At 54.1% G+C, this 57671-nt stretch carries 52 protein-coding genes, 1 tRNA gene and 1 pseudogene (1 of these 54 running past the window's edge); 29 read left to right on the top strand and 25 right to left on the bottom strand.

Going from position 1 to position 57671, the window contains the following annotated elements:
- On the top strand, positions 1 to 327 hold the 3' portion of the coding sequence (gene folK / locus AC2FCQ_RS22455; protein ID WP_490309085.1) for a 2-amino-4-hydroxy-6-hydroxymethyldihydropteridine diphosphokinase. The gene continues 174 nt to the left of window position 1, outside the view; only the last 327 of its 501 coding nucleotides appear in the window; its start codon lies beyond the left edge, outside the window; the stop codon is at positions 325 to 327.
- Between the two features lie 26 nt (positions 328 to 353).
- On the opposite strand, the gene qseC is transcribed toward folK, so the two are convergent.
- Positions 354 to 1712 (bottom strand): quorum sensing histidine kinase QseC, encoded by a 1359-nt coding sequence (gene qseC / locus AC2FCQ_RS22450; protein WP_490309083.1) that lies wholly within the window; start codon positions 1710 to 1712, stop codon positions 354 to 356.
- Positions 1709 to 2371 carry a quorum sensing response regulator transcription factor QseB gene (gene qseB / locus AC2FCQ_RS22445; protein WP_490309081.1) on the bottom strand — a complete coding sequence of 221 codons (663 nt, stop codon included), beginning with the start codon at positions 2369 to 2371 and terminating at the stop codon, positions 1709 to 1711. Before qseB ends, qseC begins: the two co-directional genes overlap by 4 nt.
- A gap of 169 nt (positions 2372 to 2540) precedes the next feature.
- Here qseB and panB point away from each other — a divergent pair, with 169 nt between their 5' ends.
- From panB to panD, 3 genes are all read left to right on the top strand, one after another.
- Positions 2541 to 3335, top strand: coding sequence for a 3-methyl-2-oxobutanoate hydroxymethyltransferase (gene panB / locus AC2FCQ_RS22440; protein WP_209637546.1), 795 nt, complete (start codon positions 2541 to 2543; stop codon positions 3333 to 3335).
- A 91-nt stretch (positions 3336 to 3426) separates the two neighbouring features.
- Positions 3427 to 4281 (top strand): pantoate--beta-alanine ligase, encoded by an 855-nt coding sequence (panC, locus tag AC2FCQ_RS22435; protein WP_490309080.1) that lies wholly within the window; start codon positions 3427 to 3429, stop codon positions 4279 to 4281.
- A gap of 124 nt (positions 4282 to 4405) precedes the next feature.
- Complete coding sequence (gene panD, locus AC2FCQ_RS22430) at positions 4406 to 4786, top strand: aspartate 1-decarboxylase (protein WP_037416822.1); 381 nt, start codon at positions 4406 to 4408, stop codon at positions 4784 to 4786.
- Positions 4787 to 4878: 92 nt separating this feature from the next.
- On the opposite strand, the gene AC2FCQ_RS22425 is transcribed toward panD, so the two are convergent.
- The 3 genes from AC2FCQ_RS22425 to AC2FCQ_RS22415 form a co-directional block, all read right to left on the bottom strand.
- Positions 4879 to 6159 carry a polysaccharide deacetylase family protein gene (locus AC2FCQ_RS22425; RefSeq protein ID WP_209637542.1) on the bottom strand — a complete coding sequence of 427 codons (1281 nt, stop codon included), beginning with the start codon at positions 6157 to 6159 and terminating at the stop codon, positions 4879 to 4881.
- Positions 6160 to 6336: 177 nt separating this feature from the next.
- Positions 6337 to 7107, bottom strand: coding sequence for an ABC transporter permease (locus AC2FCQ_RS22420; RefSeq protein ID WP_209637540.1), 771 nt, complete (start codon positions 7105 to 7107; stop codon positions 6337 to 6339).
- Entirely contained in the window at positions 7104 to 8027 is a 924-nt protein-coding gene (locus tag AC2FCQ_RS22415) for an ABC transporter ATP-binding protein (protein WP_209637537.1), read from the bottom strand. The genes AC2FCQ_RS22420 and AC2FCQ_RS22415 overlap by 4 nt, the downstream gene beginning before the upstream one ends.
- Positions 8028 to 8263: 236 nt before the next feature.
- Here AC2FCQ_RS22415 and can point away from each other — a divergent pair, with 236 nt between their 5' ends.
- Entirely contained in the window at positions 8264 to 8920 is a 657-nt protein-coding gene (gene can / locus AC2FCQ_RS22410; RefSeq protein ID WP_061807929.1) for a carbonate dehydratase, read from the top strand.
- A gap of 105 nt (positions 8921 to 9025) precedes the next feature.
- Here can and hpt read toward each other — a convergent pair whose 3' ends face one another.
- Complete coding sequence (hpt, locus tag AC2FCQ_RS22405; RefSeq protein ID WP_209637535.1) at positions 9026 to 9562, bottom strand: hypoxanthine phosphoribosyltransferase; 537 nt, start codon at positions 9560 to 9562, stop codon at positions 9026 to 9028.
- Positions 9563 to 9660: 98 nt separating this feature from the next.
- Positions 9661 to 11319, bottom strand: coding sequence for a multicopper oxidase CueO (gene cueO, locus AC2FCQ_RS22400; protein ID WP_490309079.1), 1659 nt, complete (start codon positions 11317 to 11319; stop codon positions 9661 to 9663).
- 236 nt (positions 11320 to 11555) lie between these two features.
- Between cueO and AC2FCQ_RS22395 the strand changes: the two genes are divergently transcribed.
- The 3 genes from AC2FCQ_RS22395 (at position 11556) to speD (ending at position 13893) form a co-directional block, all read left to right on the top strand.
- Positions 11556 to 11903 carry a YacC family pilotin-like protein gene (locus tag AC2FCQ_RS22395; RefSeq protein ID WP_209637531.1) on the top strand — a complete coding sequence of 116 codons (348 nt, stop codon included), beginning with the start codon at positions 11556 to 11558 and terminating at the stop codon, positions 11901 to 11903.
- Positions 11904 to 12015: 112 nt separating this feature from the next.
- Positions 12016 to 12876 (top strand): polyamine aminopropyltransferase, encoded by an 861-nt coding sequence (gene speE, locus AC2FCQ_RS22390; RefSeq protein ID WP_209637529.1) that lies wholly within the window; start codon positions 12016 to 12018, stop codon positions 12874 to 12876.
- Positions 12877 to 13098: 222 nt separating this feature from the next.
- Positions 13099 to 13893: an adenosylmethionine decarboxylase gene (speD, locus tag AC2FCQ_RS22385; protein ID WP_012146704.1), complete on the top strand. Its 795-nt coding sequence runs from the start codon at positions 13099 to 13101 to the stop codon at positions 13891 to 13893.
- A gap of 36 nt (positions 13894 to 13929) precedes the next feature.
- Here the strand turns inward: speD and yacL are convergent, their stop codons facing one another.
- Positions 13930 to 14292 (bottom strand): protein YacL, encoded by a 363-nt coding sequence (gene yacL / locus AC2FCQ_RS22380; RefSeq protein ID WP_037416800.1) that lies wholly within the window; start codon positions 14290 to 14292, stop codon positions 13930 to 13932.
- A gap of 633 nt (positions 14293 to 14925) precedes the next feature.
- On the opposite strand from yacL, the gene AC2FCQ_RS22375 reads away from it, so the two are divergent.
- Positions 14926 to 15216: a hypothetical protein gene (locus tag AC2FCQ_RS22375; RefSeq protein WP_265556821.1), complete on the top strand. Its 291-nt coding sequence runs from the start codon at positions 14926 to 14928 to the stop codon at positions 15214 to 15216.
- 107 nt (positions 15217 to 15323) lie between these two features.
- Here the strand turns inward: AC2FCQ_RS22375 and acnB are convergent, their stop codons facing one another.
- Positions 15324 to 17921 carry a bifunctional aconitate hydratase 2/2-methylisocitrate dehydratase gene (gene acnB, locus AC2FCQ_RS22370; RefSeq protein WP_265556822.1) on the bottom strand — a complete coding sequence of 866 codons (2598 nt, stop codon included), beginning with the start codon at positions 17919 to 17921 and terminating at the stop codon, positions 15324 to 15326.
- A gap of 727 nt (positions 17922 to 18648) precedes the next feature.
- Between acnB and AC2FCQ_RS22365 the strand changes: the two genes are divergently transcribed.
- A complete protein-coding gene (locus AC2FCQ_RS22365) occupies positions 18649 to 18771 on the top strand; it encodes a hypothetical protein (RefSeq protein WP_490316618.1) in 123 nt (40 codons plus the stop codon).
- Positions 18772 to 18869: 98 nt separating this feature from the next.
- Here the strand turns inward: AC2FCQ_RS22365 and lpdA are convergent, their stop codons facing one another.
- From lpdA to pdhR, 4 genes are all read right to left on the bottom strand, one after another.
- Complete coding sequence (lpdA, locus tag AC2FCQ_RS22360; RefSeq protein WP_234586255.1) at positions 18870 to 20294, bottom strand: dihydrolipoyl dehydrogenase; 1425 nt, start codon at positions 20292 to 20294, stop codon at positions 18870 to 18872.
- 356 nt (positions 20295 to 20650) lie between these two features.
- Positions 20651 to 22534, bottom strand: coding sequence for a pyruvate dehydrogenase complex dihydrolipoyllysine-residue acetyltransferase (gene aceF, locus AC2FCQ_RS22355; protein ID WP_404760453.1), 1884 nt, complete (start codon positions 22532 to 22534; stop codon positions 20651 to 20653).
- Between the two features lie 13 nt (positions 22535 to 22547).
- The gene (gene aceE, locus AC2FCQ_RS22350; RefSeq protein ID WP_061807927.1) at positions 22548 to 25211 is read right to left on the bottom strand and encodes a pyruvate dehydrogenase (acetyl-transferring), homodimeric type; all 2664 of its coding nucleotides are present in this window, start codon (positions 25209 to 25211) and stop codon (positions 22548 to 22550) included.
- Between the two features lie 166 nt (positions 25212 to 25377).
- Positions 25378 to 26142 (bottom strand): pyruvate dehydrogenase complex transcriptional repressor PdhR, encoded by a 765-nt coding sequence (gene pdhR, locus AC2FCQ_RS22345; RefSeq protein WP_020828585.1) that lies wholly within the window; start codon positions 26140 to 26142, stop codon positions 25378 to 25380.
- Positions 26143 to 26775: 633 nt separating this feature from the next.
- Between pdhR and AC2FCQ_RS22340 the strand changes: the two genes are divergently transcribed.
- Positions 26776 to 28155 (top strand): amino acid permease, encoded by a 1380-nt coding sequence (locus AC2FCQ_RS22340; RefSeq protein WP_404760454.1) that lies wholly within the window; start codon positions 26776 to 26778, stop codon positions 28153 to 28155.
- Between the two features lie 67 nt (positions 28156 to 28222).
- Here AC2FCQ_RS22340 and AC2FCQ_RS22335 read toward each other — a convergent pair whose 3' ends face one another.
- Genes AC2FCQ_RS22335 through AC2FCQ_RS22325 form a run of 3 tightly spaced genes read right to left on the bottom strand, consistent with a single transcriptional unit; the run spans position 28223 to position 32798 of the window.
- Entirely contained in the window at positions 28223 to 29461 is a 1239-nt protein-coding gene (locus AC2FCQ_RS22335; RefSeq protein WP_490309124.1) for a c-type cytochrome, read from the bottom strand.
- Positions 29458 to 30012, bottom strand: a complete 555-nt coding sequence (locus AC2FCQ_RS22330) for a (2Fe-2S)-binding protein (RefSeq protein ID WP_209637516.1) — start codon at positions 30010 to 30012, stop codon at positions 29458 to 29460. The genes AC2FCQ_RS22335 and AC2FCQ_RS22330 overlap by 4 nt, the downstream gene beginning before the upstream one ends.
- On the bottom strand, positions 30009 to 32798 hold the full coding sequence (locus AC2FCQ_RS22325) for a xanthine dehydrogenase family protein molybdopterin-binding subunit (protein WP_490309123.1): 2790 nt from the start codon (positions 32796 to 32798) through the stop codon (positions 30009 to 30011). Before AC2FCQ_RS22325 ends, AC2FCQ_RS22330 begins: the two co-directional genes overlap by 4 nt.
- Before the next feature lie 205 nt (positions 32799 to 33003).
- On the opposite strand from AC2FCQ_RS22325, the gene AC2FCQ_RS22320 reads away from it, so the two are divergent.
- Positions 33004 to 33588: a nucleotidyltransferase family protein gene (locus AC2FCQ_RS22320; protein ID WP_209637512.1), complete on the top strand. Its 585-nt coding sequence runs from the start codon at positions 33004 to 33006 to the stop codon at positions 33586 to 33588.
- 7 nt (positions 33589 to 33595) lie between these two features.
- Positions 33596 to 34648, top strand: coding sequence for an XdhC family protein (locus AC2FCQ_RS22315; RefSeq protein WP_209637510.1), 1053 nt, complete (start codon positions 33596 to 33598; stop codon positions 34646 to 34648).
- On the opposite strand, the gene AC2FCQ_RS22310 is transcribed toward AC2FCQ_RS22315, so the two are convergent.
- Together AC2FCQ_RS22310 and fumA are read right to left on the bottom strand one after the other, a co-directional pair.
- Positions 34572 to 35438, bottom strand: coding sequence for a helix-turn-helix domain-containing protein (locus AC2FCQ_RS22310; protein WP_265556832.1), 867 nt, complete (start codon positions 35436 to 35438; stop codon positions 34572 to 34574). The genes AC2FCQ_RS22315 and AC2FCQ_RS22310 overlap by 77 nt on opposite strands.
- Positions 35439 to 35609: 171 nt before the next feature.
- Positions 35610 to 37256, bottom strand: a complete 1647-nt coding sequence (fumA, locus tag AC2FCQ_RS22305) for a class I fumarate hydratase FumA (RefSeq protein WP_490309122.1) — start codon at positions 37254 to 37256, stop codon at positions 35610 to 35612.
- Positions 37257 to 37607: 351 nt separating this feature from the next.
- On the opposite strand from fumA, the gene AC2FCQ_RS22300 reads away from it, so the two are divergent.
- The 6 genes from AC2FCQ_RS22300 (at position 37608) to ruvX (ending at position 42012) form a co-directional block, all read left to right on the top strand.
- Complete coding sequence (locus tag AC2FCQ_RS22300; RefSeq protein ID WP_490309121.1) at positions 37608 to 38120, top strand: SprT family zinc-dependent metalloprotease; 513 nt, start codon at positions 37608 to 37610, stop codon at positions 38118 to 38120.
- Between the two features lie 101 nt (positions 38121 to 38221).
- Positions 38222 to 38917: a deoxyribonuclease I gene (gene endA / locus AC2FCQ_RS22295; RefSeq protein ID WP_209637501.1), complete on the top strand. Its 696-nt coding sequence runs from the start codon at positions 38222 to 38224 to the stop codon at positions 38915 to 38917.
- Positions 38918 to 39180: 263 nt separating this feature from the next.
- Complete coding sequence (gene rsmE, locus AC2FCQ_RS22290; protein WP_209637499.1) at positions 39181 to 39912, top strand: 16S rRNA (uracil(1498)-N(3))-methyltransferase; 732 nt, start codon at positions 39181 to 39183, stop codon at positions 39910 to 39912.
- 10 nt (positions 39913 to 39922) lie between these two features.
- Complete coding sequence (gene gshB / locus AC2FCQ_RS22285) at positions 39923 to 40873, top strand: glutathione synthase (protein ID WP_265556836.1); 951 nt, start codon at positions 39923 to 39925, stop codon at positions 40871 to 40873.
- A 153-nt stretch (positions 40874 to 41026) separates the two neighbouring features.
- Complete coding sequence (locus AC2FCQ_RS22280) at positions 41027 to 41590, top strand: YqgE/AlgH family protein (RefSeq protein ID WP_209637495.1); 564 nt, start codon at positions 41027 to 41029, stop codon at positions 41588 to 41590.
- Positions 41590 to 42012 carry a Holliday junction resolvase RuvX gene (ruvX, locus tag AC2FCQ_RS22275; protein ID WP_037416753.1) on the top strand — a complete coding sequence of 141 codons (423 nt, stop codon included), beginning with the start codon at positions 41590 to 41592 and terminating at the stop codon, positions 42010 to 42012. The genes AC2FCQ_RS22280 and ruvX overlap by 1 nt, the downstream gene beginning before the upstream one ends.
- On the opposite strand, the gene AC2FCQ_RS22270 is transcribed toward ruvX, so the two are convergent.
- Positions 42009 to 43037 carry a type IV pilus twitching motility protein PilT gene (locus AC2FCQ_RS22270; RefSeq protein WP_209637493.1) on the bottom strand — a complete coding sequence of 343 codons (1029 nt, stop codon included), beginning with the start codon at positions 43035 to 43037 and terminating at the stop codon, positions 42009 to 42011. The genes ruvX and AC2FCQ_RS22270 overlap by 4 nt on opposite strands.
- Positions 43038 to 43057: 20 nt before the next feature.
- On the opposite strand from AC2FCQ_RS22270, the gene AC2FCQ_RS22265 reads away from it, so the two are divergent.
- The 6 genes from AC2FCQ_RS22265 to hemW all read left to right on the top strand — a co-directional run bounded on the left by AC2FCQ_RS22265 (position 43058) and on the right by hemW (position 47339).
- A complete protein-coding gene (locus AC2FCQ_RS22265; protein ID WP_209637491.1) occupies positions 43058 to 43765 on the top strand; it encodes a YggS family pyridoxal phosphate-dependent enzyme in 708 nt (235 codons plus the stop codon).
- Between the two features lie 78 nt (positions 43766 to 43843).
- Positions 43844 to 44665, top strand: coding sequence for a pyrroline-5-carboxylate reductase (gene proC / locus AC2FCQ_RS22260; RefSeq protein ID WP_209637489.1), 822 nt, complete (start codon positions 43844 to 43846; stop codon positions 44663 to 44665).
- 31 nt (positions 44666 to 44696) lie between these two features.
- Entirely contained in the window at positions 44697 to 45251 is a 555-nt protein-coding gene (locus AC2FCQ_RS22255) for a YggT family protein (RefSeq protein WP_209637487.1), read from the top strand.
- Complete coding sequence (yggU, locus tag AC2FCQ_RS22250; RefSeq protein WP_265556841.1) at positions 45248 to 45541, top strand: DUF167 family protein YggU; 294 nt, start codon at positions 45248 to 45250, stop codon at positions 45539 to 45541. Before AC2FCQ_RS22255 ends, yggU begins: the two co-directional genes overlap by 4 nt.
- A 72-nt stretch (positions 45542 to 45613) precedes the next feature.
- Positions 45614 to 46207 (top strand): XTP/dITP diphosphatase, encoded by a 594-nt coding sequence (locus AC2FCQ_RS22245; protein WP_209637482.1) that lies wholly within the window; start codon positions 45614 to 45616, stop codon positions 46205 to 46207.
- Entirely contained in the window at positions 46200 to 47339 is a 1140-nt protein-coding gene (gene hemW, locus AC2FCQ_RS22240; RefSeq protein WP_209637480.1) for a radical SAM family heme chaperone HemW, read from the top strand. The genes AC2FCQ_RS22245 and hemW overlap by 8 nt, the downstream gene beginning before the upstream one ends.
- 80 nt (positions 47340 to 47419) lie before the next feature.
- On the opposite strand, the gene AC2FCQ_RS22235 is transcribed toward hemW, so the two are convergent.
- From AC2FCQ_RS22235 to trmB, 4 genes are all read right to left on the bottom strand, one after another.
- Complete coding sequence (locus AC2FCQ_RS22235; protein ID WP_209637477.1) at positions 47420 to 48136, bottom strand: YggN family protein; 717 nt, start codon at positions 48134 to 48136, stop codon at positions 47420 to 47422.
- Positions 48137 to 48165: 29 nt separating this feature from the next.
- Positions 48166 to 49089, bottom strand: a complete 924-nt coding sequence (gene glsB, locus AC2FCQ_RS22230) for a glutaminase B (RefSeq protein WP_490309126.1) — start codon at positions 49087 to 49089, stop codon at positions 48166 to 48168.
- Positions 49090 to 49310: 221 nt separating this feature from the next.
- The gene (locus tag AC2FCQ_RS22225; RefSeq protein ID WP_135318011.1) at positions 49311 to 49637 is read right to left on the bottom strand and encodes a YggL family protein; all 327 of its coding nucleotides are present in this window, start codon (positions 49635 to 49637) and stop codon (positions 49311 to 49313) included.
- Complete coding sequence (gene trmB / locus AC2FCQ_RS22220; RefSeq protein ID WP_209637475.1) at positions 49637 to 50356, bottom strand: tRNA (guanosine(46)-N7)-methyltransferase TrmB; 720 nt, start codon at positions 50354 to 50356, stop codon at positions 49637 to 49639. Before trmB ends, AC2FCQ_RS22225 begins: the two co-directional genes overlap by 1 nt.
- Before the next feature lie 132 nt (positions 50357 to 50488).
- Between trmB and mutY the strand changes: the two are divergent.
- The 3 genes and pseudogenes from mutY (at position 50489) to mltC (ending at position 53082) form a co-directional block, all read left to right on the top strand.
- Positions 50489 to 51667, top strand: a pseudogene (gene mutY / locus AC2FCQ_RS22215) (A/G-specific adenine glycosylase).
- Entirely contained in the window at positions 51664 to 51936 is a 273-nt protein-coding gene (locus AC2FCQ_RS22210) for an oxidative damage protection protein (RefSeq protein WP_061807913.1), read from the top strand. Before mutY ends, AC2FCQ_RS22210 begins: the two are co-directional and overlap by 4 nt.
- A gap of 69 nt (positions 51937 to 52005) precedes the next feature.
- Positions 52006 to 53082, top strand: coding sequence for a membrane-bound lytic murein transglycosylase MltC (gene mltC, locus AC2FCQ_RS22205; RefSeq protein WP_209637472.1), 1077 nt, complete (start codon positions 52006 to 52008; stop codon positions 53080 to 53082).
- Positions 53083 to 53127: 45 nt separating this feature from the next.
- Here the strand turns inward: mltC and AC2FCQ_RS22200 are convergent, their stop codons facing one another.
- The gene (locus AC2FCQ_RS22200; protein ID WP_490309120.1) at positions 53128 to 54240 is read right to left on the bottom strand and encodes a GGDEF domain-containing protein; all 1113 of its coding nucleotides are present in this window, start codon (positions 54238 to 54240) and stop codon (positions 53128 to 53130) included.
- 115 nt (positions 54241 to 54355) lie between these two features.
- The gene (speF, locus tag AC2FCQ_RS22195; RefSeq protein WP_209637641.1) at positions 54356 to 56518 is read right to left on the bottom strand and encodes an ornithine decarboxylase SpeF; all 2163 of its coding nucleotides are present in this window, start codon (positions 56516 to 56518) and stop codon (positions 54356 to 54358) included.
- Between the two features lie 1080 nt (positions 56519 to 57598).
- On the opposite strand from speF, the gene AC2FCQ_RS22190 reads away from it, so the two are divergent.
- Positions 57599 to 57671 (top strand) — tRNA-Phe (locus tag AC2FCQ_RS22190).

Raw genomic sequence — 57671 nt, 5'->3', positions numbered from 1 at the left:
GTTGCATTGGATACGTTATTGCCTGCCGAACAGCTCCTGGATCACACTCAGGCGATAGAGCGTAATCAGGGCCGCGTACGCAAAGATGAACGCTGGGGGCCTCGTACCCTGGATCTGGACATGATGCTCTATGGCGATCAGATCATTCATACCGATCGCCTGACCGTGCCACATTACGGCCTGAAAGAGCGTGAGTTCATGCTCTATCCGCTGGCGGAAATCGCCCCCGAGTTGATCTTCCCGGATGGTGAATCCCTGGCCAACTGCCTGAAACGCGTGCCGAAAAATGGCATGGAACTCTGGCATCACCCCAAGCAGAAATCCTGAGTCGGGCGCACTTCATCTCCAGCGCCCTACAGCATCACCTGAGCAACAAATCCCCCTTCAGGTCGGTTGGCAAAGCTAACACGCAATCCATGTAAACCCGCGATACGCTCCACAATCGATAGCCCCAAACCACTCCCCGTTTGTTCCTGCCCCGGCGGACGATAAAAGCGCTCGCCAAGCCGTGCCAGATGCTCCGGCGTAACACCAGGGCCATCGTCCTCGACCTCCAGCAAGCGTTCTGTCAGCCTCACCGTGACCCTGCCCCCTTTCGGGGTATAACGCACGGCATTATCCACCAGATTGCGCACCAGCAATGACAGCAACAGCGGTTGCCCCTGTAACGGTGGCGGCGTACCTTGATGTTCATAGCGCAGCGTGACATTGGCGGCATGTGCATGGCGCTCATGCTCCGCCAGGAGCATCGGAACCCATTGACCCCAGTCGACCGTTTCCAGTTCGGCCAGACCGGACAGGGAGTCCAGCCGCGACAGTGTCAGCAGTTGATCGACCAACCGCGTGGCGCGATCGATGCTTATCGTCAGGTTGTCCAACGCATGCGCACGCATCGGCTCGTCGTCACCCGCCAATTGCACGACTTCTGTCTGCACACGCAGTGCCGCAAGTGGGCTGCGTAACTCATGGGCAGCGTCTGACGTGAATCGCCGTTCCCGCACCAGCAACGCATTGATGCGGGCAAAGAGCGCGTTAAGCGCATCCACCAACGGACGCACCTCTGTCGGTACCTGGCCCGCATCCAGTGGTGTAGCATCATCCGGGGCGCGTTTGCGCAGCCTCGCGGCGACAGTGCGCAACGGCCGCAGCTCACGCCCGACCATCAGCGCAATCAGCAGCATCAGGATCGGCAACGTCACCAACCACGGCACCAGTTGCCCGGTCACCATGCCTAGCGCCATATCCCGGCGATAGTCCCACTCCTGCCCCACCACAATGCGGTATCTCCCGTCGGGGCTGGTTAGCCACAGCAGACGCCAACTGTCGTCATCGCCTTTGCGTTCACCGTCGGTAAAGCCTTCACGCTCACCGTCAAAGCGGAAATCTGCGCCATTCTCGCCATCATTGAGCAACATTTTGCCGTCGCGATCGAAGATGGCGAATGCCAACGCGTCGTCGTCCTGCTCGCCACGTTTTCCGTGGTGCACCAGCCTCTTGGTTTTCGGCAAACTCCGCACGCTTTCCTCTGCCAGCAGATTACCCAGATTGGTGGTTGCCAGCCGTTTGGCGAACAGCATCTGTTGGGTATCAAACACTTCATTGATGTTGTTACGCATCATCATCCACGCCACCAAACTGGCAGAACACCAGGTCACTAACGCAAGCACACTGAAAATCAGGATCAACCGCAGCCGCAGACTGAGATGTTTCACGGCACATCCCCCAGCGTATAGCCCACACCGTGAATGGTACGGATAAAGCCGTTGCCCAGCTTCCGTCGCAGATGATGAATATGCACCTCCACCGCGTTGCTGCTGACCTCATCGTCCCAGTTGTACAACTTTTCCTGGATCAAGGGACGAGCCAGCACCCGCCCTTTGTTGTGCAGGAACAACTCCAGCACCGCCAGCTCCCGCGGTGTTAATGTGACAGGCTCGCCGCTACAGCTCACGCTACGGGTGGCAGTATCAAACACCACGTTCCCATGTGCCAATTGCGGCATCAACTGGCCATGGCGACGGCGGATCAATGCCTGCAAACGTGCAGCAACCTCTGCCAGGGCAAAAGGCTTGCACAGGTAATCATCGGCGCCACTTTGCAGGCCGCTGACCCGTTGTTCCAGCGCATCACGTGCGGTCAGGATCAAGACAGGCACGTCATGGCCGGCCTGCCGCCACTGGCGCAACAAGTCCAGCCCGTCGAGGCCCGGCAGGCTGAGATCGAGGATCACGGCATCGTAAGGCGCACTTTCCAGCGCATTTTTACCAACCAGCCCATCGGTAAACCAGTCCAGATTAAAACCGAGTTTGGTCAGCCCAGCCTTGATACCGTCGCCAATTAATTTGTCATCTTCTATCAGCAAAATTCGCATGCGCGTCCTTTTTTAGCCCTTGCTATCCATTACACCACAAGGTTCTTAAGAACCTCTTAAGCATTATGATCTGCGCTACCCACCCCGTTAGGGTTACAGTAGAATGACAGCACTTTTTTGCAGCCAGAGCCCTGCGCACGCCGCACGGCTCGATTCAGGAGACGTAGTGATGAAACCCACCACCGTGACCCATTTGCGCCAGTGGAAACAGGAACAACGCAAGTTTGCCTCCTTAACCGCCTACGATGCCAGCTTTGCCAAATTGTTTGAAGAGCAAGGCGTTAAAGTACTGCTGGTGGGTGACTCGCTGGGCATGACGCTGCAGGGCCACGACTCCACGCTGCCAGTCACCGTCGCCGACGTTGCCTACCATACCCGCGCCGTCCGTCGTGGCGCTCCAGCCTGCCTGTTATTGGCCGATCTGCCCTTTATGAGTTACGCCACGCCACAACTGGCCTGTACCAATGCCGCTGAGCTGATGCAAGCCGGCGCCAATATGGTGAAGCTGGAAGGCGGCAGTTGGCTGTGTGAAACAGTGAAAATGCTCACCGAGCGTGCCGTGCCCGTATGTGGTCATCTCGGCCTCACACCACAGTCGGTAAACGTGTTCGGCGGCTACAAGGTGCAGGGCCGTGATGAGCTCGCTGCCAAACAATTATTGGAAGACGCACAAAATCTGGAGCTGGCCGGTATTCAATTGCTGGTGCTGGAGTGCGTACCCACTGAGCTGGCACGCAAAATCACTGAAGCCCTGGCAATTCCGGTGATCGGCATTGGCGCCGGTAATGCCACCGATGGCCAGATCCTGGTGATGCATGACGCGTTCGGCATTACCGGCGGCCATACACCGAAATTCGCTAAAAACTTCCTGGCGCAAAGCGGTGATATCCGCTCGGCGGTGCAACAATATATGCAGGATGTGGAGCAAGGAATTTATCCCGCAGAAGAACACTCATTTAACTAACGGCATGGTTTAATAGGCATAAATGGCGCCGCCTGATTACGCGCAGCAAGCGCATACAGCCGAGCAAAACAGCCTATCAAGGAGTTATGGAATGGTAATTATCGAGACCCTGCCGCTGTTGCGTCAGCAGATCCGCCGCTGGCGTCAAGATGGCAAACGTATCGCGTTGGTGCCTACCATGGGCAACCTTCACGAAGGCCATATGACATTGATCGATGAAGCGCGTGCACGTGCCGATATCGTGGTGGTCAGTATTTTCGTCAATCCAATGCAGTTCGAACGCCCTGAGGACTTGGCAAGTTACCCGCGCACCTTGCAAGAGGACAGCGAAAAGCTGACCCGCCGCGGTGTTGAACTGGTATTCGCCCCCGCGCCAGCGGATGTCTATCCTCAAGGTCTGGAACAACAAACCTACGTCGATGTACCCGGTATCTCCACCATGCTGGAAGGCGCCAGCCGCCCAGGGCATTTCCGCGGCGTGGCTACCATTGTCAGCAAGCTGTTCAATCTGGTGCAGCCGGATCTGGCCTGTTTTGGCGAGAAGGATTACCAGCAACTGGCGTTGATCCGCAAGATGGTGGCGGACATGGGTTACGATATCGAGATCGTCGGCGTTCCAACCGTACGGGCCAAAGATGGCCTGGCACTCAGTTCACGTAACAGCTATCTGACAGCCGAAGAGCGTAAAATCGCCCCGCAGCTCAGCAAGATCATGAATGCACTGGCAGAACAGCTCAGCAACGGTGAACGTCACGTCGACGAACTGCTGGAGCAAACTGCAGCACACCTGCGCAACGCCGGTTTCATTCCTGACGAGCTGTTTATCCGTGACGCAGACAACCTGCAACCGCTGGGTGTTGAGAGCCAACGTGCGGTGGTGCTAATGGCCGCCTGGCTGGGTAAAGCGCGGCTGATCGACAATCAACAGATTGATCTGACACTCTAGGCTATTTTTCGCGCAACCGTCACCGTTGAGGCCGGCCTGATAGTAGACAATGGCGGGCTTATCGGTGACGATATATTTCGGTATGGATGTTTAACCCAATCGCCTCTCTATATTAGGTAAAGCTATGATACGTACTATGCTGCAAGGTAAGCTACATCGGGTGAAAGTGACTCAGGCCGACTTGCACTATGAAGGCTCCTGCGCCATCGATCAGGACTTCCTGGAAGCCGCAGGCATTCTGGAATATGAAGCTATCGATATTTATAACGTTGATAACGGTCAGCGTTTCTCGACCTATGCTATCGCCGCAGAACGCGGTTCGCGCATTATTTCGGTCAACGGTGCGGCAGCACGCTGCGCCTGCGTGGGCGACAAGCTGATCATCTGTTCTTATGTGCAGATGAGCGATGCCGATGCCCGCCAACATCATCCGAAGGTCGCCTACTTCGAAGGTGACAACAACCTGCAGCGTAAGGCAAAAGCCGTACCGGTTCAGGTCGCTTAAACGCAAAAACGGGCGCTTTTGGCGCCCGTCTCATCTTTACGCTAAACACGTCGAATTGCATCGCGACGGCAAGGAGCCGAAGCACGATGCACTTACTGCACTACCAGCGTTCCCGGCTTGTTGGCTATTCTGTCCGCCATCGTCTGAATAGAGTCGGTCCGCAAAATATATAGCCGCTTCAGCGTATAAGGATTATCCCCCGGCTTCACTTTGCCCTGCACCGTGGTTACCGCCATATGGAAACCGGCGTCTTTCGCTGCCTGAATCGCCCGCTGGTTATAGCCACCAAACGGGTAGGACAGATACAGCACGTGCGGATTAAACTGCGACAGCGCACGTCGTGAGTGCTCAAAATCGAATTCGATATTATGCAGGGAACGGCTCAGCAGGATCGGTTGACGGTTACCGTCAGTGCGATGCAGGAAATGCGTATGCGATTGCACATCGAATACGTCCTGAATCTGCTTCAGCTCGGAAATACTCATAAACTGCAGCGAGTCTGGGTTCCACTTCTGCGGATGGCGTTTGATGCGTGAGGAAATGATAAACGCGGTGGCGCGGAAGCCGTAGTCTTTCAGCACGGGATAAGCGTACCGGTAGACCGACTTTAGCCCGTCATCAAACGTCAGCACCACCGCCTTACCCGGCAAATTGATCTGGTTGTTCAGGTAAGCTTCCAACTGGTACAAGGAAATGGTGTCGTAGCCGGCCTGCTTCAGGTAGGTCATCTGGTTGCTGAACGCCACATCAGACGTGGTCGTCGACGTATGACGGAAGCGCTTGTTCTCTTCGTTCTTCAACAAATGATGATAAGTCAGTACCGGAATACCCGTGTCAATTTCACAGTCCAGCTCGCTGACATAACCCAGACGGTCACCAATGTTGATCTCATACCAGGTGTTGTTGAGCCGATCCTTCAGCTTACCGATGATCGGGTAACGCAGGTTCTCTTCCAGCACGCCAAAAACATCGCTGCCGTTATCCGCATCGGTATAGACGTTTGTCACTTTTTGGGTGATCAGGTTCTGGTTGGTCAGCGGCTTGTTCAGCTCACCAAGATCATCCTTCACTTTGCGAGATTTTTTGAGATTCCGCACATCGTCTTTATCGATAAAACCGGTACCGTGACCGAATTTGAACTCGTAATATTCCGCATCTGCCGGGAACACCTGAATCAGTTGCCCCTGCTTCACTTCACCAACCGGAATAACATGCTCGCCAATCAGCGAATAGACCTCGCTGTCGCGTTGCGCTTCCATATATTCGGATTTAACAGCACTGTCTTCCGACAACAAATTTGCCAGACTTGCCGGAGATGCAAATACCATCAGAATGCCGAGAAGCCCAGCCGCTATCTTATGTTTAGACCGCATGGTTATGTTCTGCTTACGAGTACGTAATAACAAAATGGAGGAAATGTGGAGCGCCAGCATAGCACGATTTGAACAGCGGGGAGAAAGGGGTTATTGGAGCAATTTTATTGATTTACATGATGTCTGTTTCAGGTCAAGAAAAGCGTCCCCGGACGACTGAACGGGGACGCCAGTTCATCAGGTACGCAGACCGCGGCCGCGTTCAATCAGGTACCATGACAACAGGTAGAACACCGCAATAAACGCCACCAGCACTGCCATCGTCAGCGCCAAGGGAACGTCGCTGATGCCCAGGAAACCGTAACGGAAACCGCTAATCATATACACGATCGGGTTCAGTTTGGACACCGCCTGCCAGAACGGCGGCAGCAGCGTCAGCGAGTAAAATACCCCGCCCAGATAGGTCAGCGGCGTCAGCACGAAGGTCGGAATCAGGCTGATATCGTCAAAGGTCGTGGCAAATACCGCGTTGATCAGCCCCGCCAGCGAAAACAAAATCGCCGTCAGCAGCAGTGTAGCGACAATCACCCACCAGGCGTGGATCTGCAATGGCACAAAGAACAGCGAAATCACGGTAACCAATACGCCGACGCAAATGCCGCGCGCCACGCCACCACCGACGTAACCGGCGATGACGACGTGCGTCGGAACCGGTGCCACCAGCAGTTCTTCAATATTGCGCTGGAATTTGGCGCTGAAGAATGACGAAGCCACGTTGGCATACGAGTTGGTGATCACCGCCATCATGATCAAGCCCGGCACGATAAACTGCATGTAATCAAAACCGTGCATTTCACCAATGCGCGAACCAATCAGGTTGCCAAAGATGATGAAATACAGCGTCATGGTGATCACCGGTGGTACCAGCGTCTGGATCCAGATACGGGCAAAACGGTTGATCTCTTTGGCCCAGATACTCTGTAAGGCCACCCAATACAAACGCGTCATGCTTTTTCTCCATTGCCGTTAACCAGGGTGACGAACAGCTCTTCCAGCCGGTTAGCCTTGTTACGCATGCTCAGTACCTGAACACCCTGCGTGCTGAGTTGGGTAAACAGACCATTCAGGCCTTGCTCACGCATCACTTCAACTTCTAACGTTGAGGTGTCCGTCAGACGGTGGCGGTAACCGTCCAGCTTCGGCAATGGGCTTTTCGCGGCCAGATCCAGGATGAAGGTCTCGGACTTGAGCTTGGCCAACAACCCTTTCATTGAGGTATTTTCGACCAACTCACCGTTCTGGATAATGCCGATGTTGCGGCACAGCATTTCGGCCTCTTCCAAATAGTGAGTGGTAAGAATAATGGTGGTGCCTTGCGCGTTCAGCTCTTTCAGGAAGCCCCACATCGAGCGACGAAGTTCGATATCCACCCCGGCGGTCGGTTCATCGAGGATCAGCAGTTTTGGCTGATGCATCAGCGCTCGGGCAATCATCAGGCGACGCTTCATACCACCAGACAGCATGCGGGCGCGCTCTTCACGCTTGCCCCACAGATCCAGCTGAGTCAGGTATTTTTCCGCCCGCGCCAGTGCTTCACGGCGAGCTACGCCGTAGTAACCCGCCTGGTTGACGACTATCTGCATCACCGTTTCGAACGGGTTAAAGTTGAATTCCTGTGGCACCAGCCCGAGCTGGCGTTTGGCATTGACGATGTCTTTGTCGATGTCGTAGCCAAACACCCGCACGCTGCCGGACGTTTTATTAACCAGCGAACTGATAATGCCGATGGTCGTGGATTTTCCGGCACCGTTAGGCCCCAGCAAAGCATAGAAATCCCCGGCTTCGACATTCAGATCGATCCCGCGCAATGCCTTGACGCCACCGGCGTAAGTCTTGGTTAACTGCGCTAATTCCAGTGCATAATTCATAAGTTAAAAAGTACCTTGTGACGATGAGTATGCTGCTGCGTATTGTAATGAAGGTGATCTTATCATCAGCAGCGTTTTCACTGAGGCAAATCCGTGCGGAAAATTCAGGTTCCATCCCGCCATACTGTATAAAAAGTGGCTGAATATCGTCTTGCGTAACGGTTCCGATTTCCAAACTGTGACGCTTGTCCTATATTACCCCAACGCAATCTGTTCGTTACAGGCCAATAACCTCCATGAAAGAAATCGAAAAGCTTATCGCTAATAACCATACTTGGTCGGCTAACATCAGTAAGGAAGATCCAGATTTTTTTGAACGTTTAGCACAGGCGCAAAAGCCCCGTTTTTTATGGATTGGTTGTTCAGACAGCCGCGTTCCTGCGGAAAGGCTGACCGGGTTGGAACCAGGAGAACTGTTTGTCCACCGTAATGTGGCAAACCTGGTCATTCACACCGATTTAAACTGCTTGTCGGTCGTGCAATATGCCGTCGACGTGCTGGAAGTTGAACATATTATCATTTGTGGCCACCTGGGCTGCGGTGGCGTAGAAGCCGCGGTGGAGAACCCAGAGCTGGGGCTTATCAACAACTGGCTGCTGCACATTCGCGATCTTTGGTACAAACACAGTTCACTGTTGGGTGAGCTGGAACCGGAACAGCGCCTTGACGTATTGTGCGAAATCAACGTGATTGAGCAGGTCTATAACCTGGGCCATTCCACCATAATGCAGTCGGCGTGGAAACGCGGTCAGAAAGTGATGATTCACGGTTGGGTGTATGGGATCCAGGACGGACGTCTGCGGGATCTGGAAGTTGCAGCCACCAGCCGAGAAAGCCTGGAAATGGGCTATCGCAAGGCGATGGCTACGCTTCAGCAAGATAAAGGCATTTAACTCCGCCCAGAACACGACATATACCCCAAATAATTGAAGTTGCACAATGACAGTCAAACACAGGTGCAGCTTCAAGTATAAAGGGTATATCGCGCCAACCGCAGTTTATTCGTCCAGCAGCACCACTTTACCGACGTACGGCAAATGGCGATAACGCTGGGCGTAGTCAATGCCGTAACCCACCACGAACTCGTCCGGGATCGGGAAGCCGACGTACTCAACCGGTACTTCAACTTCACGGCGTTCAGGCTTGTCCAACAGGGTACAAATCGCCAGTGATTTTGGCCCGCGCAGTGCCAGGATTTCGCGCACTTTATTCAACGTGTTGCCAGAATCAATGATGTCTTCGACGATCAGCACGTCTTTGCCACGGATGTCTTCGTCCAAATCCTTGAGGATTTTTACGTCGCGAGTAGTGGACATGCCACTGCCATAGCTGGAAGCTGTCATAAAGTCGACTTCATGTGGTACATCAATCGTACGACACAGATCGGCCATGAACATGAAGGAGCCGCGCAGCAGCCCAACCAATACCATGTCACTGCCGCTATCGCGGTAATGTTCGGTGATCTGGCGGCCAAGTTCAGCGATACGGGTCTTAACTTCCTGCTCGGAAATCATTACTTCTACAGTGTGTTTCATAGGTTTCAGGTCAGTTGCCGGAAGAAGGGCGCAGAGTTTAGCATAGCCTGAAGCCGCTGGCGACGCGAGTGCGCCGCCCGTTTTACGCCGCGGGATAATCAGTCGGTTACCGTAAAGCCCAGCATCATGCCGGTATCTTCATGTTCCAGCAGGTGACAATGGGCCATATAGGCATGATCGCTGTTGGCCAGGTGATCAAAGCGCACCAACACTTCACTGCGCCAGCCTTCAACGCGCACCGTGTCTTTCCAACCACTGCGGTGGGCCGCTGGCGGCTTGCCGTTTTCCGATAGAATACGGAACTGGGTGCCGTGAATATGGAACGGGTGCAACATCATGTCGCCCTCGCCGGAGATGGTCCATTTCTCGTATTTGCCACGCTTGGCGTCAAACATCGGTTTAGCCATGTCGAAAGCCTTGCCGTTGATCATATTGCCGTGGCTGAAGTCGAAAGGTTTGGCGCTGTGATCCATGCCCTTCATATCGCCGTGATTCATACCTTTCATATCGCCGTGATTCATACCTTTCATATTGCCGTGGTCCATGCCTTTCATACTGCCCTGTCCCATGCCGGCCATTGCCCCGTCACCTTTGCCCATGCTGCCGTGATCCATGCTCATTCCTGCCATGGCTTGATGGCCGTAACGATCCATCAACGCCTGCATGCCCAGCATATCCAACTGCGGATTCATCATAAGTTGCAGCCAACGCTCTTGCACACCCGCCACCGCAGGCAATGCCGGCAGCGTCACCAGGCTATCCGGCATCGTCTTGATACCCTGCGCCATCGAAGGCTGAATATGCAGCACCGGCAGTGGTTGGTCGAATGGTGCCAACGTCATGCCCATCTGTTTAACCGGCAGCGTAACAATATCAAACGGCTTGCCGTCGGAGGCATCCACCAGCACTTCAAAACGCTCGCCCATCAGCATCGGCAATTCAGTCAGCTTGACGGGCTCAGCCAGAAAACCCCCGTCGCTGGCGATCACATAAAGTGGACGGTTATCACTGGCCGCTATGTTCAGCGAACGGGCATTACACCCGTTGAGGAAACGCAGGCGCAACCAACCACGCGGGGCAATATGCCGTGGATACTGCGCGCCGTTGGTGAACATGCGGTCACCAAACCAGCCCACCGCCGCGCTCATCACGTCCAATTGATATTCAATCTGTGCGTCTTTGCCTAACCGCTTATCCTGTAAGATCACAGGAATATCATCCTGCCCCCAGGTTTTCGGCAGTGGCAACTTACTGCTCTCATCATCTTCCAACAGCACCAACCCCGCCAACCCCTTCATCACCTGCTGCCCCGTCTTGCCATGGGTATGCGGATGGAACCAGCAGGTCGCTGCGGGCTGTTCAACCGTGAACTGCACCCTGCGCGTGGTACCCGGTTGGATTAACGCCTGTGGGCCGCCATCGACATCGCCCGGGATTTCCAAACCGTGCCAGTGAAGGGTACTGGCCTCCGGCAACGCGTTGCGGATATCTACCGTCACCGGTTTGCCGCGTTGCAGTCGAACGGCCGGCCCCAGCAGCGCACCATTCACGCCCCAGGTGTGGGTCGCTTTACCCGGAAGCCAGTTCATTTCGCCGGTTTGTAACGCCAGCGCGATATTTCCCTGCGCATCCGGCGTCAGTAGCGGCGGAATAGGCAACGCAGGCAGCTCGGCCGCCCACACACCCCGGCTCCACAACGGTAAAGCGCTTGCCGCGCCCAGCGCAGCGGTCAGTTTGATAAAATCACGGCGTAACATCGCTGACTCCCTTTTTCAGTGATCGGCACTCAATGCTCACTAAGCTGCTGCAAACTCAATCAGGCGGCAGCTTGAAAGATTATGGGTCTAAACTTAACGCTATACAGCCTAAACCCTCCCCTTAGCGGAAGGTCAAGCCTTTGCTGTCCATTATGTTATCCGTCGGTAATAAAATTTGGTGCCTTTACAGGCAAGTGTGATAACGTCTGTTGACAACAAACAGGTCTATTTTCACGATGAAAAAAACAACATTACTGGTGGTGCTGCTCACCATGCTGGGGTTCTCCAACGCCAGTCTGGCGCTGAATGAGTCTGAGGCGGAAGATCTGGCCGATCTGACGGCAGTATTTATCTATTTGAAAAATGACTGTGGCTACAACGACTTGCCTAATGCACAAATCAAGCGCGCCATCGTCTATTTTGCCCAACAAAACCGTTGGGATTTGACCAACTATAATAGCTTCAATATGAAGGCGCTGGGTGAAGACAGCTACCGTGATCTTAGCGGTATTGCCATCCCGACCCCCAACAAATGCAAATCCCTGGCTCGTGACTCGCTAAGCCTGCTGGCCTACGCCAACTAATCCCCTCCGCCTTTCCGCTACCTCTGTTTGAAATTCAGCCGTGCATCACCAGGCAGAGTTAGCTATGATGTTGCGCCCATTTTTCATGGCTGTTATTACGGAGTTCCCGCACATGACCCAGAAAGAAATTTGGTATGAGACGCTGCATGCCAACTTCGGCCAGTACTTCTCAGTAGAGAACGTGCTGTATCGTGAGAAGACCGAGCATCAGGATTTGGTTATTTTTGAAAACCCGGTTCTGGGGCGCGTGATGGCGCTCGACGGCGTGGTGCAAACCACCGAGCGTGATGAATTCATCTATCACGAAATGATGACCCACATACCGCTGTTGGCACACGGCCGGGTGAAGAAAGTGCTCATCATCGGCGGTGGCGACGGCGCCATGTTGCGTGAAGTGAGCCGTCATCAGGGCGTAGAACACATCACCATGGTTGAGATCGACGCTGGTGTGGTGGAGTTCTGTCGCCAATACCTGCCAAACCACAATGCGGGTGCCTACGACGACCCACGCTTCAAACTTGTGATTGATGACGGTGTCAATTTTGTTAGTCAGACCGATGAAAAATTCGATGTGATTATCTCTGACTGTACCGATCCCATCGGTCCCGGTGAAAGTCTGTTCACCTCTGCGTTCTATGAAGGCTGTGCACGCTGCCTGAATGAAGGTGGCATTTTTGTCGCACAGAACGGCGTGTGCTTCCTGCAGCAAGACGAAGCGGTTAATAGCCACACCAAACTGAGCCAGTACTTCAACGACGTCAGCTTCTATCAGGCCGCAATTCCGACCTATTACGGCGGCATTATGACCTTCGCTTGGGCGAGTCAGGATCCGGCACTGCGCCAGCTCGACTTACCTACCCTGCAACATCGCTTTAATCAAAGTGGCTTAAACTGCCGTTATTACAACCCGGCAATTCACGTGGGCAGCTTTGCACTGCCGCAGTATTTGCTCGACGCACTACGCCCAAAATAATTGAAGTTGCATCACGACGAAGCCACGGCTTTGTTGAACAGCGCTTGCGCTGGCCCCAACGGGCGAGGCTTTGCCGAGTAACGCGGCAAGTGAACGAACCCCCGATGAGCTGGCGCCAGTCAGTGAGCTGGGTAAGGGAGCGCAGCCAATACAGAGGCCGCTTCAAATAGGTCGGTAATGAACGTTTCACGTTAAGCGAGAAGATAAAGGAGGTGAACCAAATTGCATAAGCTAAAACTGCACGGCTTCAACAACCTGACAAAAAGCCTGAGTTTTTGTATTTACGATATTTGTTATGCCAAAACCGCGGATGACCGCGCTGGCTATATCGCCTACATTGACGAGCAATACAACGCCAACCGCTTGACCGAGATCCTGAGCGAAACCTGCTCGATCATTGGCGCAAATATTCTGAACATCGCACGCCAGGACTATGAGCCTCAGGGCGCCAGCGTCACCATTCTGGTTAGCGAAGAACCGGTTGATCCGAATGATGTCGATACCTCGGAACACCCAGGCCCATTGTCAAAGACCGTGGTTGCACACCTGGACAAGAGCCACATCTGTGTTCACACCTATCCGGAGAGCCATCCGGAAGGCGGTCTGTGCACCTTCCGCGCCGATATCGAAGTCTCGACCTGCGGCGTGATTTCACCGCTTAAAGCGCTGAATTACCTGATCCACCAGTTGGAATCTGACATTGTCACCATGGATTACCGCGTGCGTGGTTTTACCCGCGACGTGAATGGCGTAAAACATTACATCGATCATGAGATCAATTCGATCCAGAACTTCATGTCTGATGACATGAAGGCGCTATACCACATGATGGACGTGAATGTTTACCAGGAGAACATCTTCCACACCAAGATGCTGCTGAAGGATTTCGATCTGAAGCACTACCTGTTTAACGCCAAACCGGATGCACTGAGTGCCGCCGAGCGTAAAGAGATTACCGATCTACTGTGGAAAGAGATGCAGGAAATCTATTACGGCCGCAATATTCCGCACCTGTGATAACTTTCGGGCGCAGCGCAATGCCGCGCCCGACGTTTAGTACTTCAGCATGAAAGAGCGATAAGCCTTCAGCACCTGCAAAAAATCCTCGACGCCGCAGAATGAGAGACTTTCTTCGTCATAATAATTCATCCCCTCTTCCATCTCGTCGCCTTCAAACTCCAGCAGATTGGCACGGATCATCACCTCCTCACCGTCCATCAGCAACGTGTATTCATGACCTTCCAACTGCCATTGGCGTTCGCTGCCCTTTACCTCCGCCGCACCGGCTTCTATCCGGTCCAACAGGTTAAAGTCGCCTTTGAGTTCTTCGTTGATCCAGTGGCCAATGACCTCATGCCCCATCGAAAATCTGACGATCACCTGGCCGGTCACGTCACGCAGAAATTCGTAATCCATAGCACGCCTCCTGAGCACTTTCTTTTAGTGTAAACATTAATTCATGACTAACTCAGTGAGCGCTCGCAAAGTTGGCAACTGAGAAAAATAAAACGCCGGTGGCGCTATCGCCGCGCAATATAGCCGCTTGCGTCGGCAATGGGAAGTCGCCTGTCGCTCGCTCGATAGGCTCGCGGTTTTGTTTTGCTCTCCGTGGGCGAGACACTAAGCCCACCGCCATCTCCGCGGTGCACAAATTGCCCCGATAATCCTCTCGTCAGCCTGTCGGCATTAAGGATTAACTTAATCAAGTTGTTATAAAAAATAGAAGGAAGAGTTGGCGTTATTGCCGGGAGAAAAGTAAACCAGCACGGCTTATTTCGAGATATGGGTAAGGCAGGATCATGGAAAATGTTCAATAATTTTATTTATTCGAACAATGTAAAGAAAGTGAAGATGCATGTCAAAATAAGGCAAATAAAAAAATATACCATTGAAAAATAAATACATTATTATAGCCATGACAATCCTTCTCTTTTGACTTTCTGCAAATATCGATTAGCTTTTACATTATGGAGCTTTAATAAAAGTTCAATACCGGCCAGAGGCGATTTCATCGCCTTCATATCTATCATCAAGATCAGGATGTGTGCCATGAAATACATTATCCCAATCGTAGCACTGAGCATTATTTTCTCGGCGTCTTCTTTTGCCGCCAAGCAGATCACCCTTGAAGATTCTGCCAGCTATACAAAACTCGGCGACCTCTCAATCCAACAAACCGGCGTGCCAACCGTCGGACATAAAGGCATCTCCAACGCTGTCGATCAAAAATGCAATGAACTCAGCGGATTGAGCGGCAAAGATTGCTACTACCGAATTGTCGGTGCATCCGGCCAGGAAAGCGATCATAAAGACATCCACGTTGAAATCTTCAAAAAGTAGACAGTGGGTAACCCCATTTTGTGAGCATGAAAACAAGCAGGCATGATTGCCATAAAAAACGGGGGCCTTTATAGGCCCCCGCTTCACATGACGACTCTGTCACTCAATTAAACCGCGGTTTGGAAAATCACGCCGTCAGCTTTTTCAGTGTACTGGCCCAGTTGGTCAAAGTTCAGATAACGGTAGGTATCCGCCGCTGTCTTGTCGACCTGCGCCATATAAGTCTGATACTCGTCCGGCGTTGGCAGACGACCCAGCAACGAAGCAACCGCGGCCAATTCTGCAGACGCCAGATAGACATTAGCGCCGGTCCCCAGACGGTTCGGGAAGTTACGGGTCGAAGTGGAAACCACCGTCGCACCGTCAGCCACACGCGCCTGGTTACCCATGCACAGTGAACAGCCCGGGATCTCGATACGCGCGCCGCTCTTGCCGAATACGCTGTAGTAGCCTTCTTCGGTCAACTGAGCCGCATCCATCTTGGTTGGTGGAGCAACCCACAGACGCGTTGGCAGCTGACCTTTGTGCTGATCCAGCAGCTTGCCGGCAGCACGGAAGTGACCAATGTTGGTCATGCAAGAGCCGATGAACACTTCATCGATCTTGCTGTTGGCCACGTCGGACAGCAGGCGCGCATCGTCAGGATCGTTTGGTGCACACAGGATTGGCTGAGTGATCTCGGCCAGATCGATGTCGATCACCGCGGCGTATTCTGCATCCGCATCGCCTTCCATCAATTGTGGATCCGCCAGCCATTTTTCCATGCCCTGGATACGACGCTCCAGCGTACGGCGATCGCCGTAACCTTCGGAGATCATCCACTTCAGCAGCACGATGTTGGAGTTCAGGTACTCTTGGATCGGCGCCTTATCCAGCTTGATGGTACAACCGGCAGCAGAACGTTCAGCAGAAGCATCGGTCAGTTCAAATGCCTGCTCAACTTTCAGATCCGGCAGGCCTTCAATTTCCAGGATACGGCCGGAGAAAATGTTCTTCTTGCCCTTTTTCTCCACCGTCAACAGACCCTGCTGGATCGCGTAGTAAGGGATAGCATGTACCAGGTCACGTAAAGTGATACCCGGCTGCATTTTGCCTTTGAAGCGAACCAGAACGGATTCTGGCATATCCAACGGCATAACGCCGGTCGCCGCAGCAAAGGCCACCAGACCAGAACCCGCAGGGAAAGAAATACCGATCGGGAAACGGGTATGGGAGTCACCACCGGTACCTACAGTATCCGGCAGCAGCATACGGTTCAACCAGGAGTGGATAACACCGTCGCCTGGACGCAGCGATACACCGCCACGGTTCATAATAAAGTCTGGCAGCGTGTGGTGCGTGGTCACGTCAACCGGTTTCGGGTACGCGGCCGTGTGACAGAAGGACTGCATCACCAGATCGGCAGAGAAGCCCAGACAGGCCAGATCTTTGAGCTCGTCACGGGTCATCGGGCCGGTGGTGTCCTGAGAACCAACAGAGGTCATCTTAGGTTCACAATATTCACCCGGACGCACGCCGGCAACACCACAGGCGCGGCCAACCATTTTCTGCGCCAGTGAGAAGCCTTTGTTGCTGGCTGCCACTTCTTTGGCAACACGGAACACGTCGCTGTGCGGCAAGCCCAGCGCTTCACGAGCTTTGGTGGTCAAGCCACGGCCGATGATCAGCGGGATACGGCCACCGGCGCGCACTTCATCAAGCAGCACATCGGTTTTCAGTTCGAAATTCGCGATCAGTTCGCCCGTTTCATGGTTACGCACTTCGCCTTTGTACGGATAGACGTCGATCACGTCACCCATGTTCAGGTCATTCACGTCCACTTCAATCGGCAGCGCACCGGCATCTTCCATGGTGTTGAAGAAGATTGGCGCAATTTTACCGCCCAGTACCACACCACCGCCGCGCTTGTTAGGCACATACGGGATGTCGTCACCCATAAACCACAACACCGAGTTGGTAGCCGATTTACGGGAAGAACCGGTACCGACCACGTCACCGACATAGGCCAGAGGGAAGCCTTTTTTGTTCAGCAGTTCGATTTGCTTGATCGGGCCAACGCTGCCCGGCTGATCCGGCACGATACCTTCACGTTCGTTCTTCAGCATCGCCAAGGCGTGCAAAGGGATATCTGGACGAGACCAGGCATCCGGCGCCGGTGACAGATCATCGGTATTGGTTTCACCGGTGACTTTGAACACGGTAACAGTGAGTTTTTCTGCCAATTTTGGACGTGACAGATACCATTCGGCATCGGCCCAGGACTGCATGATCTGCTTGGCGTGCGGATTACCCGCTTTGGCTTTTTCTTCTACGTCATAGAAGTTGTCAAACATCAGCAGCGTATGGGACAACGCTTTGGCAGCAATCGGTGCCAGCTTTTCGTTATCCAACGCGTCGATCAGCGGATGAATGTTGTAGCCACCCTGCATAGTGCCTAACAGTTCAATGGCTTTCTCTGGGGTAATCAGGGGAGATGTTGCTTCGCCTTTGGCGATGGCCGCCAGGAAACCTGCTTTGACATAGGCGGCTTCGTCGACGCCTGGTGGTACACGGTTAATCAGCAGGTCTAACAGGAATTCTTCTTCGCCTTTTGGCGGATTCTTTAATGATTCAACCAGCGCTGCCATTTGGGTGGCGTCTAACGGCTTAGGGACGATGCCCTCTGCAGCACGCTCGGCTACGTGCTTACGGTATTCTTCTAGCACGACATTCTCCTCGCTCTCATTGTCATTTATTGTGCCTGGCGTTTTGTACCCGTCGCCTTTAAGCCACAGGGTATATCTTCAAACCGGGTTTAGCGCACGGTGTTGATGCCATTGATCCTGACGGGGCACTGCTGTCGATGTCCTGGACTGTAAGTACAGTGCCCGGTTCCGCTCAGCCAGCATATCAGGATTTGAATTGGTTGTTAATTCGTTCACATAAAAGCAACATTAAATCTTTGCTGAATCGTTGAGCGCAGTGTAATCGGCTGCTGCACTGGCCAGACGGGGCTGTAGGACGGTTTCGTCTACACCATAATTCAGCCTGATGAGAACAACACAATACCCACTCACTTACAATGGTTAATGGTTGCAAAAATCGAAAGTTGAGAGCGAAAGACACAAAAAAACCGCCCCAGGTGAAGGCGGTTCTCTTGTTCCGTTCGGTGTTAGCAGGCACCTTACGGATTTCTTACATCGTTAAAGAACGATACAAGCGCTACCGAGCCAAAACATTGTGCGCAACATCGTTTAAAAAATCAACAAAAAGAATGTCCAACAGTTTATTTCAACGTACTATTAATGCGGGTCTGTTCTGCCGGTTTAGCAGCTGGTCATCGGGCTTGAGAACAGTGCTGCAACTGCTGCGATACAGGCGCTACCGAGCGCTTGTTCCGCCGGGATTTTTCCGGTGAAGTCGCGGTGGTCGTGGTTCTACAGGGATCGCGCAATGAAAGGGAGTTCTATGTTTATCCTGCTCATTGTACTGGGATCGGCGTTTGGCGTGAACAAAGGGGGTTGGTCGGTTAACGGCAACAGCCTGACGCTGAACGTTATATTCCAGAACAAGTAAGCTACTGGCCGCTCATTGAGCGGCCTTTTACTGAATTCCGCCCATAAAAAAACGGCCCCTTTGCAGGAGCCGCTTATTACCCTTTCAAACCAGCAGAATTACTTCTTCTTGGCTTTCGGGTTAGGCAGATCGGTGATGCTGCCTTCGTAGATCTCAGCTGCCAAGCCTACGGATTCGTGCAGGGTTGGGTGAGCATGGATAGTCAGCGCGATGTCTTCTGCGTCACAACCCATCTCGATAGCCAGACCGATCTCACCCAGCAGCTCGCCGCCGTTGGTGCCGACAATCGCACCACCGATGATACGGTGAGTTTCTTTGTCGAAGATCAGTTTGGTCATGCCGTCAGCACAATCAGAAGCGATAGCACGGCCTGAAGCAGCCCACGGGAAGGTGGATGTTTCGTAGCTGATGCCTTTCTCTTTTGCTTCTTTCTCGGTCAGACCTACCCATGCAACTTCCGGCTCGGTGTAAGCGATTGATGGGATCACTTTCGGGTCGAAGTAGTGTTTCATGCCGGCGATAACTTCAGCGGCAACGTGGCCTTCATGCACGCCTTTGTGCGCCAGCATCGGTTGACCGACGATGTCGCCGATAGCGAAGATGTGCGGCACGTTGGTGCGCAGTTGTTTGTCGACGTTGATGAAGCCACGTTCGTCAACTTCAACACCGGCTTTACCCGCATCCAGCAGTTTGCCGTTCGGTACACGACCGATAGCAACCAGCACCGCGTCGTAACGCTGTGGCTCTGCAGGTGCTTTCTTACCTTCCATCGTGACATAGATGCCGTCTTCTTTGGCTTCTACCGCGGTCACTTTGGTTTCCAGCATCAGGTTGAACTGCTTGCTAATGCGTTTGGTGAAGACTTTCACCACGTCTTTATCCGCTGCCGGGATCACCTGGTCAAACATTTCGACTACGTCGATCTGTGAACCCAGCGCATGGTATACGGTGCCCATTTCCAGGCCGATGATACCGCCGCCCATGACCAGCAGACGCTCTGGGACGGTTTTCAGTTCCAGTGCATCGGTAGAGTCCCACACGCGTGGATCTTCATGAGGAATGAATGGCAGTTGGATCGGACGAGAACCTGCGGCAATGATGGCATTGTCGAAGTTGATAGTCGTTGGGCCATTTTCGCCTTCAACAACCAGGGTGTTAGCGCCGGTGAACTTGCCCAGGCCGTTAACCACTTTCACTTTACGGCCTTTAGCCATACCAGCCAGACCGCCAGTCAGCTGATTGATGACTTTTTCTTTCCAAACACGCACTTTGTCGATGTCAGTTTTCGGCTCGCCGAAAACGATGCCGTGTTCGGCCAAGGCTTTGGCTTCTTCGATCACTTTGGCAACGTGCAACAGTGCTTTGGAAGGGATACATCCCACGTTCAGGCAAACACCGCCCAGAGTGGAATAACGTTCAACCAGAACGGTTTCAAGACCTAAGTCAGCGCAACGAAAGGCAGCAGAGTAACCTGCCGGGCCCGCCCCAAGTACCACGACCTGAGTTTTAATTTCAGTACTCATCATGACCTCTTAATTTATTGTCCGGCGGGTCAGACGTCATTTATACCCGTCATACTCGAAGCTGCCTCTGCGTTGGCTAGGTTCATTCACCCGAATCACTTACTGACGTAAGCTCGACGGGATTCACTCACTTGCCGCCTTGATGCAACTGCAATTATTTAAGGTATGTTATTAATCGATCTCATAACGCCCTTCATCCACCGGGACGCTTACACCGCGAGCAGTTTACAGAATTGTTAATAATCTGCAAAGCGTGTTCGAGTGACCCGTGTCTCAACAATTTTGTCGAGTCATGCAAAAACCGACAAAACTGCTACTGAAGTAGTAAGGGCGCAGCATGCTGCGCCCTTTTTTTATCACATAACCATACGGCGGATATCCGCCAGCATGTTGTTGATGATGGTAATAAAGCGCGCACCATCAGCACCGTCAATGACACGGTGGTCGAAGGAGAGCGACATTGGCATCATCAGGCGCGGAACGAACTCTTTACCGTTCCAGACCGGTTCCATAGCAGACTTGGAAACGCCCAAGATAGCAACTTCTGGTGCATTCACGATCGGTGCGAAGTGAGTCGTCCCGATACCGCCCAGGCTAGAGATGGTGAAACACCCGCCCTGCATTTCGCCTGCGGTCAGCTTACCGTCACGTGCTTTCTTGGAGATAGCCATCAGTTCGCGGGACAGTTCAGTGATGCTCTTCTTGTTCACATCTTTGAATACCGGCACAACCAGACCGTTTGGCGTATCAACCGCAACACCTACGTTGATGTATTTCTTCAACGTCAGCTTCTGGCCATCTTCGGACAGAGAACTGTTGAAGCGCGGCATCTGCTCCAGAGCAGCGGCAACAGCTTTCATGATGAACACCACAGGGGTGAACTTCACATCCAGCTTACGTTTAGCCGCTTCTTCGTTCTGTTGCTTACGGAAAGCTTCCAGATCGGTAATGTCTGTTTTGTCGAAGTGCGTAACGTGCGGGATCATCACCCAGTTACGACTCAGGTTAGCACCAGAGATTTTCTGAATGCGACCCAGTTCAACTTCTTCAATCTCACCGAACTTGCTGAAGTCCACTTTCGGCCAAGGCAGCATACCTGGCAGACCGCCACCGGCAGCAGCAGCTGGCGCCGCTTCTGCACGTTTGACCGCGTCTTTCACGTAAGTCTGAACGTCTTCGCGCAGGATACGGCCTTTACGACCGGTGCCTTTCACTTTCGCCAGGTTTACGCCGAATTCACGCGCCAGACGGCGAATGACCGGGGTAGCATGCACATAAGCGTCGTTCTCAGCGAACTCGCCTTTGGCAGCTGGAGCAGCCTGCGCGGCAGGTGCCGGGCTGGCAGCAGGAGCCGGTGCAGCTTCCGCTTTCTGGGCAGGTGCCGCAGCAGCAGGCGCAGCGCCTTCAACTTCGAATACCATAATCAGGGAACCGGTTTTCACTTTGTCACCGGCGCTGATTTTGATTTCTTTTACGGTACCTGCGAACGGTGCCGGCACTTCCATAGAAGCCTTGTCACCTTCAACGGTGATCAGTGACTGTTCAGCGGCAACTTTGTCGCCCACTTTCACCATCACTTCGGTCACTTCTACTTCGTCGCCACCGATGTCCGGTACTGCAACGTCTTTAGCTGCAGACGCAGCCGGTGCCGCAGCGGCCGCCGGTGCTTGTGCCGCTGCTGGAGCCGCAGCAGATGCTGCGCCAGCCACTTCGAATACCATGATCAGGGAGCCGGTGGTGACTTTGTCGCCGGTAGCGATCTTGATCTCTTTCACGGTGCCCGCGAACGGTGCCGGAACTTCCATTGACGCTTTATCGCCTTCAACGGTGATCAGGGACTGCTCGGCTTCCACCTTATCGCCCACTTTCACCAGGATCTCGGTGACTTCAACTTCGTCAGCACCAATGTCTGGTACCGCAACGTCTTTGGCTGCAGCGGCAGCCGGCGCAGCAGGAGCAGCAGCCGGTTTTTCTTCCGCCTTGGCCGCTGGCGCAGCAGCCGCTGCGCCTTCTGCTTCAAAGATCATCAGCAGTTTGCCCGTTTCGGTTTTATCACCGACGGAAACCTTGATCTCTTTAACCACACCCGCCTGCGGGGATGGGACTTCCATGGAAGCTTTATCACCTTCAACGGTGATCAGCGATTGTTCTGCTTCAACTTTATCGCCAACCTTCACCAGAATTTCGGTGATTTCCACTTCGTCTGCACCGATGTCCGGTACTTTAATTTCGATAGACATTCTTCAGTACCTCTTATGCCAGACGCGGGTTAACTTTTTCTGGGTTGATGTCGAATTTCTTAATCGCATCAGCTACCACAGAAGCTTCGATTTCACCGCGTTTAGCCAGTTCACCCAGTGCAGCAACCACAACGTAAGAAGCATCAACTTCAAAGTGGTGGCGCAGGTTTTCGCGGCTGTCTGAACGACCGAAGCCGTCAGTACCCAGTACGCGATAGTCGCTGGCTGGAACGTAAGTACGAACCTGTTCTGCGAACAGCTTCATGTAGTCGGTAGACGCAACCGCTGGCGCATCGTTCATCACCTGAGCAATGTAAGGTACGCGTGGGGTTTCGGTTGGGTGCAGCATGTTCCAACGCTCACAATCCTGGCCGTCACGCGCCAGTTCAGTGAAGGAAGTCACGCTGTAGATGTCAGAGCCAACACCGTAGTCGTCTGCAAGGATCTTCGCCGCATCACGTACGTGACGCAGAATAGAACCTGAACCCAGCAACTGAACCTTACCTTTGCTGCCTGCCAGAGTGTCCAGCTTGTAGATACCTTTACGGATACCTTCTTCTGCACCCTGCGGCATTGCCGGCATGTGGTAGTTTTCGTTCAGTGTGGTGATGTAGTAGTAGACGTTTTCTTGCGCGTCACCGTACATGCGGACCAGACCGTCGTGCATGATCACTGCCACTTCGTATGCGTAAGCTGGATCGTAAGAGATACAGTTAGGGATAGTCAGGGACTGGATGTGGCTGTGGCCGTCTTCGTGCTGCAGACCTTCACCGTTCAGGGTGGTACGACCGGAAGTACCGCCGATCAGGAAGCCGCGAGCCTGTTGGTCGCCTGCTGCCCAGCACAGGTCACCGATACGCTGGAAACCGAACATCGAATAGTAGATGTAGAACGGAATCATTGGCAGATCGTTGGTGCTGTAAGACGTCGCTGCGGCCAGCCATGAAGATGCTGCGCCCAGTTCGTTGATGCCTTCCTGCAGGATCTGGCCTTTCTCGTCTTCTTTGTAGTAAGCAACCTGCTCACGGTCCTGCGGGGTGTACTGCTGGCCGTTCGGGCTGTAGATACCGATCTGACGGAACAGACCTTCCATACCAAAGGTACGCGCTTCGTCGGCGATGATTGGAACCAGGCGATCTTTGATCGACTTGTTCTTCAACATCACGTTCAGGGCACGCACGAAGGCGATGGTGGTAGAGATTTCTTTATTCTGCTCTTCCAGCAGTGAGCTGAAGTCTTCCAGTGCCGGCATTTCCAGTTTCTGGGTGAACGCTGGCAGACGGGTCGGTACATAACCTTTCAGTGCCTGGCGGCGCTCGTGCAGATATTTGTACTCTTCAGACTCTTTCTCGAAGGTGATGTATGGCAGTTTTTCGATGTCAGCATCGGCAACCGGCACATTGAAACGATCGCGGAAGTGGTGAACCCCTTCCATGTTCATTTTCTTCACCTGGTGAGCAATGTTTTTACCTTCCGCGGTTTCACCCATGCCGTAACCTTTGATGGTATGGGCCAGGATAACGGTTGGTTTGCCTTGGGTGTCCTGCGCTTTTTTCAGTGCAGCAAAGACTTTCTTCGGATCGTGACCACCACGGTTCAGCGCCCAGATTTCGTCGTCGGTCATGTCTTTGACCAGAGCAGCGGTTTCTGGGAAGCGGCCGAAGAAGTGCTCACGGACATAAGCGCCGTCTTTGGATTTGAAGGTCTGGTAATCGCCGTCCAGGGTTTCGTTCATCAGTTGGATCAGCTTGCCGCTGGTGTCTTTACGCAGCAGCTCGTCCCAACGACCACCCCAAATGACTTTCAGTACCTGCCAGCCAGCGCCAGCGAAGATGCCTTCCAGTTCATTGATGATCTTGCCGTTACCGGTGACCGGGCCATCCAGACGCTGCAAGTTACAGTTGATGACAAAGACCAGGTTGTCGAGCTTCTCACGGGTAGCGATAGTGATCGCGCCCTTGGATTCTGGCTCGTCCATCTCGCCATCGCCCAGGAAGGCGTAAACGGTTTGAGCAGAGGTATTTTTCAGGCCACGGTGTTCCAGATATTTCAGGAACTTCGCTTGATAGATGGCGCTGATTGGACCCAGACCCATAGAAACGGTCGGGAACTGCCAGAATTCAGGCATCAGTTTTGGATGCGGGTAAGAGGACAAGCCTTTACCGTGAACTTCCTGACGGAAGTTGTTCATTTGGTCTTCGGTCAAGCGGCCTTCAAGGAAGGCACGTGCGTAAACGCCCGGAGAGATGTGGCCCTGGAAGTAAACCAGATCGCCGCCATCTTGCTCGTTGCGTGCACGGAAGAAGTGGTTGAAGCAGACTTCATAGAAGGTCGCAGAAGACTGGAAGGAAGCCATGTGGCCGCCCAGGTCCAGATCTTTTTTGGAAGCACGAAGAACGGTCATTACCGCATTCCAGCGAATGGCGCTGCGGATACGACGTTCAAGATCCAAGTTACCAGGGTAAGCAGGTTCGTCTTCCACCGCGATGGTGTTGACGTAGTTGTGAGCTGCAGCACCGGCTGCAACACTAACACCGCCTTTACGGGCTTCACCCAGAACCTGATCAATCAGAAACTGAGCTCGCTCAACACCCTCTTCACGGATGACCGATTCGATCGCCTGCAGCCAGTCGCGGGTTTCGATCGGATCCACGTCATTGTTTAAACGTTCTGACATGGTGGTATTCCTTATCTGTCTAATGGTTTGTTTTGGAGCCTGTCTTCCTGTGTTCTGAGGCAAAACACACGAAGACAGGCCCATCAGTTTAGTTGCCGCTTAAATGCTTAACTAAGCACTTCGAACGTAAGCCCCACAGGCTGGTGTACCCTGAAGAGAACCGTTCTTAATCCTTGCGTTGCTGGAGACGCCGCAGCGATCTCTCGCGTCGAGTATGCTCCCGACTGAGATCCAGCAAGATTTCCTCGATAAACGCCAAATGGCGGTGCGAGGCTTCACGAGCCTTTTCCGGCTCGCGTGCCACTATCGCCTCAAAAATTCCGGCGCGGTGGCTGCTCACTTTTGCCAACATCTCACGGCGCGAGTAGAGCAATTCAAAGTTCTGTCGTACGTTCTGTTCCAGCATCGGCCCCATACAGCGCAACAGGTGCAGTAACACAACGTTATGGGCAGCTTCGGTCACGGCGATTTGGTACTGCATGACCGCGTCCGCTTCGGCGTCAAGATCGCCGCTTTCCTGGGCCTGCTGAATCACAATGTGGCAATCGCGGATGCGTGCCAGATCTTCGTCGGTCCCGCGCAACGCCGCGTAATAGGCAGCAATGCCTTCGAGGGCATGACGGGTTTCTAACAGATCGAATTGCGATTCAGGATGGTCGGCCAGCAGTTCAGCCAGCGGATCGCTGAAGCTCTGCCACAGATTAGTTTGTACAAAGGTGCCACCGCCCTGACGGCGCAGGAGCAGCCCTTTAGCTTCCAGGCGCTGGATGGCCTCTCTCAGAGAAGGACGGGAAACATCAAATTGTTTCGCCAGTTCGCGCTCCGGTGGCAGTTTCTCGCCTGGACGCAGTGTACCCTCGAGGATCAGGTGTTCGAGCTGCTGCTCAATCACATCTGACAACTTGGGTTGGCGGATTTTGCTGTAGGCCATGGGTGAATTCTTCTCTGCGAATGGCGCGGAGTCAATTGGTAATACCAATTTCAAAAACGTGACGGTAAAGTAACAAAGTATTCACCTCCTGTCCATATGGGCCTTGATCGAAATCAGGTTACCCGCACATTTTAACACCTCAATTCCAGACCTGCTGCAAACCGCTAACGCACGCGTGGTAATACCATTTACGCGGTAGGTTCTTGATTTAACTTTTGCGAAACCTTCCAGTCAGCAGACTGAGGCCTCAAGGGCAGGATATTACTGCATGTTTATTAAGCTTTAACGAATACCTATTTGCATCGCAAAAGGTCCATTTAACCGGTTAATACTTCGCCACCGACAACCCACGCCATCTAAATTATTTTTGCGCATTATGTGAGTTATTGCTTATTTCATGCATTGAATCCCCCCTGCCGTCACACAACCCGCATTTTGTTTCCTAAACTGCTGAAATCTTAATCACTCACAACATAAAGCAGGTGCAAACTGAAGCGCATAACATTATTCTTTGCCAAACGGTAGCGGCTCCGTGGAATTAATAGATATAACGCCGTAAATAAAACAAAACACACATCGTAACCACTGCTTTACAGCATGTGAGTAATTCTGCAACGACAGAGGGTTTCATTAATGGATGGTCAACAGCATGGCGACCAGCTGAAACGCGGCCTGAAAAACCGCCATATTCAGCTTATTGCTTTAGGGGGCGCGATTGGTACCGGGCTATTTCTCGGTATCGCGCAAACAATAAAGATGGCCGGTCCATCGGTTATTCTCGGCTATGCCATTGGCGGCTTTATCGCATTTCTGATCATGCGCCAACTGGGTGAAATGGTGGTGGAAGAGCCGGTTGCCGGTTCCTTTAGTCACTTTGCCTACAAATACTGGGGCAACTTCGCCGGTTTTGCTTCCGGCTGGAACTACTGGGTGCTGTACGTTTTGGTTGCCATGGCGGAACTGACCGCGGTTGGTATCTATGTGCAGTACTGGTGGCCCGAGATCCCAACCTGGGTGTCTGCGGCAGTGTTCTTCCTGGCCATTAACGCCATCAACCTGGCAAACGTGAAGGTGTATGGCGAAATGGAATTCTGGTTCGCCATTATCAAGGTCGTGGCGATTATCGGCATGATCGTGTTCGGCGCCTATTTGCTGTTTAGCGGCCTGGGGGGCCCTGAGGCCACCGTGACCAACCTGTGGGCTCAGGGCGGGTTCTTCCCGAACGGCATCATGGGGCTGGTGATGGCAATGGCGGTGATCATGTTCTCGTTCGGCGGGCTGGAACTGGTCGGCATCACCGCAGCGGAAGCAGACAACCCACAGAAAAGCATTCCTAAAGCGACCAACCAGGTCATCTACCGTATTCTGCTGTTCTATATCGGTTCACTGGCAATCCTGCTGTCACTGTACCCGTGGGGGAAAGTGGTTGAAGGCGGCAGTCCGTTCGTACTTATCTTCCATGCACTGAACAGCAACCTGGTGGCAACGGTACTGAACGTCGTGGTGTTGACCGCCGCGCTGTCGGTGTACAACAGCTGTGTTTACTGTAACAGCCGCATGCTGTACGGCTTGGCTAAACAGGGTAATGGTCCGAAGAGTTTGCTGAAGGTCGATGGCCGCGGCGTGCCCGTCATTGCGATTGCCGTCTCCGCAACGGCCACGGCATTCTGTGTGCTGATTAACTATCTGATCCCTGGCCGCGCCTTCGAACTGCTGATGGCGTTGGTGGTATCGGCACTGGTGATTAACTGGGCGATGATCAGCCTGGCACACCTGAAGTTCCGTGCAGCCAAGAACCGTGAAGGCGTAGAACCAAAGTTCAAAGCCTTCTGGTATCCGTTCAGCAACTACCTGTGCCTGGTGTTCATGGCCGGCATTCTGGTGATCATGTACCTGACGCCGGGGATTCAAATCTCGGTGTTGCTGATCCCCGTTTGGGTAGCGGTACTGGCCATCGGTTACGCCGTCAAGCAGCGTAGCCAGCGCGCAGTAAGCGCAACCCACCGCGGATAAGCTTTTCCCAAAACAAAATGGCCCGCAGATTGATCGTCTGCGGGCCATTTTTTTAGCTTAACTCAACCTATTTATGACGCAAGGCTTTCACCTGTTCGGCAGTCACATCCGCCGGTAATCCGCCCCAGGTCACACGCAGATAGTTCACCAGTTGCGCGACCTGCGCATCATCCAGCCGGTCGCCAAAGGCTGGCATGCTTTGCATACTTTCATTGTTAGGGAATTGCTGCGCCGGCAAACCGTCCAGTACCGAGACAATCAGATTTTTTGCGTCCGGTTGGCGCAGCGTGGCGTTATCGCGCATCGCCACCGCCACGTGCGGTTTACCCTCGCCTTCACGCGCATGGCAACCCGAGCACTGATCCAGATAGCTGATGCGTCCGGCATCGCTACCCTGGCCGATTTTGACCGGTACTGCTGCCGGCGGTTGCTCACCCATCAGATAGGTCGCCAACGCCTGATGATCTTCCGGCGTCAGGTGACGCGTGCTGAGATCGACCACCATATGCATCTCGCTGAAAGCGGAACCCTGCGGTGCTATACCGGTCGCGAGGAAACGGCTCAGATCGTCCGGCGTCCAACCGCGTTGTGCCAACCCATGCGGCGTAATGTTCGGCGCCATAAAGCGCCCCAAATCACCGCCCTGCATCGGTTTGCCGAGATCCATCTGCCCCAGCATGCCGCGCGGCGTGTGACATTCGCCACAGTGGCCCAGCGTATCCGCCAGATAGCGACCGCGCTGCCACTGGGCTGAATCACCCTGCGAGCTGGCCGGCAGCGGATCCTGGCTGCGGAACAGTAGATTCCAGCCAATCAACGCCATGCGTTGATTGAACGGGAATGGCATGGCGTTTTCTGGAATGGCGACATCTACCGCCGGGCGAGTCATCAGATAAGCATAGATATCATCGGCATCTTGGCGTGACATGCCTTTATACGAGGTATAAGGCATCGCCGGATACAGATGACGCCCGCCGGGTGCCACACCCTGAGTCAGCGCCAGGAAGAAGTCGTCTTTGGTCCAGCGGCCAATACCTTGGTCGGCAGAAGGTGTCAGGTTACTGCCGTAGATCGTGCCAAACGGCGTATCAAGGGGATAACCGCCAGCCATTGGCGCACCGCCACTGGCGGTGTGGCAGGCGGCACAGTCGGCAGCCTGAGCCAGATAACGACCACGGGCAACCTGTTCAGTACTGGCCGTCACCTGCTGCACAGGGCCATCATAATGGCGGTTTTCACGCCACCACAGCACGGCGATGATGACAATCACCACCAGCAGGATCAACAGCGCGAGACGTTTCTTCATTGCGCAGTCTCCTTCACCAGACCTGGGGTTTTCAGCACCACGTCACGTACGGCTTCGTAATAGCGCACATAGCCCGTACAGCGGCAGATATGGCTGTCCAGCGCCTGTTCAATAGCGCTTTCCAGTTGCTCGCGGGCTATCGGTTCACGCTTAAGTTTTTCCACGAAAATGGTGGCAGCGTTGACAAAGCCCGGCGTGCAGTAGCCACACTGGAAGCTGTAATGCTCCAGGAAAGCCTGCTGAATAGGGGAAAGTTCGACGACTTCGCCTTGTTCATCCACCTTGGCGTGACCTTCGACCGTACGCACTTTCTTGCCGCTGAAGAAATGTGCGCCGGTGATGCAGGTACGCACTTCCTCACTGGTGCCGCTCGGATGATCGACAATCGCCACACAGGCGTGACAAATCCCCTGCCCGCAGCCAAGGCGTGAGCCGGTCAGGTCGAGATATTCATGCAGGAAATCGATCATCATCAGCCCTTCCGGCACGTCGATAGGGCCGTACTGCTTGTCGTTGATGGTCAGGGAAATTGGCTGGGTTTTAATGCTCATTGTAATACCTCACGAATATTTTCTGCACGAACGGGCAAATCACGGAAACGATGGCCGGTAGCGTCGGCGATAGCGTTGACCAGTGCGGCAACCACTGGGATCATCACCACTTCAGCCATACCTTTTGGCGGATCGGTTTCCGACAGCGCGGGCAGGATGTCATCAGTCTGTTTCCAGACCGCCACATCGCAGGCTCGCGGCAGGTGATAACGGTTAAAGTTCCAGGTACCGTTACCGGGTCCGTCTTCGTACAGCGGTAAATATTCGTGCAGCGCATGGCCGATACCCATCGCCAACCCCCCCTGCAATTGGCCAGAAACCAGTTCCGGCACAATCAGGTTGCCGCACTCCATGATGGAATGGTGGTTCAACAGTTCCACCTGGCCGGTTGCGATATCCACCGCCACTTCCGCCAGTGTTCCGACGGCACTGTAATACGTCACCGCAGCGTTATTGCGCTGAGTCGGTGGGTAATAGACCTGGTTGCGCGCCAGCGTCTTGAACTCACCGTTGGCATTGCGTACCGCCAGCCCGTCAATCGGTAGACGTTCACTCTTGCCGCCCAGGGTGAAGTCCGCTTCCGCCCACTGCCAACGGTTAAACACGTGCACCGCCGCACCGGTGATACCGCCCATCTGGTAGGCTTTTTTCGCCAACAGTTCCAGGCTCAGCACCTCCATACCCGCAGCGGTCAACCCGCCTTCCACCCAACGTGCGTCTTCTCTGCGCACCACCAAGGGGGCAGCCTGGCCGCCGCCGATGCCGGATTGCCAAATGGCCATCGCCGCCGGCCACAGACCATGGTCGAATATCAACCGTGCAGCTTCGCGTGTGCTGTGTGAGAAGTAATATGCCGAGTTACTGGCACTGGACGGCGAACAGTAGCTTGGTGTCCAGGCTGGGTTGGCTTGCAGCCGATCCTGATCGGCCTGTGACATGATATAAGGATCGCCGCTGGTGACCATTGGCAACACTGACCAATCGGTCACCGAGAAGTGCGCCTCATCTGCCGGTTTGCCCAGCCACTGAGCACACAGCACCGACTGCGAAGTCGACATCCCGGTCCCCATCTCCGCACCGCTGTGATGCAGCATGATGCGCCCATCTTCCGCCAGTTCAACACGGGCGAACGAAGTCTCGGCACCGGTACCGAAGTCTTTTTGCACGCAACCGAAGCCAACGCCAAAACGTTTGCCTGGGTGCTGGCTTTCAAATTCCGCCTTACGCTGGGCACGTTGCAACCACATCTCATGCTTGGCGGCCTTTTCCAGCACTTCATCGGCACGAATGGCCCCGGCAGGAATCGCACCCTGGGTATTTTTCATGCCGGATTTCAGCACGTTGCGCAAACGGAACTCGATCGGGTCAATCTTCAGCTCGGCAGCCAGCTCATCCACCATCATTTCGGTGGCAGCCATGCTTTGCAGCGTGCCATAGCCACGTGCCGATCCTGCGTCTATCGCACGTGAGGCTAACCCCACCGCAGACAAATCGCTTTTCGGGAAGTAGTAGATCGACTGCGCCGCGGTTGCCGCCACCATGACTACCGATGGCGTAAAGTTGCTACGACCGCCGCCGTCTGCCGTCATCTCGCCGTGGAATGACTGCAGCACGCCGGTGTGCCGATTCACCGCAATACGGTAATTCATGTCGAAAGCGTGGCGTTTGAGCGCGGTCTGGAACTGTTCAAAACGGTCATTGGCCAAGCGTACAGGACGCCCGTCACCGTACATTGCCGCCACCGCCCCGTAGTACGGGAAGTTATAGTGATCTTTCGAACCGTAACCAACGGTGTAGCATGGGTGCAGAATCAGCTGTTTCACCGGCGGATTATGCTTAGCCAGCATACGCGGCATTTCATCTGCCACTTCCTGCGGTGACTGGGTAGGTATCACCAGATGCAAAGTCTGGGTCGCTGGGTCGAACCAACCGTTCGCGTTGTCCGGCTCCAGCGCAGAGGTATCCACTGACTGCGTCGTGTAGCGCCGCGACATTACCAGCCAGTCTTCCGGCGGGGTTTGCAGCTCATTGGCGATCATACCGGCGTAATACATGCCTTCCTGATCCAGCTTGCCGCCTTCACGGCCTTCTGGCCAAACTGGCAGGTGTTTCTTCATCGAGACAGGGAAAATCGGCGTGTCTTTCAGGCTGGAGAAGCGATCGTCGTCAAACGGTTTATCTCCGCCAACGCGCACATAACGGAATGTCCCCCAGGGATCACGCTGCAGCGGGCCGGTTTCCGCCCCGTATTTCAGGGTTTCCTCACGGAATTTCAGCTTGTCTTTTGCAAAGCGGAAACGCGCGAAATCATGATAAATCAGGATGGCCACGGCTTGGCCGAGATAGGCTGGGGTTTTGCCGACGGGCAACAGCATGTCATCGCCGTAGAAGGCTGGGAACGCCAGGCCGTCACGGGCCAAATCCTCCGCCGTTACCAGTCTGTCTGGTTGTAAGTCGTCCCCCAGCAATGAGAGATCGATCCCCGCAAACAGCCTGTCGGCCTTGGTCACACGTAGAACGAAGGCATGTGCCTGCTGCTGCGGCCAATGCGGCATGTCGACCGCACGGATGTCACGCGCGAACACTTTTTGCCCCATCACTTTAGCGCGACCATCAATACGGAAGCGTATACGCTTTTCTTGGGCATCCCAGTTCGGGGACTGGAGTATTTTTTGCTCAAACAGTGCGGCATAGGCGCGGCTGTACAATGGCGCGAGGTATACGGATACCCCCGCTATCACGGCGCTTTTGATAAAGCGACGCCGCGACGGGTTGAAATTGCTCATAAAAAAGTCCTTCGTATCTTTATTGTATTTTTGTATTCAGCGGTGTTGTTGCGCAAACGCTGACGACCTTGCCGTAGACGTCATAAGCATATGCTTATAACCAAAATTATGTGATGATTAACATGTTGTTTTCAACAAAAATACATCTCAAAAACACATAATTTTAGTAAGGTAATAAAAAGTTGCGCAAATTCGGGCGTGGAAAATGACAGCAGGCATACTGATCGCAGCCGCCGGACGTGGAGAACGTTTCTCCCAGGCCGGTGGCGAAGGCAATAAATTAAATGCTGCGTTTGTGGATGGTGCGGGTCAACAACGCTCGCTGTTTGAACAAACGCTGCGTCAGGCACTGGCTTCTGGCCTGCCGGTATGGGTAGTCACGCGACCGGATAACGTGCAAGTACAACAGATCTGCGCCACTTATCAGGTTGCGACCACGCTGCTCGCCAGCCCGGGTCTTGGTGATTCCATCGCCGCGGGCGTTAATGCAACGCCCCACTGGCAGGGCTGGTTGATACATTTGGCGGATATGCCGTTCGTTACGCCCACCGTTTTCCAACGGGTGGCCAGCGCCCTGCAGCAACACGCCATTGTTCGCCCCATTTTCCAGCAGCAACCGGGCCATCCGGTCGGTTTTTCCGCTCTATTGCGCAAACAACTGTGCCAATTGCGTGGTGATAATGGGGCACGAGAGCTAGTTAAAGGGCAACCGGTGCATCTGCTTCCTGTTGAACAACCCGCTGTCGTGCAGGATATTGATCTTCCGTCGCAGCTACCCGTCAGCGAGTAAATCATCTATGCAACATCTCGATATCAGCGTGGTCAGCCAGGCGATAAACTGGCTGAAACAGCAACCGGTGTGGCTGTGCACCGTACTGAATACTTATGGCTCCTCGCCACGCTCGCCGGGAGCATTACTGGCGGCAACCCAAGATGGACATTATTGCGGTTCGCTGTCAGGCGGCTGTGTGGAAGAGGATTTTCTTCGGCGTGTGGCGGCTGGAGAGTATCAGGCGGCCAGCCAGGTGATCCGCTACGGCGAAGGGGGACTGGAACCGAACGTCGCGCTGCCCTGTGGCGGCGTGTTGGAAGTGTTGATTGAGTACCTACCGGCCGGTGACGAGAGTATTGACTATCTGACTACCATTGCAGGTGCTCTCAACGGGCACCACGCGTTGATTAAACGACTGACCTTACCTGATGCTTGCAACGGCCTGACACTGACCGATTTTGCCAGCGCCACCCAAGTCGAGCGCCGTGGCCCGCACATCACTTTGCATATCGCTGCAGCCCCGCGTTTACTGATCGCCGGGTTATCCAGCGTGGCCCTGTATTGCGCCGACTTCGCCAGTTCATTGGGTTTTGAAGTGCTGGTCTGTGAAAACCGCCCAGATGCGCTGGATAATTTTGCCGCGCAGCTCAGACCCAACGTCACCTTGTTGCGCCAGTTCCCGGCCAAATTTATTGAAGATGGCGGCTGTCATGCCAATACCGCGATTGTGGCGCTAACGCACGATCCGCGCATGGACGACCTGACGCTGATGGAGGCGATTCACACCCCCGCCTTTTACATTGGTGCCATGGGTTCATTGCGTAACAGTGCGCGACGCCGCCAGCGTCTTCAGCAAATTGCCGAGTTCAGCCCACAAGAATTGGAGCGTATACATGCCCCGATCGGTCTGCCGCTCGGCAGTAAAACCCCGGCGGAAATTGCGCTGGCGGTAATGGCCGATATTGTGCAACAAAAAAACCGCACGCCTGACGTTCGGTCACTCAGCCCAGGGGCGTCACTGGCACCAGATGCTGGAGCTCAAGATGCAGCTCCTCCTGCTCATTCAGCGAATAGTTGAACATCGTAATGTCTGGCCCTTCACGACGGGCCAGGCCGAGCTCCGGTAATGCCTGGGTATAGATTTGTACGACATGATCGTGCAAGGCAACAGGCTTGCCGGAGTAGAAAAATCGGCAATAATCGCCGTAAATTTCAGGCAGCGGCTCAAGACCTGCATCGTCGCTGACGGGGTAGTCCGCTGCAACACCGAGAACATACTCGACCCTGACCTGTTCACCATCCGGAATAAACTCGGTGAGTGCATAGGTCAACGCCGGCCGACTAGCCACCGACGCATAGAATCTCTCTCTGAGCTTACTGCGGATATGCAGATGCGATTTATCCAGATCGGCAATGTCCAGATGGTAAGTATAACTTTTGCCTCGGATCGCATACTGGCCTTTGGCGACCTTGATGCAGTCCACTTGGATGTCACCCGGTTGACTGACCGACAATGAACGCACCAAATGGCTGAAATCCTGCTTGCGGGCATGGCGGTAAACACTGGGGGATTCAGCAAAGTGCTTCTTGAAGCAACGAGAGAAAGTCTGTTGGTTATCAAATTGATATTCAATTGAAATATCAAGAATGCTTTTGCGTGTGAAACGTAAGGCGAAGGCGGCAAGATACAAACGACGAGCGCGAATATAGGAGGCCAGCGACAGGTTGGTTTGCGTTTTGAACATTCGCTGCAGATACCATTTCGAGTAGCCTGATTTGGCAGAAACGATATCCAATGACAGTGGGTTAGTCAGGTTGTCTTCAATCCAGACCAGCAACTCCCTGATATGATTTTCCTGCGTTTCCATGTGTTTGCCGAACCTTCTATTCCAAATATGCCTTTACGCGAGTGATACTGCTTAGCGCGTAGGTTATACAGGTTAAAAGGTGGCGTCCAGCAGGCTACAGGACTTTACACATGAACCCCACAAGCAGGAAACCTACCGCCCGGCGTCGGGCGGTAGGTCTTTAGAAGGGGGTTATTTCACGCAGCGTGAACATTGGCCGGCCTGGATCTTCTGGAAGAAGTCATTGCCTTTATCATCGACCAGAATAAACGCCGGGAAATCTTCCACTTCGATTTTCCAGATCGCTTCCATCCCCAACTCCGGGTATTCGACACAGGTCAGGCTCTTGATGCTCTGCTGCGCCAATACCGCAGCTGGGCCACCGATACTGCCGAGATAGAAGCCACCGTGCTTGTTACAAGCGTCGGTCACCTGTTGGCTACGGTTACCTTTCGCCAGCATAATCATACTGCCACCGTGGGACTGCAGCAGATCAACGTACGAATCCATACGCCCAGCGGTTGTCGGCCCCAGCGAACCCGATGCGTAGCCGTCCGGCGTTTTGGCCGGGCCAGCATAGTAAATCGGGTGATCCTTCACGTACTGCGGCAAGCCTTCCCCCTTGTCCAGCCGCTCTTTCAATTTGGCGTGTGCAATATCACGGCCCACGATAATGGTGCCACTCAGTGACAAACGGGTGGATACCGGGTATTGCGACAGCTGTTTGAGGATCTCGGCCATTGGGCGGTTAAGTTCGATTTTAATCGCCTCACCTTCCCCGGCCTGACGCAGTTCCTGTGGAATAAACTTGCCCGGGTTATGCTCCAGTTTCTCCAGCCAGATGCCGTCACGGTTGATCTTGCCTTTGATATTACGGTCCGCGGAACAGGAAACCCCCATGCCCACCGGGCAGGATGCGCCATGACGCGGCAGACGTACCACGCGGATGTCGTGCGCAAAGTATTTGCCACCAAACTGGGCACCTAACCCGAGGTTCTGCGCTTCTTTCAGCAATTCGGCTTCCAACGCCACATCGCGGAACGCCTGGCCGTGTTCGTTACCTTCGGTCGGTAGCCCGTCGTAGTACTTGGTGGACGCCAGCTTCACGGTTTTCAACGTTGCCTCGGCAGACGTCCCGCCGATAACAAACGCGACGTGATAAGGTGGGCAAGCCGCGGTACCCAACGTGCGCATTTTCTCAACCAAATAGTCCTTCAACTTGCCCGGTGACAGCAGCGCTTTGGTTTCTTGGTAAAGATAGGTTTTGTTGGCTGAACCACCGCCCTTGGCGATGCACAGGAATTTATATTCTTCACCGTCGACGCTGTAGAGATCAATCTGCGCTGGCAGGTTGCTGCCGGTGTTGACCTCGTTGTACATATCCAGCGCGGCGTTTTGCGAATAACGCAGGTTGTCTTCAATAAAGGTGTTGTACACCCCGCGTGACAATGCGGCTTCATCACCACCGCCAGTCCAGACACGTTGGCCCTTTTTGCCGACGATAATGGCCGTCCCGGTGTCCTGACAGGTCGGTAAAATACCCTTGGCGGCGATTTCTGAGTTACGCAGAAATTGCAGCGCAACGTACTTGTCGTTTTCGCTGGCGTCCGGATCTTTGAGAATATCGGCAACCTGTTGCTGGTGCGCTGGGCGCAGCATGAATGAGGCGTCATGGAATGCATGTTGAGCAAGGAGGGTTAACGCTTCGGGGGCTACTTTCAGGACTTCCTGGCCTTCAAACTCGCTCACGGAAACGTGATCGCGGCTCAACAGATAGTATTCGGTATCGTCTTTCTTCAGCGGGAACGGATCTTGATAATGGAACGGTTTATTCGACATTGATCTCTCACTTGCAACATCAGCTGCGTTAAATTCACACTTACTCAGCCAGCTCGGGGCAGGCCGCGTCAAAAAACTCCCCATACCTTACGTATTTTTAATCAGTCGGTTATTGCGCTAAATCGCATAATAACCCCCTGCTTTGTAGGGGCAGCGTATACTGCGCCCGCGTCAATCGGGACGAATATAGGCGTCCCCAACGGGTACAGACTCAGCATGTACGGTTTATTATCCCGCAGTTAACACATTGATTACAATCCATCAGCGTCGATCGGGTTATCAATGCGGTGAAAAACCTGCTTGCAACTGCACATCTTGCCAGCCGATGCGCCATTGCTTAAGCTAGCGGCAATGAACAAAGTAAGAATCCCCATTGCGCTACAACAAGCGGTGATGCGCTGCCTGCGAGAAAAATTGCAGTTGGCCCGTCAGCACTTTTCCGTCGAGTTTCCGGAGCCTAAAGTCGTTTACCAACAGCGCGGCACCAGCGCGGGTACGGCCTGGCTACAGGCTTGGGAAATCAGGCTAAACCCCATATTGCTGATGGAAAACCAACAGGCGTTTATCGACGAAGTGGTGCCCCATGAACTGGCACACCTGTTGGTATTTCGCCAGTTTGGTCGCGTCCCTCCTCACGGCAATGAATGGCGTTGGATGATGGAAAGCGTCTTGCAGGTCCCTGCCAGCCGTACTCATCAATTTGAGATTGCCTCAGTACAGAGCAAAACCTTCCCCTACCTGTGCCGTTGCCAACAGCACCAGCTCACTGTACGTCGCCATAATCGGGTGCTGCGTGGAGAGAGCGAATACCGCTGCCGTCAGTGCGGCGAAAAGCTGAGATTTATCGCTAACGATCCGCTTTAACGAAACGATTTATACGTTAAAACAAGTAAATATCGCCATTTGCCACTGCCTTAAACTTCCGTTACCCTGCCTGCTTTTCCAATTTTGAGCTGTTTTGGAATATGCTTCGCAAAATTTTGTTTATGGTGGTTCTCACTGCCGGTGCCGCACAGGCCCACGGCATCAATAACTTTTCTCAGGCCAAAACGGCGGCGGCTAAAATTAACCAGGACGCGCCGGGCTCATTCTACTGCGGCTGCCGGATCGACTGGCAGGGCAAGAAAGGCATTCCCGATCTGAACAGTTGCGGCTATCAGGCGCGTAAAAATGCCCAGCGCGCGCAGCGTATCGAATGGGAACATGTGGTACCCGCCTGGCAATTCGGTCACCAATTACAGTGCTGGCAGCAAGGTGGCCGTAAAAACTGTAATAAGGATGCTGGCTACCGACAAATCGAGACCGACCTGCACAACCTGCAGCCCGCGATAGGTGAAGTGAATGGCGATCGTAACAACTTCATGTACAGCCAGTGGAAAGGAGGGGAAGGCCAATATGGCCAGTGTCCAATGAAAGTGGACTTCAAAAACAAACAGGCCGAACCGCCCGCCCGCGCCCGCGGTGCCATCGCTCGTACTTACTTTTATATGCGCGATCGCTATCAACTGCAGCTTTCACGCCAACAGACCCAGCTTTTTGACGTGTGGAACCGTCAATATCCGGTAAGCCAGTGGGAATGCCTGCGCGAGGCACGCATCGCTAAGGTGCAGGGCAATCATAATCCCTATATTCAACAGGCTTGCCAGCAACGAAACGGCTAACTCCGTTCGTACTTAAAGCTGCCGCGGTGTTGACTGCGTGAGCTTACGTGGCCCATCCGTGGGCCACGCCCCTAAAGGGGCCGCTGCAAACCGCGTTCAAATCTGCTCCCGGCAGATTTGTATCCCGAATCACTTACCTCAGTAAGCTCATCGGGATGCACTCACTTGCCGCCTTGCTGCAGCTTCAATTACTTTGGGTATATACTCTTTTTTTTTAAGCTGCAGCACTGATGACTGCACATTAGTCAGGATCGAATATTTCTATGCGTATACCCCGCATTTATCACCCGCAGTCGTTGAACGATCATGCGGAAGTCGCGTTGAGCGAAGACGCAGCCAACCACATCGGGCGTGTACTGCGTATGAGCGCTGGCCAAGCGCTGCAGCTCTTTGATGGCAGCAACCAGGTGTTTGACGCCGAGATCACCCAGGTCGATAAAAAAAACGTGCTGGTGCGACTCGGTGCCGGCCAACAGGAAGACCGTGAATCGCCGCTCAATCTGCATCTGGGCCAGGTGATTTCTCGCGGTGAGAAGATGGAATTCACCATTCAGAAATCCATCGAGCTTGGCGTCAATGTCATCACTCCGCTGTTTTCCGAGCGCTGCGGTGTGAAGCTGGATGGTGAACGCCTGGCGAAAAAAATTCAGCAATGGCAGAAGATCGCCATCGCCGCCTGCGAGCAGTGCGGCCGTAACCGTATTCCGGAAATTCGCGAAGCTATGAAACTGGAAGACTGGTGCGCCGAGCAAGATGGCAGCCTGAAACTTAACCTGCATCCGCGCGCCAGCCACAGTATCAATACGTTGCCGCTGCCGGTGGAACATGTCCGCCTGCTGATCGGGCCGGAAGGCGGTTTATCCGCCGACGAAATTGCGATGACCACAGGCCACGGATTTACTGATATCCTGCTGGGGCCACGCGTTCTGCGTACAGAAACCACAGCGCTCACCGCGATTACCGCTTTGCAGGTACGTTTCGGTGATCTGGGTTAAAGGAGAAAAGATGATTAAGCTCGGCATCGTGATGGACCCTATCGCCTCCATCAACATCAAGAAAGACACCAGCTTCGCCATGCTGCTCGAAGCGCAGCGTCGTGGCTGGGAACTGCACTACATGGAAATGGACGATCTCTATCTTCACGCCGGTGACGGCCGCGCCCGCACTCGCCTGCTGAGCGTAAAGGAAGATAAAGAGAGTTGGTTCAGCTTTGGCAGCGAGCAAGATCTGGCGCTGCAGGATCTGGACGTGATCCTGATGCGTAAAGACCCGCCTTTCGATACCGAATACATCTATGCGACCTACATTCTGGAACGCGCAGAGGTTAAAGGCACGCTGGTGGTCAACAAGCCGCAAAGCCTGCGCGACTGCAACGAAAAGCTGTTCACCGCCTGGTTCCCGGAACTGACGCCGGATACCTTGGTCAGCCGCAGCGCAGCGCACATCCGCAAATTCCATCAGCAGCATGGCGATATCATCCTCAAACCGCTGGATGGCATGGGTGGCGCGTCGATCTTCCGCGTAAAACAAGACGACCCTAACCTGTCGGTCATTATCGAAACCCTGACCGAACACGGTAGCCGTTTCTGCATGGCGCAAAACTTCCTGCCGGCCATCAAGGAAGGTGATAAACGCATTCTGGTGGTTGATGGGGAGCCGGTACCTTACTGCCTGGCGCGCATTCCCGCACAGGGCGAAACCCGTGGCAACCTGGCCGCAGGTGGCCGTGGTGAAGCTCGCCCGTTGAGCGAAAGCGACTGGAAAATCGCACGTGCGGTGGCGCCAACCCTGAAAGAAAAAGGGCTGATCTTTGTTGGCCTTGACGTGATCGGTGATCGCCTGACCGAAATCAACGTCACCAGCCCAACCTGTGCACGGGAAATCGAAGCCGCCTTCCCGGTGTCGATTACCGGCATGCTAATGGACGCGATAGAAAAACGTCTGGCGGCAAAATAATCGCAGTGCGGGCGTAACGTCGCCCGCCATTCTGGCTTCACGGGCCGGCTCGCTCGGCCCGCGTCAAGCAAGCTGCGGCTTGAAAGGCGATGGGTATGACCGCATACTGGCGGTTGTTTAACTTCTCACCAATCAATTACCTTAAATAACACCATGAATTTACAGCACCATTTTCTTATCGCTATGCCATCGCTTCAGGATCCCCGCTTCAAACGCTCGGTAATTTATGTCTGCGAGCACAATGAAGACGGCGCCATGGGCCTGGTGATCAATAAACCGATGGAACAGTTCACGGTGGGAACGGTGCTGAGCAAACTGAAGATCATGCCACAGGCGCGTGATCCGGCCATCAGCCTGGATAAACCCGTATTTGCCGGTGGCCCGCTGGCGGATGATCGCGGCTTTATCCTGCATACCCCCTGTGAGGGCTTCGGTTCAAGCATTCAGATCTCACCAGAAACCATGATCACCACGTCGAAAGACGTGCTGGAGACGCTGGGCACCGCAGACCAACCCGATGACGTGCTGGTAGCGCTCGGTTATGCCGGCTGGGAAAAGGGGCAGCTGGAACAGGAAGTGCTGGAAAACGCCTGGCTGACCATTGAAGCCGACGCCAACATTCTGTTCCATACGCCAATCGCCAACCGCTGGCGCGAGGCAGCTAACCGCCTCGGTATCGACATTTGTAGCATTGCCAACCACGCAGGACACGCTTGATGACCAACCGCACCATTATCGCCTTCGACTTCGGCACCAAAAGCATTGGAGCTGCCATCGGGCAGGAGCTCACCGGCAGCGCCCGTGCACTGGCGGCGTTCAAAGCCCAAGAGGGTAAGCCGGACTGGCAAAAGATCGAGAAACTGCTGAAAGAGTGGCAACCTGATCTGGTCGTCGTCGGCCTGCCGCTGAACATGGACGGCACGGAGCAGCTGGTCACAGAGCAAGCACGCAAGTTCGCCAACCGCTTGCATGGCCGCTTTGGCGTACAGATCGCGCTGCATGATGAACGCCTCAGTACTGTCGAAGCCCGTGCTAATCTGTTCGATCGCGGCGGCTTCCGCGCGCTGGACAAGGGCAGCGTGGACTCTGCTTCCGCCGTCGTGATCCTGGAAAGCTGGTTTGAGCGGCAATTGGGTTAATCGCCTCCTGAGACGAAAGCGTTCTCTTCCCCACTCAGTAATCCGGCGCTGATCCGCTGTTGCAAACCCTGTTCAAACGTCTGCATGCCAAACTGCCCACCCGTTTGCAGCACGTTGGCCAGTTGATGGGTTTTGCCTTCGCGGATCATGCTGCTGACTGCCGCAGTTACCGTTAACACTTCAAAAATAGCCACACGCCCGCCGCCCAGCCTGCTCAATAGCTTTTGGGCAATCACCGCCTGCAAACTGCCAGCCAACTGGGTACGCACATAAGGCTTTTCCTCCGCCGGGAAAACATCCACCAGCCGATCGATCGCCTGCGGCGCGCTGCGGGTATGTAAGGTTGCCAGTACCAGATGACCGGTCTCCGCGGCAGTCAGCGCCAGACGTATTGTGGCGGTATCACGCAATTCGCCCAGTAAAATCACATCAGGATCTTCACGCAGTGCGGCGCGCAATGCGTCGTCAAAACTGTGGCTATCGCGGCCCAATTCCCGCTGTTGGATTAAACACTTCTGGCTACAGTGGATAAACTCGATAGGATCCTCCACCGTGAGGATATGCCGCCGCTGGTGCTGATTAATGTTGTCAATCATCGCCGCAAGCGTGGTCGATTTGCCGCTGCCCGTCGCCCCCGTCACCAGAATCAAACCGTCCTCCCGCCGCAATAGCGCCGGGATAATGTCGGGTGCTGCGAGAGCTGCCAACGTTGGACAGCGATCGGCAATGAGCCGTAAGGCAATGGAAATGCCCTGACGTTGCAAAAAGAAATTGGCACGCAGCCGGATACCGCCCGACAGAGAAAGTGCCAGATCGAGCTGGCCCTGCTGTTGCAACTGCTGGCACTGCGCCGGTTGCAACAGCATGCTGCACAGCAAATGCATACTCGCCTCGGTGAGCATTTCCGCCCCTTCCAAGGGCTGCAGATCGCCATCAATGCGCAACATCGGTCGATGACCGGTACAAAGGTGCAGATCCGAAGCATTATGCTTTACACTAAGGGCCACGAATTCATCGATATCCATATCAATCTCCTGGGTCAATAATGAGCACTATCCAACAGAATCTGCAGGATGTCAGAAACCGCATTGCCGCGGCCGCTCAAGGCTGCGCTCGCGCTCCAGAAGAAGTGACGCTGCTTGCAGTGAGCAAAACCAAACCTGTGGCGGCGATCGCAGAAGCCATCGCGGCAGGCCAGCGCGCCTTTGGCGAGAACTATGTTCAGGAAGGCGTGGATAAGGTTCAACATTTCTCCGCACTGCCAGAAGGTGCAACGCTGGATTGGCACTTTATCGGCCCACTGCAATCCAACAAGAGTCGGCTGGTGGCAGAACACTTTGCCTGGTGCCACACCGTCGATCGGTTGCGTATCGCCCTGCGTTTGAGCGATCAACGCCCGGCTGACATGCCGCCGCTTAACGTGCTGATCCAAATAAATATCAGCGATGAACAGAGTAAATCTGGCATTGTACTGGCTGAATTGCCGGCACTGGCTGAGGCGGTTGCCGCCCTGCCGAATATCAAGCTGCGCGGGCTGATGGCCATCCCCGCTCCGCAAGAGGATTACCAGAGCCAGTTGGCGGTGTTCGGGCAAATGCGTGAGGCCTTTCTGGCCCTGCAACAGCAGTATCCCCAGGTGGACACGCTGTCGATGGGCATGACCGATGACATGGCGGCGGCGATTGCCGCTGGCAGCACCCTGGTGCGTATTGGCACCGCAATTTTTGGCGCCCGTGATTATTCACAGGCCTAATATGCCCCTTGGCTTTCACGTTGCCGTCCTACGGCCGGCTTGAAAGACGACGGGTATACACACAGATGAGGGGTTTTAATGCAACACCGTAAGATTACCTTTATTGGTGCCGGTAATATGGCACGCGCAATCATCGCCGGCCTGGTTGCCGGGGGTTACCCCGCTACATCCATCAGCGTCTGCGCACCCTCGGCCAAAAACCGTGATGCGTTGGCGGCAGACTACGGCATCATCAGCAGTGGCGATAACCTTGCCTGCGCACGCACTGCCGATGTCGTGGTGCTGGCGGTAAAACCGCAAATGATGGCGGACGTGTGTCAGCCCCTGCACGATCAGATCGATTTCAGCGGCAAACTGGTGTTGTCCATCGCTGCGGGTATTCAGGTCAGCCGTTTTTACCAGCTGCTGGGGGATAAACTTAACATCGTGCGCATCATGCCGAACACCCCATCATTGGTAGGCAAAGGCATGAGTGGCCTGTACGCGCCACAGCACGTTAGCCAGCAGGACCGCGACTACACCAGCGATTTGATGGCATCCGTCGGTAAGGTTTGTTGGGTGGATGACGAAAACGGCATCAATAGCGTCATCGCCGCAGCGGGCAGCGCACCGGCGTATTTCTTCCTGTTTATGGAAGCGATGCAACAGGAAGCCGAACGTATGGGCTTTGACAGCCAAACCGCCCGCAACCTGGTACAACAGGCCGCTTCTGGCGCCGCCGCACTGGTCGAAGCCAACCCGGATACGCCATTGTCGACTTTGCGTGAACAGGTCACCTCCAAAGGCGGCACCACCGCCGAGGCGTTACGGGTGTTCAACGAACAACAACTGCCGGCCACCGTGGCCAAAGCCATGCAAGCGGCAGTATCCCGCGCGCAGGAAATGGAAAAATCATTTTAAATAATCGAGAGTTAAGGAGAAGGGCTACTACATGCTAACGCTGACTTTTTTGGTCAAAACCGTTGTCGATCTTTACGTCATGGTACTGCTGCTGCGCATCTGGATGCAGTGGACACGCGCTGACTTTTACAACCCATTCGCACAGTTTGTCGTGAAGATCACCCAGCCGGTGGTTGGCCCACTGCGCCGTATCATCCCGTCACTTGGGCCAATCGACAGCGCCTCGCTGCTGTTGGCATTCTTGCTGATGACCATCAAGTACCCGCTGCTGTTGCTCATTCAAGGCGGCGCAATGTCACTCAGCCCATATAACCTGCTGTTTGGCCTTATCTCGCTGGTGAAGTCGGCCGGTTACCTGATCTTCTGGGTAATGATTATCCGTGCGCTGATGAGCTGGATCAGCCAGGGCCGCAGCCCAATCGATCAGTTGATGTATCAACTGACTGAGCCTTTAATGTCCCCTATCCGCCGTATTCTGCCGGCGATGGGCGGCATCGATTTCTCAGCGATGGTCGTGATCCTGATCTTGTATCTGATCAATTACCTGGGCATGGATGTGTTCGGCGAGATCTGGTTCCTGCTGTGAGTGCTGTTACTCCGGTGCTGGACGGGCTGGCTATCAGGCTATATATTCAGCCAAAAGCCAGCCGCGACCAGATTATCGGTTTGCATGGCGACGAACTTAAAGTCGCCATTACCGCCCCGCCGGTAGACGGCCAGGCCAACGCTCATTTGATCAAATTTCTTGCCAAGCAGTTCAAAGTGGCGAAAAGCAACGTCACCATCGAGAAAGGCGAACTGGGGCGGCATAAACAGTTACGCATCGTTAATCCGCAACAGATCCCCGCCGTGGTCGCGGCGCTATACACAAAGTAGCTGGATCAGCAGCAAGGCCGCTGCGGCTTCAGCTACGCAGAGCATCATCGAATCATTTTCAAGGTAGTCACTATGCAAAAAGTCGTTCTTGCCACCGGTAACCCGGGCAAAGTGCGTGAACTCGCCGACCTGCTGGCCGATTTCGGGCTGAATGTGGTCGCACAAACCGAGCTGGGCGTGGATTCCGCAGAGGAAACCGGCCTGACCTTCATCGAAAACGCGATCCTGAAAGCACGCCATGCCGCGCAAATCACCGGCCTGCCGGCGATTGCCGACGACTCGGGCCTGGCTGTCGACGCGCTGGGCGGTGCACCAGGCATCTATTCTGCGCGCTACGCGGGCGTTGACGCTTCTGACCAGCAAAACCTCGACAAACTCCTGGTTGCGCTGAAAGACGTGCCGCAGGGCAGTCGCGGTGCACAGTTCCACTGCGTACTGGTGTATATGCGCCATGCGGAAGATCCCACGCCGTTGGTATTCCACGGTAGCTGGGCCGGCGAGATCACCTTTGCCGCCGCAGGTGAAGGCGGCTTCGGTTACGATCCCATCTTCTATGTCCCGGAACTGGGCCGTACTGCAGCGGAGCTGAGCCGTGATGAGAAACGTGCAGTATCCCACCGTGGTAAAGCGCTGAAACTGATGCTGGAAGCAATGCGTAATGCTTAAGTTGCCCCCGCTGAGTTTGTACATTCATATCCCGTGGTGCGTGCAGAAATGCCCGTACTGCGACTTCAACTCGCATGCGTTGAAGGGTGAAGTACCGCATCAAGAATATGTCGATCATGTGTTGGCAGATCTGGATGCCGATCTGCCATTGGTTGCCGGCCGCGAAATCAGTACCATTTTTATCGGCGGCGGTACCCCTAGCCTGCTCAGTGCCGAAGCGATGCAATCCCTGCTGGACGGTGTCCGGGCACGTATTCACGTGGTTGAGGGTGCCGAGATCACCATGGAGGCGAACCCCGGTACCGTAGAGGCCGATCGCTTCAGCGGCTACCAGCGCGCCGGTGTGAACCGCATTTCTATCGGCGTGCAAAGCTTCAGCGCCGAGAAGTTAACCCGTCTGGGGCGGATTCACGGCCCGGAAGAGGCCAAACGCGCGGCACACCTGGCCACCGGTCTCGGGCTGCGCAGTTTTAACCTTGATTTGATGCACGGCCTGCCGGATCAGTCATTGGAAGAGGCGCTGGACGATTTGCGCCAGGCGATAGCCCTTAATCCGCCGCACCTGTCATGGTATCAACTGACCATCGAACCCAATACGCTGTTCAGCTCACGTCCACCGGTATTGCCGGACGACGACGCGTTGTGGGACATTTTCGAGCGCGGCCACGCGTTACTGAGCGCCGCCGGTTACCAGCAATATGAGACCTCGGCCTATGCCAAGCCAGGCTATCAGTGCCAACACAACCTCAACTATTGGCGCTTTGGCGACTATTTGGGGATTGGTTGTGGTGCACACGGCAAAGTGACCTTCAGCGACGGCCGTATTCTGCGCACCGCGAAGACCAAGCACCCGCGCGGTTTTATGCAGGGCAAGTATATGGACAAGCAGCATGAGGTGACGGCGGCCGATCGGCCGTTCGAATTCTTCATGAACCGTTTCCGCTTGCTGGAAGCCGCGCCGCGAGCCGAATTCGTCAACTACACCGGGCTGGATGAAAGCACCATCCGTGCGCCCCTGGATGAAGCATTGGCGAAAGGCTATCTGGAAGAAACGCCGGAGTATTGGCAAATCACCGAGAAAGGCAAACTGTTCCTTAACTCGCTGCTGGAGTTGTTCCTGGCAGATGAATAGAAAAAAGCGCTGAATATTCAGCGCTTTTTTTTGCTTCAGTTGGAAGACGTAAAACAGCAGGCGACCAGCGTGATGTCGTGTTACTTCAACGCCTTCAACAGGTCTTTACGCTGAGTTTCCAGACCAGTAACACGGTTACACACGTCACGGCCAAAGTTTTGGAAGTCCTGCTCTTGGTTGTTCCATTCATTCTGAATCGCTTTCTGTAGGCCACCCAGATTACCCATGATCGCCTGCAACGGGTTACCGCCACTGTTGGCAGCCTGTTTGACGCCCATCTCATTCAGGCTGTCTTGCAACACACCGCCCATGCTCTGCTGCACGAGATTACGACCATCCTGCTCAACCTGATCAATCGCCTTGTGGTGGAAGGTCAGGCCGTCGCTGCGGTGCTCGATGATACGGTTCATTTGCTGCTTGAGCTGCCCATTCAGGGTGGTCAGGCGGTTGCGCACGTTACTGTCGCTACCCAGCTCCTTCACAATGACCTTGTCCAGCGCCACTCGCGCTTTCTCCAGGTGTTGCTGCGCACCTTTATCGATCCACGGCAATTCTTTGCGCAGTGCGCTCTGATAGCTGAACGCCTTTTGGCGCTGGCTGTCATTTATGCTCAAGGCCTGGCCGTTGCGGGTAACATCACCATCAGGTGAAATCTGCAGATTGCCACTGGCGCCCGTCACCTGCACATTTTGCGGGCTGATAATCACGTCGTCCTGAGGTTTAACACTGCACTGATACTCGGCATGTGCCTGTGAAGCCGTCAACAGCAACAAGGCTAGCCCGGTTTTCTTTAACATATTTTCTCCTGACGCCCTTCCGTGATGGGCTAAAAAATCGAACGGCTAATCCGTTGAGACAACAGTTCCAGTACCGCAGTTCCCGCCAATGAGTTACCGGAGGCATCCAGCTCCGGTGACCAGACTGCGATCGACAGCTCATCGGGAACAATGGCGACAATGCCGCCGCCGACGCCAGATTTGCCCGGCATACCCACACGGTAAGCAAACTCCCCTGCGCCGTCGTACATACCGCTGGTCATCATCAGCGCATTAATCTGCCGCGCCTGCAATGGGCTGATCACTTCACGCCCCCGAAGATCGCGGCCATGATTGGCCAGATAAACAAAGCTGCGTGCCAGCTCTACGCAACTCATTCGCAGCGCACAGTAGTGAAAATACGTTTGCAGCACGGTGAGCACGTCGTTCTCGAAATTACCGAATGATTTCATCAGATAGGCTATTGCGGCATTGCGATCCGAGTGTTCAAACTCGGAACGTGCCACCCGCGCGTCATAGGCCAGATCATCTTCACCGGCCAGTTGGCGCACCACTTCCAACATGCGCTGTTTGGGGGCGCTGAGCCGGGTTTGCAGCATGTCGCACACCACCAGCGCACCGGGGTTAATAAACGGATTGCGCGGTTTACCCTGCTCCATCTCCAGCTGCAACAACGAGTTGAACGGCAGGCCGGAAGGCTCTTTGCCGACCCGCTGCCAGATTTCATGTTCCTGATAGCGCGCCAGTGCCAGCGTCAGGCTCAGTACCTTAGAAATAGACTGAATAGAGAAGCGCTCGGTGGCGTCACCCGCCTGGAACATTTCACCGTCGACAGTGCAAATGGCAATGGCCAAGCGATCAGCAGCCACTTCCGCCAACGCAGGAATGTAATCCGCCACTTTGCCCTGGCCAATCAGCGGGCGCACCTGTTGCAGAATGTCATCCAGCAACGCGTTATCCAATGTAGTTACCACCGCGGTCACACTCCGGGTCTCCCTTCATCTTTCAAGCCGCCGCGTTGTTGGCTGCGTTTCATCGCCCCGGTCACTTACCTGAGTAAGCTCCCGAGGACTCACAAACTTGCCGCCTAGCTGCAACTTGAAATATTTTGGGCATAAAACAAAGGCGCCGTTAAGGCACCTTAAAATCAATTAGCCTAGCGCGGCACCGGGCCGGGCCGATCGGGCGGGGAAAATCAGTCCCACCAGATATCGAACAGATCGCTGACCTTAACGTCGGACAGTTTACGCGCTTCCAGCCATTTTTTGACCAGTTCGCGCTGTTCGTCGGTGCAGTGACCAATAGTTTGCAGGCAGATCAAACCTTCCCATTGCAGGTAGCCGCTACCGTCAAACGCCATGCCGTTCGGCTCGATCACTTCATCAATGAAAGCGTCCAGCGTGCCGTCGATATCTTCAACCGAAGTGCCTTCGGCAAAACGCCATGCTACGGAGAAACCCAGCTCCTGAAACTCTTCAATGTGTAACTTTTTACGTAAACGACGACTGCGGTTCTTAGCCATTATTCTTTCCTCTCAAACATCAAATCCCAAACGCCATGTCCCAGACGCTGGCCACGTAATTCAAATTTTGTCAGTGGGCGTGAATCCGGACGCGGCACATAATCATTATCGCTGGAAAGATTACGGTAGCCTGAGATCCCGTTCATAACCTCTAACATATGTTCTGCATAAGGCTGCCAGTCGGTAGCCATGTGGAACACGCCGCCAACTTTCAGTTTACGACGCACCAATTCAACAAACGGCGTCTGTACGATCCGGCGCTTGTTATGGCGCGCTTTGTGCCACGGATCGGGGAAAAACAGCTGAACCATGTCCAGCGAACCGTCCGGGATCATATTCTCCAGCACCTCAACCGCGTCGTGACACATTACGCGCAGGTTGCTCAATTCCGCTTCGGTGGCGTCGGCCAAGCACGCGCCCACGCCCGGCGAATGCACTTCAATCCCCAAGAAGTTCTGCTGCGGGTTATTGCCCGCCATGGTCACCAGCGAGGCGCCCATACCAAAACCGATCTCCAGCACGGTTGGCGCATCGCGCCCGAACAGTGCTGCGATGTCGACAGGTTCAGCCTGATACTCCACGCCCATCACCGGCCAATAGTGGTCCAGCGCGTGCTGCTGGCCTTTGGTCAGCCGCCCCTGGCGGCGAACAAAACTGCGGATACGGCGCATAGCGCGGCCGTTCTCATCAAATTCCGGGGAGATGACGTCATTAATCATAGTGCTTTCTGTCTGTTTGGCTGCTAATTAGGGAAACGCGCATTATGCAAAGATACATTGGTTTAGCAAGTGTTCATCTTATGTACCTGCCGTGCGACGTCGGAAAGTTCCGGTTTACAGCATCATGACTCTATGCTGCAATCGCGCTTCATTTTCTGCCGGATATCGAATCTGCTTATGATGCAAGCACAACAGTTCGCACAGGTGGTGCTTGACTGGTACCAACGCTACGGCCGCAAAACCTTGCCGTGGCAGTTGGATAAAACCGCCTATCAAGTATGGCTCTCTGAGGTCATGTTGCAACAAACTCAGGTTGCCACCGTGATCCCTTACTTTCAGCGCTTTATCGCCCGTTTTCCCAACGTGCGTGCTCTGGCAGAGGCGCCGCTGGACGAAGTGCTGCATCTGTGGACCGGCCTGGGCTACTACGCCCGAGCGCGTAACCTGCACAAGGCTGCGCAGACTATTGTCGCACAGCACGGCGGCGAGTTCCCGACAACCTTTGAAGAAATCCACGCGCTGCCCGGAATCGGCCGTTCAACCGCTGGGGCAGTGCTGTCGTTGGCACTCGGCCAACATTACCCGATCCTCGACGGCAACGTGAAACGCGTGTTGGCACGCTGCTATGCGGTTGAAGGCTGGCCGGGCAAGAAGGACGTCGAAAACCGTCTGTGGCAGATCAGTGAAAATGTTACCCCAGCCCAAGGCGTCGGCCAGTTCAATCAGGCGATGATGGATCTGGGTGCGATGGTCTGCACCCGCTCCAAGCCCAAATGCGAGCTATGCCCGCTCAGCCTGGGCTGTATCGCCTATGCCAATCACAGCTGGGCGAAATACCCGGGTAAGAAACCCAAGCAGACTTTACCGGAAAAAACGGCCTACTTTTTATTGTTGCAGCAGGGCGAACAAGCCTGGTTGGAACAACGGCCGGCCGTTGGGCTGTGGGGAGGCCTATTCTGCTTCCCGCAGTTCAGCGAACGTGAAGAGATGGAACTCTGGCTGCAACAACGCGGTCTGAAAAACAATCGCCAGCAACAGTTGACCGCATTTCGCCATACTTTCAGTCATTTCCATCTCGATATTGTGCCGATATGGCTGGAAATGGACGACGCAGGCAGCAGCATGGATGAGGGTGCCGGTCTCTGGTATAACTTAGCGCAGCCGCCATCGGTCGGGCTGGCAGCGCCGGTTGACCGTCTGTTACAACAGCTGGCAAAACAGTCACCGCGCCAGCAGGATTAATACCCTAAAGACGTCGAAAGTATGACGGGTTTATTTGGCGATAGCGCCATTGATGAGGAATTAGCATGAGCAGAACCATTTTTTGTACCTTCCTGCAGCGTGATGCCGAAGGGCAGGACTTCCAGCTTTATCCTGGGGACGTCGGCAAACGTATCTATAACGAGATCTCGAAAGAAGCCTGGGCAGAATGGATGAAAAAACAAACCATGCTGATCAACGAGAAGAAGCTGAACATGATGAACGTGGATGATCGCAAACTGCTGGAAGCGGAAATGATCAAGTTCCTGTTCGAAGGGCATGACGTGCACATCGAAGGCTATACGCCGCCAAGCGAATAACGCTGTTGGGGCCAGGCGCTGGCCCTCTTCAATACCTTAAATTCTTCTCGTATACGGCTTTTATTTTAGATGAAGAAAATTTTAGCTTTGCTAGTGATAGCGCCTTTGCTGATTTCTTGTTCCAGCAAAAAAAGTGAAGACGTCAACGAAGCCTGGGTCAAAGACACCAATGGCTTTGAGATCCTGATGGGGCAGTTCGCCCACAACATTGAGAATATCTGGGGTCTGAACGAAGTTCTGATCGCCGGGCCAAAAGATTACGTTAAATATACCGACCAGTATCAAACCCGTAGCCACATTAACTTTGATTCTGGTGCCATCACCATTGAAACCATTGCCACCACCGATCCTGCTGCACACCTGCGTCAGGCGATTATCAGCACCTTGCTGATGGGTGACGATCCGGGTTCTATCGATCTCTATTCCGACGTCAACGATATCCAGATCAGTAAAGAGCCGTTCCTGTACGGCCAGGTGCTGGATAACAAAGGCGCGCCGATCCGTTGGGAATGGCGTGCGGCGCACTTTGCTGACTACCTGTTGCAGACCAAACTGCAAAAACGCACCTCCGGCCTGCACGTGATTTACTCAATCACCATCCAGTTGGTACCAAACCACCTGGACAAACGTGCGCATAAATACCTGCCAATGGTCCGTAAAGCGTCGGAAAAATACGGTGTTGAAGAATCACTGATCCTGGCCATCATGCAGACAGAATCAAGCTTTAACCCGTATGCGGTAAGCGGTTCGGATGCACTCGGCCTGATGCAGGTGGTACAACACACCGCCGGTAAAGACGTGTTCCAGATGCGCGGGAAATGGGGTACGCCAAGCCGCAGCTACCTGTTCGATCCAGAGAACAACATCGACACCGGTACTGCCTATTTGGCCATTTTGCAGAACAACTATTTGGGCGGTATCCAGAACCCGACCTCACGCCGCTATGCCGTTATCACCGCCTATAACGGTGGCGCAGGCAGCGTATTGCGGGTGTTCTCCAGCGACAGGACGCGCGCGGTGGGTATCATCAATGGCATGCAGCCGGGCGACGTCTACCAGACGTTGACGACCAAGCATCCAGCCGGTGAATCACGCCGCTACCTGGTAAAAGTGAACAACGCGCAGAAGAGCTATCGACGCCGTTAATCACCTTGGTCAGGGCGGCCTGTCGCGCCGTCCTGACCAACCACATCACTCTGCAATGCTATAGCCATTGCGACCAAGCGCCTTGGCACGGTATAACGCCATATCGGCTGCCGCCAGCAGTTGCTCACGGCTTTGTCCCGGTTGCCATTGCGCAACCCCCTGGCTTACCGTCACCCATTGCGCCACCTCAGAATCTGCATGCGGCAACGCCAACCCCGCGAGCAGCGCCGCGATTCGTTGTGCTACGTGTTCAGCCTCACAGGCATCGGATTTCGGCAGCAGGATAATAAACTCTTCACCACCATAGCGGGCCACCAGATCCTGCGAACGCCGGGTCGCGCTCTCCAGACAGGCGGCTAGCCTGATCAGACACTCATCCCCCTGCTGATGGCCATAATGGTCGTTGTATTTTTTGAAAAAATCGACGTCCAGCAGGATCAGGGCAAAGGGCGACTGCAGCGTCGACTCCCGCAATAACACAGCGTCAAAGTAGTGATCAAAGTAACGCCGGTTGGCGATACCGGTAAGTGGATCGCGGTGCGCCAGCTTGCTCAGGCGTTCAATCAGTCGTTTGTTTTCTTGCTCGCGCTCTATCGCCAACTGGAACCACTGCTTCAACCGCCGCTGCGCCGAGTAAATCAGAAACAGCATCAGCGCATATGAAATCATGTTCGCCAGCGAAAAGGCGCTGCGGATAAAAATATTCTCGGCAATAGCGACCAGCAGCACCGGCATGCTGAACAAGAAAAACAGTTTTGGCGACAGGTAAAACGCGACCAATGAAGAAAACAGCAGGCCTATCGTCAGCGGGTAGACCAGGTAAATGAGATCGTTGACGATAAGGTGGTGAAAAATGGCACACCAGCACAAAGCCAGCAGCGAGATAGAAACGACGGCGCCACGCCACGCGGCACTTTCCCCTCTTGGGGCTAACTGACGTAAAACAACATAGGACAGAGCCGACACCGGGATCACGGCGCTTATCGCCGGCATTTCGCCTATCAACTGCGCGAAAGAGTGGGCAGCAAAGGCCTGACCCCGTTGGAAAAACAAATAGACAGAGAACAGGGCGTTAACCAATAAGAACCAGTTAAAATTACGTAGCGTCGAGCGCCTTTTCTCTCCGTCTACCCACTCCAGATAACCCTCTTCTTTCATCTTCTTATTCTTATTCTTGATATCTATGGTTTTACCTAAAAGGTAGCGGTGGGTTTCAGCTTTGTCATCCCGTGAACCGATAATGTAAAAGCGGCCCGTTATGGGCCGCCTGTCGCTATTGCTTGATCATATAGCCGAAGATGCGTTTCCAGCCGTGATCTTTTTTCTCGATATACACGCCCTGCAACTCCGGCGAGAAACCCGGCAGCCGGTTAATCCCGTCTTCCAATGCCAGGAAGTAACGCTGCACCGCCCCGCCCCAGACTTCTCCAGGCACCACGCACAATACGCCCGGTGGGTAAGGCAATGCGCCTTCCGCCGCAATGCGCCCTTCCGCCTGGCCGATAGGCACCAGTTCCACGTTGTCGCGAATAAATTCCACATTTGCGTCTTGTGGGTTCATCATCACCTGTGGGAAATGACGCTGACGGAACATCTCTTTTTGCAGCTGCTTGACATCAAAGCTGACGTACAAATCGTGCATTTCCTGACACAGTTGGCGCAAGGTATAACCGCGATAGCGCTGTTCATTCTTGCGATATACCGTTGGCAGGACCACGCTTAACGGCGCATCTTCTGCCACATAGCGTTCGAACTGCACCAACATGTCCACCAACTGTTCCATCTTGGCCGGGTTTTCCGCCGGAGTCAGCAGGAACAAGATTGAATTAAGATCGCATTTTTCAGGAACAATGCCGTTCTCGCGCAAGAAGTTGGCCAGAATAGTCGCCGGCACGCCAAACTCGGTGTACTGGCCGGTGGCCGCGTCAATGCCCGGCGTGGTCAACAGCAGTTTGCACGGGTCCACCAAATACTGATCCTGAGCATAGCCTTCAAAACCGTGCCATTTCTCACCCGGTACAAAGTTGAAGAAACGCGCGTCGTTGGCGATCAGATCGGTGTCGTAATCTTGCCAATTCTTACCCGCCACCTGCAGCGGAATAAAGGGTTTAAGCTGCGAGCAGCGCTCCAACAGTTGCTTGCGCGTCTCAATGCCCAGTTTAACGCAGTCCATCCACATGCGCCGACCGGCTGCCCCGGCATGCATCTTGGCATTCACATCCAGCGCGGCGAACAGCGGGTAAAACGGGCTGGTCGAAGCGTGCAGCATGAAAGCATTATTGAGATGCTTGTGATTACAGTGGCGCTTCTGCCCCTTGATGTGATCGTCTTTCTTGTGGATCTGCGAAGTCTGTGAGAAGCCTGCCTGCTGCTTATGCACCGATTGAGTGACAAAGATGCCCGGATCCAGCTCATCGAGCTCCAACAACAACGGGGAGCACTCTTTCAGCATCGGGATAAAGCCTTCGTAACCTACCCAGGCAGAGTCAAACAGGATGTAGTCACACAGATGGCCGATAGTGTCGATCACCTGACGTGCGTTATAGATGGTGCCGTCATAGGTACCAAGCTGAATGATTGCCAGCCGGAACGGACGTGCTGCATTGGCCTTTTCTGGCGCAACGTCACGAATTTGCTCGCGCAGGTAGTGTTCATCAAAGCAGCGTGAATCAATACCGCCAATGAAACCAAACGGGTTGCGCGCCGTTTCCAGATACACCGGTGTCGCACCGGCTTGAATCAAGGCGCCATGGTGATTGGACTTATGGTTGTTGCGGTCGAACAGTACCAGGTCGCCACGCGTCAGCAGTGCATTGGTCACGACTTTGTTGGCCGCAGAAGTCCCATTGAGCACAAAGTAGGTTTTATCGGCGTTGAATACCCGCGCAGCATGCTTTTGCGCATCCTTGGCCGACCCTTCGTGGATCAAAAGATCGCCCAACTTCACATCAGCATTGCACATGTCAGAACGGAAAAGCGTTTCACCGTAGAACTCGAAAAACTTTCGACCGGCCGGGTGTTTGCGGAAAAACTCCCCACCTTGGTGCCCAGGGCAAGCAAAGGTCGAGTTCTCCATTTCCACATAGGTTTTCAATGTCTTGAAAAACGGCGGCAACAACGCTTGCTCATAGGCATCCGCAGCAGCCTCCAATTGCGCCATATAGAACGCCTTACTGGCGCCGTCCAGTGCAAACACGCCGCTGATAAAAGGCAGGTAGTCCGGTGAAAGATGTTCATCCGCGGCAACCGCCACAAAGGTCGGGATCTCGAACCCGGTCGCTTTAAGTTGCGTCAGGATACCGGTGTTGACGTCATCAACCGACACCACTAATGCAGCAACATCGGTGTAGTCCGTTTGCTCTACGCGGACGATCTGACGCAGCGTTTCAATGGTAGCGACCAGGCTGGCGCTGGTGGCGATTTTCAATTCTTTCATCATGCTAACTCTCAAACGGTTAAGGATGAGGGTGTGCCACAGGGCACAGTAATGAGATAACAAAGGTTATCCCGGCAAAGTGATGTCCGGGGTTGCAGCATAGAGCGCAATTGTGACCGGCTGACTCTCCTGAGGTTATCAGGTAGCTATCCAAAATAATGGGTATTGCATCCAGGCGGCAAGTGAACCAACCTCGATAAGCTGACATCCGTCAGTGTCTCGGGCGTGTGAGTGTGGCCAACACAGATGCAACTTCAAGTATGAAGGATATATCGGGGGCTGGTATCGGCAGCGACCAATAGACATCAGTAAAACCAGAACCGCAGTTCTATTTTTAATAATGCCTAACAGCGAGCATCAGATAGCCTTACCGCATGGCAGGCAGAGTATTACTGGCCGAGCGCGTTCGGGAAAAGTAACGGCAGAGTGATGGCATCATCAGATGTCTGGTGCGCAACTGCACTTGAGCAACAAAACCAGTCATGCCTGTAATCCTCTGACATATGATGAGGGGGAATCACCCTAGGGTGAATGTGCGCAATGATTGCACGTTTTTTTTGACGGTTCAAGCCGGTTAATAGCCGCTAAAAGTGCATAATTATTTAATTCTTGCCATGTTGGTAATACCACATGGCAAGACTGACAGGATGAGAACACGTTAAACGCGTAATCCACTTGCAGTTCGACCACATGGTTTCTCGACCGCATAGGTCTGCCGCACGGCGCGAACTTAGGCTGATTGTGCTGGCGTTGAAAGCTTCAGGAAGGTCTGCCAGAAAGCTTTAGCGAAAGATTATTCGGCACAGGCTGCGAAGGTGCCCGTCGTGAATAAACCCGCGTTTCGCCACGTTCAATCTTCTGGCCCCGGCACTTCCCCCTTCAGGTAAGAAAGTCAACGATTGTCGCGTTTGAGCCGGTATTGAAGTAACCGCAAGGCTTACCATAAGGGCTGAAGTGTTAACTAAATCGTAGCGATTGCAGAGAAGCCAGGGGGACTTGCTTGAAAATAGAGCAACCGGTCGGCTTTGTGATAGAAAGCGATTGACGGCATCCGGTCAATACGGTTTAATGCGCCCCGTTGCCCGGATAGCTCAGTCGGTAGAGCAGGGGATTGAAAATCCCCGTGTCCTTGGTTCGATTCCGAGTCCGGGCA

It is taken from the genome of Serratia sp. CoH_134_PS_4 (genome assembly GCF_058190535.1).
This window is presented reverse-complemented; position numbering and strand designations above follow the sequence as displayed.

Excerpts from the sequence above, each read along its gene's own strand:
- qseB (WP_490309081.1), bottom strand. The coding sequence starts at position 2,371 with ATGCGAATTTTGCTGATAGAAGATGACAAATTAATTGGCGACGGTATC.
- panB (WP_209637546.1), top strand. The coding sequence starts at position 2,541 with ATGAAACCCACCACCGTGACCCATTTGCGCCAGTGGAAACAGGAACAA.
- panC (WP_490309080.1), top strand. The coding sequence starts at position 3,427 with ATGGTAATTATCGAGACCCTGCCGCTGTTGCGTCAGCAGATCCGCCGC.
- panD (WP_037416822.1), top strand. The coding sequence starts at position 4,406 with ATGATACGTACTATGCTGCAAGGTAAGCTACATCGGGTGAAAGTGACT.
- AC2FCQ_RS22425 (WP_209637542.1), bottom strand. The coding sequence starts at position 6,159 with ATGCGGTCTAAACATAAGATAGCGGCTGGGCTTCTCGGCATTCTGATG.
- AC2FCQ_RS22420 (WP_209637540.1), bottom strand. The coding sequence starts at position 7,107 with ATGACGCGTTTGTATTGGGTGGCCTTACAGAGTATCTGGGCCAAAGAG.
- AC2FCQ_RS22415 (WP_209637537.1), bottom strand. The coding sequence starts at position 8,027 with ATGAATTATGCACTGGAATTAGCGCAGTTAACCAAGACTTACGCCGGT.
- can (WP_061807929.1), top strand. The coding sequence starts at position 8,264 with ATGAAAGAAATCGAAAAGCTTATCGCTAATAACCATACTTGGTCGGCT.
- hpt (WP_209637535.1), bottom strand. The coding sequence starts at position 9,562 with ATGAAACACACTGTAGAAGTAATGATTTCCGAGCAGGAAGTTAAGACC.
- cueO (WP_490309079.1), bottom strand. The coding sequence starts at position 11,319 with ATGTTACGCCGTGATTTTATCAAACTGACCGCTGCGCTGGGCGCGGCA.
- AC2FCQ_RS22395 (WP_209637531.1), top strand. The coding sequence starts at position 11,556 with ATGAAAAAAACAACATTACTGGTGGTGCTGCTCACCATGCTGGGGTTC.
- speE (WP_209637529.1), top strand. The coding sequence starts at position 12,016 with ATGACCCAGAAAGAAATTTGGTATGAGACGCTGCATGCCAACTTCGGC.
- yacL (WP_037416800.1), bottom strand. The coding sequence starts at position 14,292 with ATGGATTACGAATTTCTGCGTGACGTGACCGGCCAGGTGATCGTCAGA.
- AC2FCQ_RS22375 (WP_265556821.1), top strand. The coding sequence starts at position 14,926 with ATGAAATACATTATCCCAATCGTAGCACTGAGCATTATTTTCTCGGCG.
- AC2FCQ_RS22365 (WP_490316618.1), top strand. The coding sequence starts at position 18,649 with ATGAAAGGGAGTTCTATGTTTATCCTGCTCATTGTACTGGGATCGGCG.
- lpdA (WP_234586255.1), bottom strand. The coding sequence starts at position 20,294 with ATGAGTACTGAAATTAAAACTCAGGTCGTGGTACTTGGGGCGGGCCCG.
- aceF (WP_404760453.1), bottom strand. The coding sequence starts at position 22,534 with ATGTCTATCGAAATTAAAGTACCGGACATCGGTGCAGACGAAGTGGAA.
- aceE (WP_061807927.1), bottom strand. The coding sequence starts at position 25,211 with ATGTCAGAACGTTTAAACAATGACGTGGATCCGATCGAAACCCGCGAC.
- pdhR (WP_020828585.1), bottom strand. The coding sequence starts at position 26,142 with ATGGCCTACAGCAAAATCCGCCAACCCAAGTTGTCAGATGTGATTGAG.
- AC2FCQ_RS22340 (WP_404760454.1), top strand. The coding sequence starts at position 26,776 with ATGGATGGTCAACAGCATGGCGACCAGCTGAAACGCGGCCTGAAAAAC.
- AC2FCQ_RS22335 (WP_490309124.1), bottom strand. The coding sequence starts at position 29,461 with ATGAAGAAACGTCTCGCGCTGTTGATCCTGCTGGTGGTGATTGTCATC.
- AC2FCQ_RS22330 (WP_209637516.1), bottom strand. The coding sequence starts at position 30,012 with ATGAGCATTAAAACCCAGCCAATTTCCCTGACCATCAACGACAAGCAG.
- AC2FCQ_RS22325 (WP_490309123.1), bottom strand. The coding sequence starts at position 32,798 with ATGAGCAATTTCAACCCGTCGCGGCGTCGCTTTATCAAAAGCGCCGTG.
- AC2FCQ_RS22320 (WP_209637512.1), top strand. The coding sequence starts at position 33,004 with ATGACAGCAGGCATACTGATCGCAGCCGCCGGACGTGGAGAACGTTTC.
- AC2FCQ_RS22315 (WP_209637510.1), top strand. The coding sequence starts at position 33,596 with ATGCAACATCTCGATATCAGCGTGGTCAGCCAGGCGATAAACTGGCTG.
- AC2FCQ_RS22310 (WP_265556832.1), bottom strand. The coding sequence starts at position 35,438 with ATGGAAACGCAGGAAAATCATATCAGGGAGTTGCTGGTCTGGATTGAA.
- fumA (WP_490309122.1), bottom strand. The coding sequence starts at position 37,256 with ATGTCGAATAAACCGTTCCATTATCAAGATCCGTTCCCGCTGAAGAAA.
- AC2FCQ_RS22300 (WP_490309121.1), top strand. The coding sequence starts at position 37,608 with ATGAACAAAGTAAGAATCCCCATTGCGCTACAACAAGCGGTGATGCGC.
- endA (WP_209637501.1), top strand. The coding sequence starts at position 38,222 with ATGCTTCGCAAAATTTTGTTTATGGTGGTTCTCACTGCCGGTGCCGCA.
- rsmE (WP_209637499.1), top strand. The coding sequence starts at position 39,181 with ATGCGTATACCCCGCATTTATCACCCGCAGTCGTTGAACGATCATGCG.
- gshB (WP_265556836.1), top strand. The coding sequence starts at position 39,923 with ATGATTAAGCTCGGCATCGTGATGGACCCTATCGCCTCCATCAACATC.
- AC2FCQ_RS22280 (WP_209637495.1), top strand. The coding sequence starts at position 41,027 with ATGAATTTACAGCACCATTTTCTTATCGCTATGCCATCGCTTCAGGAT.
- ruvX (WP_037416753.1), top strand. The coding sequence starts at position 41,590 with ATGACCAACCGCACCATTATCGCCTTCGACTTCGGCACCAAAAGCATT.
- AC2FCQ_RS22270 (WP_209637493.1), bottom strand. The coding sequence starts at position 43,037 with ATGGATATCGATGAATTCGTGGCCCTTAGTGTAAAGCATAATGCTTCG.
- AC2FCQ_RS22265 (WP_209637491.1), top strand. The coding sequence starts at position 43,058 with ATGAGCACTATCCAACAGAATCTGCAGGATGTCAGAAACCGCATTGCC.
- proC (WP_209637489.1), top strand. The coding sequence starts at position 43,844 with ATGCAACACCGTAAGATTACCTTTATTGGTGCCGGTAATATGGCACGC.
- AC2FCQ_RS22255 (WP_209637487.1), top strand. The coding sequence starts at position 44,697 with ATGCTAACGCTGACTTTTTTGGTCAAAACCGTTGTCGATCTTTACGTC.
- AC2FCQ_RS22245 (WP_209637482.1), top strand. The coding sequence starts at position 45,614 with ATGCAAAAAGTCGTTCTTGCCACCGGTAACCCGGGCAAAGTGCGTGAA.
- hemW (WP_209637480.1), top strand. The coding sequence starts at position 46,200 with ATGCTTAAGTTGCCCCCGCTGAGTTTGTACATTCATATCCCGTGGTGC.
- AC2FCQ_RS22235 (WP_209637477.1), bottom strand. The coding sequence starts at position 48,136 with ATGTTAAAGAAAACCGGGCTAGCCTTGTTGCTGTTGACGGCTTCACAG.
- AC2FCQ_RS22225 (WP_135318011.1), bottom strand. The coding sequence starts at position 49,637 with ATGGCTAAGAACCGCAGTCGTCGTTTACGTAAAAAGTTACACATTGAA.
- trmB (WP_209637475.1), bottom strand. The coding sequence starts at position 50,356 with ATGATTAATGACGTCATCTCCCCGGAATTTGATGAGAACGGCCGCGCT.
- AC2FCQ_RS22210 (WP_061807913.1), top strand. The coding sequence starts at position 51,664 with ATGAGCAGAACCATTTTTTGTACCTTCCTGCAGCGTGATGCCGAAGGG.
- mltC (WP_209637472.1), top strand. The coding sequence starts at position 52,006 with ATGAAGAAAATTTTAGCTTTGCTAGTGATAGCGCCTTTGCTGATTTCT.
- AC2FCQ_RS22200 (WP_490309120.1), bottom strand. The coding sequence starts at position 54,240 with ATGAAAGAAGAGGGTTATCTGGAGTGGGTAGACGGAGAGAAAAGGCGC.
- speF (WP_209637641.1), bottom strand. The coding sequence starts at position 56,518 with ATGAAAGAATTGAAAATCGCCACCAGCGCCAGCCTGGTCGCTACCATT.